The sequence below is a fragment of the Flavobacterium pasteuri genome, assembly GCF_048286615.1.
Taxonomy (GTDB): Bacteria; Bacteroidota; Bacteroidia; order Flavobacteriales; family Flavobacteriaceae; genus Flavobacterium.
The window spans coordinates 230,687-288,357 of sequence record NZ_JBLVPN010000001.1 but is presented as its reverse complement, the minus strand read 5'-3'; the positions used below and the strand labels follow the sequence as shown (position 1 = coordinate 288,357).

Sequence of the window (57,671 nt, the reverse complement as noted above, 5' to 3'; positions counted from 1 at the left end):
TAATGCTTTTGGTCATGGACCAGCCTAATATTCTACTGTTTTTAGTAAATCCCGTATCGTATTTTTCGGCAATGATTTTGTCTTTATAAATTACTAATAAAGAACGCGTTCTCTTTTTCAATTCTCCTTTCACGTCAAAAGCATTGGCTACAGCCGCATTCAATTTAGTATAATCAACGTTGCTAAAAACTGTGTCTTTAGGTTCGTTATTTCCATACGGAAAAGGTAAATTGTTCTTCAATTTTGTTCTTTTAGGAACCAAATACGGTTTTGACACATCAAAATCATCATTGATTAAAGTCACTCCCAAACCTTCACGGTAAATTGCTTTTCTTTCTTTTAAACCATAAACCGAAGCCACAGCAAACTTTCCGGCATCTTCAATATTATTTTTGGCCAAATCAATCATGTCGATATTATTGTCGCCTTTCTCAATCATTTCCTGCGAACGATTATCAATAAAATGCCCCGAAGCGATACTTTTGGCTGAAAAGCCAGAAATTAAATCCAGTTTTGGATAAGTAGTGAACCCAACATAAAAGATTCCGATAAAAGAAATAAAACCAACGAACTTGAAGAATTTTTTCATAGAGAATTAATTTGAAGCAATTTAATAAAAAAGAACTACATTTTTGAAACACTTAGTAATTCTAAAAAATGATTTTTTATGCGAATAACTATTTTTTCAAAACGATTAAAAAATTAAGTTTCGTTAAGAACTAATACTTAATTTTTCTTAATTTCCTAATGGTTAAATTTATAAAGAGAAATTGTTTCATGAAATCTACCGATTTAACAAAAAGTAAGATTTGATGTCGTATTATATTTTTCTAAATCATGAATAGTAATAACTTTTATTAACAAGTGTTTTGTCAAAAATTAATTCCAATTTCACTACTTTTGTATTTAGAAAAATTCTAAATAATGAAAGGCTAATTTCAACTTAGTCTGTCAAAAAAAATGTAGAATACTGGCAATCTATTTGACCAATAAAACATTAAAAACAAGCCGAAAAAATGTTAGACATTAATAAAATTAGAGCCGACTTCCCTATTCTTTCACAAAAAGTAAACGGAAAACCATTGGTTTATTTCGACAATGGAGCCACTTCGCAAAAACCACAAGTGGTGATTGATGCGATTTCAAAATACTATCAGGAAATCAACGCTAATATTCACCGCGGCGTTCACACGTTAAGTCAATTAGCAACTGATGCATACGAGATTTCACGCGGTAAACTTCAAAATCACATCAATGCAAAATTTGCCCATGAAGTTCTTTTCACTTCGGGTACAACGCATGGAATCAATTTAGTTACTAATGGATTTGCTTCGATTTTGAAACCAGGCGATGAGGTTTTAGTTTCGGCATTAGAACACCACAGCAATATTGTGCCTTGGCAAATGTTGTGCGAAAAATCGGGAGCAACTTTGCGCGTGATTCCAATGAATGAAAATGGCGAATTAATCATGTCTGAATATGACAAATTACTTTCGGATAAAACGAAGATTGTAACCGTAAATCACATTTCGAATGCTCTTGGAACGGTCAATCCAATTAAATATATGATTGACAAAGCACATGAAGTTGGCGCGGCGATTTTGATTGACGGAGCGCAAGCTGTTCCACATTTGAAACCAGATGTTCAGGAATTAGATTGTGATTTTTATGTTTTTTCAGGACATAAAATATGTGGGCCAACGGGAACCGGAATTTTATACGGAAAAGAAGCTTGGTTAAATAAATTACCACCGTATCAAGGTGGAGGCGAAATGATTAAGGAAGTGACTTTCGAGAAAACTACTTATGCGGAGTTGCCTCATAAATTTGAGGCCGGAACACCAAATATTGCTGGAGGAATCGTTCTGGGAACTGCTGTTGATTATATGAATGAAGTTGGTTTTGAAAACATTCAACAGCAAGAAAAAGAATTACTGGAATACGGAACGAAACGATTATTGGAAATTGAAGGTTTAAAGATTTTTGGCACCGCCAAAGAAAAAACTTCCGTAATTTCGTTTAACATTGAAGGAATTCATCCGTACGATATTGGCACCATAATTGACAAATTAGGAATAGCAGTACGAACAGGCCATCACTGCGCCCAGCCCATTATGAATTTCTTTAATATTCCGGGAACTATACGAGCATCATTTGCTTTTTATAATACCAAAGAAGAAATTGATGTTATGGTTGAAGCTATTAAAAAAGCCCAACGCATGTTGTCCTAAAAATTTAAAAATATCAATACATGAAAATTCTATCCTTATTATTTCTGACTATTTTTCTGGGCAACGGTTGCGATAGCGCCAAGAGTCAAGATATTGAAACCGCTGTTATTGAATACACGGCCAACACAAGAGGTTTTTATCAAAAAATAACAGTGAAAAATCAGATGCTGACGGTTTCAAAAGACAGAGACGGAAATGATAAACCGGTACCAACAAAAATATCAGATGCGGACTGGAAAGAGTTAGTGGATTGTTTTAAAAAGGTGGAATTGGATAGTTTATCCAAATTAAAAGCGCAAACCGAAAAACGTTTTCATGACGGTGCAGCGATCGCGAATTTGAAAATCAACTTCAAGGATAAAGCTTATGAAACGGATAGTTTTGATCATGGTTTTCCGCCAAATGAAATTAAGAAATTAGTGAATACAATAACTTTATTAGTTAAAGAATAAAACTGAAAATAAATTCAGCATAGTATGAAAATTAAAGAAATACAAGAAGAAATTGTTGACGAATTCTCCATGTTTGACGACTGGATGGAGCGTTATGAATACATCATCGAATTAGGGAAAAAACTTCCTTTAATCAAAGAAGAATTCAAAACTGAAAACAATCTGATTAAAGGCTGCCAGTCGAAAGTGTGGTTGCAAGGGGAACAAACGGATGACAAAATTATTTTCACTGCCGATAGCGATGCCATTTTGACCAAAGGAATTATTGCGATATTAATTCGTACTTTTTCGAATCAAAAGGCCTCTGATATTCTGGACGCCAACATGAATTTTATTGATGAAATAGGTTTAAAAGAGCATTTATCGCCAACTCGCGCCAATGGATTAGTATCCATGATAAAAAACATAAAAATGTATGCTTTAGCATTCAATGCACAGAATTGACTTCAAACTAATTCGTTTAATCATATAAGACATTTAAGGTCATATAAGTCAGAATAAAAAACTGAAAATTTATGACCAAAACATCTTTAAAAGATTTAATTTATCAGGTTAATGGTTGTGCTATAGAAGTACATAAACATCTTGGTCCCGGTCTTTTAGAAAGTGTTTATCATACCTGTTTAAAAAAAGAATTGACAATTAGAGGTTTTGAATTTCAAACTGAACTTACAATTCCTGTTTATTATAAAGGTTTAGAACTTGAAACAGGATTAAGATGTGACTTATTGGTTGAAAAAAGTTTAGTAGTTGAACTTATAGCAGTCGAAAAAGTTTTACCAATACATGAAGCCCAAATTTTAACCTATATGAACCTTTTAGAAATTCCTATAGGATTAATGATAAATTTCAATGTAACGCATATTTTTAAAGAAGGACAAAAAACATATGTCAACGAAAGATATAGATATCTAGATGAATAAAAAACAAAAATAGCAGACTTTAAATATGATTTAATCAAGCTAAATAATAAAAAAAAGTACAAATATAATATTCAAAACAAAAACCTTAAATGACCTTCAATGTCTTATATGGTTAAAATACTCAAACAATGGAACAAGAAATAGACACAAATGAATTAGGAGAATCAATCGTAAAAATATTAAAAACTATTTACGATCCAGAGATTCCTGTAGATATTTACGAATTAGGATTGATTTATGACGTAATGGTCAATACTGATTACGAAGTAAAAATCCTGATGACACTTACCTCTCCAAACTGCCCGGTTGCAGAAAGCTTACCAAGAGAAGTGGAAGAAAAAGTAAAATCGATTGCAAATGTAAAAGATGCCGAAGTAGAAATTACTTTTGATCCGCCTTGGAGCAAAGATTTAATGAGCGAAGAAGCAAAATTAGAATTGGGAATGCTTTAAATTAGTCCTAATGTCAAAAGTCATAAAGTCTCAAAGTAGTTGACCTTATGACTTTCGACGTTCGACTTTAAGACTTCAAAATGGAAGAAATAATAAATAAAGTTGCTAATAGTGTTTTGGAAGTTTTCGATCTCGAAGATTATTATCCAAAGGGGATTCGTACGCAAATCGATATTTCGCAATGGCTGTTGGAAGGTTTTTTATTGAAAGAAAAAGACTTTAGAGAGGAATTGAAAAATCATGATTGGTCACAATACCAAGATCAATATGTAGCAATTCATTGCAGTACCGATGCTATCGTTCCGGCTTGGGCTTCTATTTTGGTGGCCATTCAATTAGCGCCATTTGCGAAGAAAATCATCAATGGAACTTTAGAAGATTTAGACGCTTCACTATACGAAGAATTATTGCCTAAAATTGACTATTCGGTTTATGAAAATAAGCCTGTTATCATAAAAGGATGCTCCAAAAAACCGGTTCCGATGCGGGCTTATGTATTAGCAGCGCACTACTTGCAGCCTTTTGCTCGAAGTATTATGTATGGTGAAGCTTGTTCTGCCGTTCCGTTATACAAAGTGACTAAATAAGGTTTTTATCGATGAAATTTGCTTTTTGACAATTTTTTTTTTCAATTTAGATACGAAATTTACCTTTGCATCTAAATCTAAAAATAATGAGAAAAATACTATTTAGTTTATTATTCGTTTCCACACTTAGTGTTGCACAAGTAAATGAAAAAGAAAATTTAAAGAAAACAGAAGCTGCTGCTTCAAAACTAGGTGAAGAAAAACCCGACGGTTGGGCAAAAGTTGGAACATTCTCTTTAATAGGAAATCAATCTACTTTTAATAACTGGCTAGCAGGTGGTCAAAGTAATATTGCAGCTAATTTGTTAGTGAACTATGATTTCAATTATAAAAAAGGAACTATTAACTGGGATAATAAAGTTATTGTAGGCTATGGTTTAGCAAAAATTAAAAATGCTGATACTCAAAAAACAGATGATAGATTACTATATAATTCATTACTAGGAAAGAAAGCATCCCGTTATTGGTATTATTCTGCTTTTTTTAATTTTAACACTCAAATGGATACTGGTTTAGATCCAGCGACACAAACCTATAAAATTTCTCACTTCTTTTCTCCAGCTTACTTTCAACTAGGACCTGGTATGATGTGGAAAAAAAGGGATACATTTAAATTTAATATTGCTCCCGCAACATCAAGACTTATTGTTGTTCATAGTCATTTTACAACAGCGGCAGCATTAGCTTTATCAGGTAAAACAACATCATTTGGGGTAGAGCAAGGCGAGAATTCAAGATACGAATTTGGAGCTGCTTTAAGCGGATATTATAAATTCAATGTTATGAAGAATGTTTCTGTAGAAAATAGTGCTAATTTATACTCTAATTACTTAGATACACCTAGAAATGTTGATATTGATTATCAAGTTAATGTGGTTATGACAATCAATAAATACTTATCGACTAATTTTACTTTTCAAACCATTTATGATGACAATGCGTTCCAAGGTTTTCAAACCCGTCAAAACATAGGTTTAGGCGTAAACTACGGTTTCTAAAAAAATACATTTTTATAAAAAAAGACCTTTAGAAAATTTCTAAAGGTCTTTTTTTTGTTCTGTAGTGGATTGAAATAATTCTATTTCAGCGATTGGCGGTGTAAACGCTATAAATTGTTTCTTAATTTAGGTAGTTACACGTCGCGGACGAACACCAAATAACGTGGACAAATGAGCGCTAGTTGGGGGTGTTGACGGCAGGTACTCCGGTTCCGTTCAACACGGGGTTCATTGTTCGGCTTGCAGCCGCAACGAACCCCTAGCTGTTATGTGTAGTTATTATTTAAACTGAAAGTCGTCAAAATGGATAATTGGCATAACATCTTCCATTGTAGAAATACAAATTCCGTCAATTTCTTGGTCTTTCATTTCAGCTTCATTTTCGTATTTGAAATAAATAAAGTATGTGAAATGTAAATACTTTATTGGTCGGAAATCTGCATAACGAGCAGTAATTGCAGTATACATCCAACTTGCATAACTCTCGCTTTTAAAATTTTCTGAATTTTTAATTATATTTTCTGTTATTGTTGCTTCTCCAAAAAATTTGTCTTCTTCTTCAAACGAATATCGACATTTAATTGGATGTTTTTTATCTGGTTTACAAATTAAAGAAATAGATATTACATTTTCATCTTCTAATTCTGTTGTAAATAGAACAACCGCATTTGAAAATTTGTATTTATATACCCAAAATTCAAATTTATTATTATCATTCCACTCTTGTTCAATATCATCTTTAATTTTCACTAATGGTTGACCTAAATCTTCAATTATTTTACTAATTGTTACTTCTCCAGGAACATAGTTATGTAAAAAGTCTTTATGAAGATTTTTTCTTTCTCCTATTCCAATAACGTTTGCTGAAATCTTCTCTTCTATACCTGAAAAATATGTGACTAAAGAAGTTATTATAGCGACTATACAAATAATTATTGTTATTAATGGTTCAATTTCTTTTGTATTTACATACCATAATGATGCTAAAATTAATACAATAAATTCCGACGCTATTGTCAAGTAATTTTTTAAAAAATTTATCATTTTTAATTTAGGTTATTTATTTCGTAGGATTTTTTTATAATTACACATAACTAGTTTATACCCGCTACAAAATAGCGCATATACATCTCATTTTGGATGGATAGGCGTTACTACATAGCGTATTACCTTCAAATATACAATTTAATAATTATCTTACAAATCATCAATTGGACTTTTTATTTTTTAATTATCGTTATCGTTACTCCGCATGAAGGATGGCAGCGGAAATCCTTTTATGTAGTCCCGAATCTTCGGGACTACATAAAAGATTATAGCGAACAGCCTGACGCAGCTGTAACGCAGAGGAAGCTGGGACATGCCCAAAAAAATCCCTCTTGAAAATATCAAAAGGGATTGGTGTATTTTATGTTTTAGAGAAAATTATTCGGTGTCTTCTTCGTCTTTGTCTTCTTTTTCCACCGCGTCTTTATAATCAGGATATAAGAACTTATTGTACGGAAAACGGGTGATGTGAATTTGTCTTACGGCTTCGTAAACGCGTTCTCTGAATTCCTCAAAATTTTCTTTCTCGGTAGCCGAAATAAACAACGCATTTTGCTCTCCTACTCGACTCATCCATGTCGCTTTCCATTCTTCCAGCGTGTAATGTCTTGGCGTTTTTTCGGTCATTAAATCATCCTCATCAATAGTCAAATGCTTGTAGGCATCGATTTTGTTGAAAACCATAATTACCGGTTTGTCATTTGCCTTGATGTCCAATAACGTTTGGTTTACGGATGCAATGTGATCTTCAAATTCCGGATGCGAAATATCAACAACGTGCAATAACAGATCCGCTTCGCGAACCTCATCCAGCGTACTTTTGAAAGAATCAACCAGTTGTGTTGGCAATTTTCTGATAAACCCTACGGTATCCGAAAGCAGGAAAGGCAGGTTTTTGATGACTACTTTTCTAACGGTCGTATCCAAAGTTGCAAAAAGTTTGTTCTCTACAAAAACGTCACTTTTCCCAACGGCATTCATCAAGGTCGATTTCCCAACATTAGTATACCCAACCAAAGCCACGCGTACCATGGAACCGCGATTGCCTCTTTGCGTTCCCATTTGTTTGTCGATTGCTTTGATTTTATCTTTCAATAAAGCGATTCGGTCACGAACAATACGTCTGTCTGTCTCAATCTCTGTTTCTCCAGGTCCACGCATTCCAATTCCCCCTTTTTGACGTTCAAGGTGTGTCCACAGTCCTGATAATCGAGGCAACATATAGATACATTGTGCTAATTCTACCTGCGTTCTTGCATACGAAGTTTCGGCACGTTGCGCAAAAATATCCAGGATAAGGTGCGTTCTATCCAGAATTTTACATTCTGTTATGATTTTAGATATATTTTTTTGCTGTGAAGGCGATAATTCATCATCAAATACCAAAGTAGATATATCATTTTCTTTTACAAAAAGATGAATCTCTTCAATTTTTCCAGTTCCTACAAAAGTCTTGGGATTAGGGCGTTCCATTTTTTGCGAAAAACGTTTTACAACTTGGCCTCCTGCAGTAAAAGTCAAAAACTCCAATTCGTCAAGATATTCGTTTAGTTTCTCTTCACTTTGGTTTTGAGTCACAATACCAACGATAGCCGTTTTTTCGAAATTTATTACTTCTTTTTCTAACATATTTTTGAATAAGTTACAAATTTAATGATTTGTAAGGGACTTATTGAGTTCTGGGTTTATAAAAAAATCATAACGTGTGAATAATGATAGTATTTTGGTCAAGACGGAAATAAGATGAAAAAAAAATTGCCTCGGGTTAATCTTTACTTTTTTAAAAAATCAGTCAAAATTTGGGTAATTGATGGCTAAAAAATTTATCACCCGAAATCAGCGAATTTGCCGTTATTTTGAAAACTGTTGCTTTTGCACGAACGACTTTAGGAGTTCAACTGGATTTTTAATTATTTTTACACCAATATAATCCCATTTGAATGAATCGCTTTTTGACATTCCTCATTGCATTCTTGTTCCCCGTTTTTCTTTTTGCCCAAAATAATTCTGAGGAATTATTAGAGGAATTGGATCAAACGGTAGCTGATTATGCTCTTTATTCCAATAAAAAAGAGATTCAAATCAACAAACTCAATGAACTGCTGCTTTCTACTACTACCGATATTCAAAAATATGCTGTTTACGGAAAGTTGTATGCGGAATATAAATCGTATCAATCGGATTCCGCTTTAATTTATGCTCGAAAGAGTTTTCAAATAGCCGAAAAACTAGATGACATTGAAAAGCTAAATCATGCCCTATTAAATCTAGCTTCCATCATGGGAACATTAGGAATGTACAAGGAAGCAACCGACATTCTTAATCGAATCAACATCACTACCTCACCCGAATTAAAAGGTTATTATTTTACCGTAAATAGCGTCGTTTATGGCTATATGTCTGATTATGCGGCTTCGCTTCAGGAAAAAAAGAACTATATTGTTTTAACAAAAAAGTACCGTGATTCCTCCTTAAATTGCTACAAACCACAATCAAGTGCTTATATTATGGCAAAGTCCAGTACGCTTCTTGATGCCGGAAAACACAAAGAAACACTGGATTTATTACTGAACTATTTCCCGAAAATTGCTCACAACAGTGATGATCGAGCAGTTATTGCCTACATTATTTCGCAGGCTTATCGCCAAAAAAAGGATGCTGAGCAAGAGAAAAAATGGTTGACTATTTCGGCTATTTCCGATTTGCAGTTGGCCAAGAAAGAATATATTTCGTTGCGTTCGTTGGCTTTTCTAATGTATGAAAACGGGGATATTGATCGCGCTTACAAATACATAAAACGCTCGCTGGAAGACGCTCTTTTTTGTAATGCACGCCTACGAACCTACGAAATATCGAAGATGCTCCCCATTATCAACGAGGCGTATCAAAAACAAAATGAAACCAATCGATTTCAGTTGGTATTGTTTTTAATAAGTGCCAGTATATTATCCGTGTTCTTGTTGGCGGTGCTTTTTTTACTTTTTAAGCAAATGAAAAAATTGTCGAAAGCGAAACAAGATTTAAGTTTAGCCAACAGCAAGCTTTCGGAACTGAATACAGAATTAAATACTTTCAATGAAAAATTGAATGAGACGAATTATACGCTGACCGAAGCCAATCTTTTGAAAGAAATATACATTGGCCGTTACATGGATCAGTGTTCAGACTACATCGGTAAATTAGACGAATACCGCCGAAAATTGAATGTCATGGCAACGACAGGAAAAATGAACGACCTTATCAGTGCCGTAAAATCGAAACAATTTGTCGAAAATGAGCTTAAGGAATTCTATACTAATTTCGACAAAACATTCTTGCAACTCTTTCCTAATTTCATAGCAGAATTCAGCGCTTTGTTAATTGATGACGAAGCAACACAATTGAAGGAAGGCGAACTCTTGAATACGGAACTAAGAATCTTTGCACTAATCCGTTTGGGCATCAAGGACAGCGCAAAAATTTCGACTTTTCTTCGGTATTCGGTATCCACAATTTACAATTACCGTTCCCAACTCAAAAACAAAGCAGCAGGTCCACGAGAAGATTTTGAAGCTAGCGTAATGCGGATTGGAACCAATTTAAAATAGAAAAATGCTGTTTTTCTAGAAGGTGTTCGGGAATAATACAATCTCAAAGACCACTTTTTTAGTATAAATCCACCACTTTTTTTAAATACTAAATTCACATAATAAACAGTTATTCAGTATCTTGCATTTAAAAATAAGAAACGCAATCTACTTTTTTATGATGACAAAAATATGTAGTGTGTAAAGCGTTTACTTTTACCTTTTCGAAAAATGGAAAACTTTGAATTTTTCAATAAATCTATTTCGTGAAAATCACAATCTATTACTAAACCTGAAAAATTAATTTATCAAATTCTATTTAAAAAATGAAGCAATTTCTTTTCACAGCCCTAATGTGGCTCGCGTTTTTTAACCCTGCGCAATCGCAGCAGTTAAAATCACCAAATGGAAAATTTGTAATGGAGTTCTCCTTACAAAATGACGGAACTCCGAGTTACAGTTTGAATTATAAAAATAAAGCAGTTGTAAAACCAAGTAAATTGGGTCTAGAGTTAAAAAATGATAAAAAATCGTTGCTAAATGACTTTACTGTTATTGATACAAAGACAGCCACTTTTGATGAAAACTGGAAACCCGTTTGGGGAGAAGTAGCCTCCATTCGCAACCATTATAACGAATTGGCAGTAACCTTAAACCAAAAAGAAACCGACAGACAAATTGTGATTCGTTTCCGTTTGTTTGACGATGGTCTTGGATTTCGTTATGAATTTCCTTCGCAAAAAAACCTTACTTATTTTGTAATCAAGGAAGAAAGAACACAGTTTGCCATGACAGGCGATCATACCGCGTTTTGGATTCCTGGCGATTATGACACCCAAGAATACGATTATACGACCTCAAAATTATCAGAAATCAGAGGATTGGCTGAAAAAGCAAAAACGGCAAATGTATCACAAACTTCTTTTTCTTTGACAGGAGTTCAAACTTCGCTAATGCTAAAAACAGCGGATGGATTGTATATCAATTTACACGAAGCGGCATTAATTGACTATTCATGCATGCATTTGAATCTGGATGATAAAACCATGGTTTTCGAATCTTGGTTAACACCTGATGCAAAAGGAGACAAAGGATACATGCAGGCTCCAAATCATTCGCCTTGGCGTACCATAATTGCTAGTGATGATGCTAGAGAAATTCTAGCTTCAAAAATGACGTTGAACTTAAATGACCCTAATAAAATTGAAGATACATCGTGGATAAAACCCGTTAAATACGTAGGTGTTTGGTGGGAAATGATTACTGGAAAAAGTTCTTGGGCGTATACGGATGAATTTCCTACGGTACAACTTGGTGTTACTGATTTTTCAAAAGCGAAGCCTAATGGAAAACACGGTGCAAATAACGCCAATGTGAAAAAATATATTGATTTTGCAGCGAAACATGGTTTTGATGCCGTTTTAGTCGAAGGCTGGAATGAAGGTTGGGAAGACTGGTTTGGTCACTCCAAAGATTATGTTTTTGATTTTCTGACTCCTTACCCTGATTTTGATGTCAAAGGATTACATGAATATGCCAAATCAAAAGGCGTTAAAATGATGATGCACCATGAAACTTCTGGTTCGGTACGTAACTACGAGCGTCACATGGATAAAGCATACCAATTCATGAAAGACAATGGATATGATGCTGTAAAAAGTGGTTATGTAGGTTCTATCATTGAAAACGGTGGAAATCATTATAACCAATTTATGAATAACCACTATCAATATGCAATAGAAAAAGCAGCTGATTATAAAATTATGTTGAATGCCCACGAGGCAGTTCGCCCAACAGGGATTGCAAGAACATACCCTAACTTAATAGGTAACGAAGCGGCAAGAGGAACAGAATATCAATCTTTTGGAGGTTCTAAACCAAATCACGTAACGGTGTTGCCTTTTACACGTTTAGTGGGTGGACCGATGGATTATACGCCTGGAATTTTTGAAATGGATTTGAGTAAAATGAACAAGGACAACAACTCCCATGTAAATAGCACTCTTGCAAATCAATTGGCTTTGTATGTAACCATGTACAGCCCGTTGCAAATGGCAGCTGATACTCCAGAAAATTATGATCGTTTTCCAGATGCGTTCCAGTTTATCAAAGATGTAGCAATAGATTGGTCTGACAGTAAATACCTAGAAGCAGAACCTGGTCAATATGTTACCGTTGCGCGTAAAGCAAAAGTAACGAACAACTGGTTTATCGGTAATGTCAATGGAGAAACTTCTCGTACCTCAACACTCAAATTTGATTTCTTGGAAAAAGGAAAAAAATATGAGGCAACGATTTATGCTGATGCAAAAGATGCACATTATAAAACCAATCCGCAAGCCTATACGATTCGTAAAATGAAAGTAACGAACCAATCGAAACTATCACAACTCAGTGCTCCGGGTGGAGGTTATGCGATAAGCATAGTTGAAATCAAAAAGTAACTAACTATAAAAGGCTATATTAGACTGCCTTTTTATTTTGGTATTATAAAATCCTGCAAGGTTTCAAAAACCTTGTAGGTATCATTTTTATTAGATTTATATACCTACAAGGTCAAAAAAACCTTGCAGGAAAACCAGTTTATCTCAAATTAATGAGATTCAAATAATTCTAAAATAATAATCAAATTCAGATAAAAAATAACTAACTACAAAAGGCTATCCGAAAAGATAGCCTTTTTTGATTTTATAATAGCGTAGAACTAATTTACTTTAATCAGTTTGACATCGAAAATAAGAACAGAGCCTCCTGGAATTGGCCCGCTTCCATCGCTTCCATACCCTAAATGAGAGGGAATTAAAAGAATACCGTTACCGCCTTCTTTAAAATAAGGAATCCCTTCTGTCCAGCCTTTTATTACTTGGTTTAAACCAAAAGTAAGGCCTCCCGGTTTACCTCCGTCAAATACTGATCCATCAGTAAAATACCCTTTATATTCTACTGTTACATTAGATGAAGCTGTTGGTTGAACCCCAGTTCCCGCTTCATTAACTACGTAATACAACCCTGAATCAGTTTTTGTGGCAGTCAATTTATTTTTGGCAATGTAATCCACGATTTCTTTTTCGTTTTGAACAGTATAATCAACAGATTTAGATGATTCGTTATCCGATAAACAAGAAACAAATAGTAAAGAAACTAATGCTAATAAAGTAGATTTCATAATTTAATTTAAAAGTTAAGGCTGCAAATATAGCAATTCAAGTAAAGCCTTTTATAAAAATCATTTGTCACCAAAAACCTGAACATCATCTACTTGAAAAGCACCATCCAAAGCCAAATTTTTGCCAGAACCGGTATATTTAAAAGCAATATTAATTTTACCTTTGTATGAGGATAAATCTACGGCACCACTTCCTACAAATTGATACCAAGGCGTGGCTTGTTTGGGTAAATTAACCACTAACGGAGTCCAAGTTGCGGTAGTAACATTCAACCCGTCAAAATTACTGGAGACATACACTTCGAGAGAATTTAACTGGGAATCAACATCTAAGTGATGCTGAGCCGTTCTAAAAGTCAAGACTTCTTTTGTGTGAACCTCCATATCTATTTTTGGCGAAATCAACCAAGCCACATTCGAAACGACTTTGGTTCCTGTGATATTAAATTCGGCATAACCGTTTCCGGAATAAACAGTGCCTTTCCAGAAAAGCGTTCCTTTTTGGGCCATATTCGCCCAGCCGGAAAGATTTAATTTAACATTGTTTTCTACGGTTTCAAAATCTTGAGAGAAAAAAGGAGTTGCTCTTGGTCCGGTCATTACTACATCTTTTTCGGAACGCGCCAATAATTGGTAATCACTTCCGTATTTCGTCAAAATCCCTCTTACTTTTCCACTTCCATTAGGGACTAATTTAGTTGCAAAATCAGAAAAACTGCTTGTTCTAAAATACACTTGATTCCCTAGTTTATCCACCAAACTCCAATTTGTCGCACCGCCAACATTATTCGTTTCTTCAAAATAATGACGGCCTATTGAAGCAGCTGAAAACTGAACATCAGACAACTCAACCAACGTATTCAAATTAGAGTCGTTCAGTAATTCTGACATAGTCAGAGACCGAACCAAAAGCTCTTCCTTTACATTCGTACAAGACGCATTCAGCACTTTTTTATACTCATTTTGAGAAAGTCGCCCTACTCCGCCTTCATTATAGGAATTCACAAAAATGGTTCCGATACGCATTCCACCAAACGAAATATCCGTGTATTGGTCTTTCAATTTTATGTATACTTTATTGCCCAATCTATAGTCAATATACAAGTTTGTAGCATCCACAGGAACGCTAAATCCTATGGCTGGTGTTGTGGCTGTTGCCAAAGTCTGAAAGGAAATTGACTTGAAAAAATTCCCCGATTCATCACTGGAAACCACATACGCCTCGATAATGTCATCGTATTTATACTGGGTTACAATCGCATTTGCAACCGCATGAACTTCGCTTACCATTGTATTAGGAATTAAATCCGGCTGCGTACAAATGAGTTTTGGAGCGGCAACCTCATCTGTCACGCAACTGCTGAAAGTGATTGTCAACAGTAAAAATAGAACCGATTTGTAAAATGTTGATTTCATATGCTTTAATTTAAAGATTGATATAAAGATTCACGAAATACGTTCTTCCGTATCCGTAGAAATATTTTGGTCCAAAAGAAGGCGTACCACTGGAAACATCCTGATTGATTTGTCTGAAATTAGCATTTCGGGCTTGTTCATAACCGCCTGTTTTATAAGTTACATCAAGCACGTTATTGATGCTGGCAAAAATTCCAACATTCTTTCCATAAATGCGCCATGATTTTCCACCAACGAGATTGAACAACATCGTTGGGTCAAATTCTTCTTGTTTTAATAGTGTTGCTGCGCGTTCCTCGGTTGCCTCCGGAAAATTAAAACCGCTTGCGGGATTTTTATAAAATATTTCGGTTCTGGAAATAGGTGAGATATCAATGTAACTATTGGTGAGGTAATTTACATTGGCACTAATCCACCAATATTTTGGATCTCGATATTCAATTCCCAATGAATACGCTCGCTGTGGCATTCCCGCCTGTTTGTAATTTTTGAGTGAGGCTGTTCCAAAATCAAAAACCGGACTGGTGTTTTCCAATGAAGCTTCGGCATCGTTTGTCAACGTCACATGTGGATTACTGTCATACGTATATTCCCCAAAAGCTGCTGAAAAAGTAGTTTTAAACGTTTGGCTTAATTGGTATTCCAAACTGAATTCTGCACCCATATTCTTCTTGTTCAATTGCGTTAACGTCTGACTCACAAAAGCATCGGTATTTAAATAACCAGCGCCATCATCAAAAATCCCTTCGGCATAAAAGAAGGAAATTTGAGTCGCATTTTTAATTAGGGAATAATAGGCTGTCAGTCGGGCTTTTAGTTTTGGAGAACGATAGACATAACTGGCATCCAAACTGCTGATGTTCTCACTTTCGAGTCCGTCAACAATTGAATTATTCAATCGGGAATTTGCAAAAGTATTTCTCAGAGAAGGTGCTTTGGTCAAATGCGCCGCATTGAAAGTCACCAACTGTTTGCCAGAAATTTTCAAATTGAATCCGGCTTTGAAGCCAAAGTTTTCAAACGCTACCTTCTCACTTTTCCCAAAGGAATTGGTTTCATAGATTCCATTTTTATACAAACCTTCTCTTTGATAATTGGCAGTTGAAAAATTCTGAGCCAGATAAAAATCCACTTTGTTATAGGTGAATTTAAATTGGGTAAATGCTTCTAATGTATTGGCAAAATAATTATAATTATATCCGTATGTATCGCCAACGACTACTTGACGGTCTGGATTATTCAAATCAGACTGGGATTGATTTCCACTGTAAAAAGCGTCGATATCTTCAAAATAGGAACCACCAAGTAAATCCAAAAGCTTTTGAGAATTATGTGATTTTAGTTTTTTGAAAGATGCTCCAGCATTCATGAAAATATTTTCTGAGAGTTGCGCACTCAAATTTGTTGTAGCAACCGCCATTTGGTCTTCCACTAGATCTTCATATAAAACATACTTACTTTTTGTGGGTTCGTAACCGGTAATTGTTCCATTAGCATCCAAAACTGGATTTTGATTGGCTTGATATAATGCTGTCCAATCAATTTGAGGATTCGCTAAAAATTCTGCTTTGCTTTTGGCTGCATTTTCATAATCCGGTGTAAATGCTCCCGAAAATTCCCCGTTATCCGGCGCATAAAGCGAACTGTAATAGCTGGGCATCTTTCTGTAATACGTTGGGTCCGGACTATTCGCATTTTGATAATCGATGTTGCTGTTGGCAATTTTCCCAAATTGATACATCACACTCGAATTCAGGTTGGTTTTATCATTGATTTTAAAATAGTGATTCAGCATTATCGTGGGTTCTTCAATGGTTTTGATGCGGGCATTTCTTTTTTCACCGTCTTGAAAACCCCAATACGAATTGTATTTTACGTTTGTCAATTGCGTAACTTCGGCAGTATTTGGAGAGTTTTTGGCTCTGGAATTCGGCGTGTAAAGCGCGGTTAGATTCAACGAATGCTTCTCATTTAATTTTTCTTCGAGGCTTATAAAAAAGGAATTCGCATCATAATTTGTCCCTTCAAAATACCCTTCCTGCGCCCAGCGCTTTCCTGCCGAAACTACAAAAGCCCAACCGCGGGAATTCATGCCAGAAGCATGCGTTGCCATGGTACGCCAACTGTAATTAGTATTGGTTGATGAAAAGGAGATTCGGGAACCGGGTCTGTAAATAGAAGCCCGCGTGTTGATTTCCTGCGTTCCTAAAATCCCGCCAAAAGTATAATCCGAAGGGGCAGTTCCCAGGGTGAATTCCTGATTGCGGAGCGCGTCATTCAATCCGCCCCATTCTCCCCATTGCGGTCTTCCATCATAAATTTTGTTCATGGAAACGCCATTAATCATCATCGTGGAATGTTCGCTGTCTAATCCCCGAACTCTAAAACGAGCTTGTCCCCAGTTGAAAGCAGCGGATTGCAGAAAAGCATCGCGGGAGGATTGCAGGAGTCCAGAAGTACTTTCGGAACTGCTGTTGTCCTCGCCAAAATCGCTTTCGATAAGTGTGATGATGCTGTTTTGCTGTTCCGTGGATTGGTCTTCTTCTAAAGTTATGGTTCCTAAATCCAGCATTTTTTCTTCGGTAATTTCGACAGGATACAAGCCATCTTTGAAGCCCTGACTGTGAATAAGTAGCAAAATATTTCCTGTGGGAACCGTATCAAAACTAAAATTACCATCGGCTTTAGTGAGTTGCATTAAAGTCGTATTTTGAATACTAACGACAACAAAACCTAATGGGTTTTGGGTTTTAGAATCCACGACTTTTCCTAAAAATCCTGTTTTGTTTTGTGCTGTAATACAACCTAGTTGAATGATAAAAAAGAAAACAAAGTAAAATTTATTCATAGATACAACGGATGATGGTTTATATTTTTTGAAAACTGGACATCCAATAAGAAGTTCAACCGTTACAATAGAATATAACGGTTGAACTAAATAAAAGGCAAACGTTATCCTAAATGGAATAACATTAAATAATTAAAAGTGAATTTTGGAAAAGTGGTATATAACCTAATTAAAATACTGCTGAAAAAGTGGTATTTGAGGTTCAGCATTAAATGGAATTTCTGCTTGAAAGAATTATAATGTTAAATATATTAAAAAAAATAGTAGCAGATAAATTTTTGATGAAAATATTTTTAATGAATCCGTTTTGGGGAAAGTTCTTAGAAAATCAGAACGATTTCAGTAGCCCCGATGGCAGCAAGTATCCCACGCTTTTGGGCGTGGATACTGCGAACAGCGGGAGAAAATGTTTTTATGGAAACGAAATGAAGTGCTCCTAAAAATTTATAGTTACTTGATTGCTTTGATTCTGGATACCATAAGGGCGATAAGAAGCCCAAAAACGCCAATGAAAGCGAATGAAAATCTAAGGCTTGACAGCTCCGCTATGTAACCTATGATGGGCGGACCCATAAGAAAACCCAGAAAACTGACGCTGGAAACCGTGGTTAAGGCCACGCTTGGCGATACATTTGGGGTTTTTCCGGCCACACTGTACACTGTAGGAACTATGGTAGAAACTCCCAATCCAACAAACATAAACGCGATGGTTGCGGGAATGACAAATGGGAAGAATACTGCTGTAAAAAGTCCGGCTGATATCATGATTCCGCTGATTTGCAAGACGGTTTTTCGACCAAATTTACGAATCAGACCGTCACCCAAGAAACGTCCGCCGGCCATCATAATCATAAAGGAAGTGTACCCCAGAATCACTAATGGTCCGGGCGCTTTGATGACATCTTTGAAATAAACACCGCTCCAGTCGAACATGACGCCTTCGCTGGCCATGCAACAAAACCCGATTATCCCCAACCAAATCAGCGCACTATCCGGTTTTGAGAACAATTTTTTCTTCTTGGGTTGGATAGTTTCTTTGGCTTTTATTAAAAACTTATAATTGAAAGCCATCATCAAAAATACGATTCCGGCCACAATGAGAAAGTGAATGTACGGTGTTAACTCAAAAGCCAGCATTGCAAGTCCTACTAATGCTCCCATGAATCCGGCAAAACTCCACATCCCGTGAAAGGAGGACATAATGGTTTTTTTGAAAAGCACTTCGGTGTAAACGCCTTGTGTGTTTACAGCGATATTAGATAGATTTCCAAAAATTCCAAACACAAATAATCCCAACGACAATTGCCAAGCCGCTACAGCCAAACCTAAATTTGTCATGCTAAAAACATATAATGAAAGGGCAAATATCAAGATTTTGTGACTGCCAAAACGGGTGACTAATTTTCCAGAAAAAGGCATTACTACTAGTTGTCCTAATGGCAAAGCGAATAAAATACTTCCTAAATCGCCTTCGCTCAAATCCAATGCGGTTTTAATATCCGGGATTCGGCTAGCCCAGGTCGCAAAACATAATCCCATCCCAAAGTAGAACATGGAAACCGCCCAACGGATTCTGTTCAGATAAGAAACCTTAGCTTCTGTGTATGTTTTTTTCAGTTTGGCTTTCGTTTTTGACCTTCCTAAAAAGTTTAAATCTATCAAAGTGATTTATTTTAGCATTAAGAGATCAAAATTACAAAAAGCAATCATTGGTTGTGTCAAAACAACACATTTGAGGAAAAATACAACGTTATTGTTTATAAAAATGATTACCGAGAATTCGCTAATTTTTAAAAAGCATAGTAATTAGCGAATTCGCAGTAGATTTTATAGGTCAATTGCTTTTTTATGAGCACTGCTTTTGATTGCGGCTTCAATAATTTGCATCACATGAACACCATCTTGTGCCGTCACCGGTTCTATTGCATCCTGTGTAATTGAATTATACACACCATCAAAAAAGTCATAATAATTCCCCTGAAGTGTTGGGATATATTCTTTTATAATTTCACCATTAATTTCCGTGTGTAAAAGCCCCTTTTTATCTGAAGATTCAGTTCCCCAAGCATCCAAGTTGGGTTTTTTTCCTAGTTTTAATTCGTCTTCCTGCACATCGCCACGCGCTTTCAGGAACGAGCCTTTCTTACCTTGAACAACAAAGGCTGGATTCGCTTCCCGAACAAAAAATCCTGCTTTGAGTCGGACACGGAAATGAGAATAATACAGTAAAATATCAATATAATCATCTACCAAAGAATGCTCTCGTGTGATGCGAATATCCGCAAAAACAGATTGAGGCAAACCAAATAAACATAATGCCTGATCGATCAAATGCGGCCCTAAATCCTTTAGAATTCCAGCACCGGAATTAACGGTTTCTTTGTGTTGTTTCGGACTTAAAATAGGATTGTAGCGGTCGAAATGGAATTCGGCTTCCACAATTTCACCAAGGCTATTATCTGAAATGATTTTTTGTACGGTTTTGAAATCACTGTCCCATCTTCTATTTTGGAAAACAGACAGTTTCAATCCTTTTTCTTTGGCGATAGCCGCTAATTCCTGTGCTTGGACAACAGTTGTGGTAAAAGCTTTCTCGACCAAAGCATGTTTTCCAGCCAACAGCACTTTTTTGGCGAATTCATAATGTGTATCTACGGGCGTATTGACTACCACTAAATCAACATCATCTTCCAACAAATCTTCTAGCGTGGCGTAACTTTTTACCGCAGGAAAATCTTGATGAATTAATTTTTTACTTCGTTCCCAAGAACCTAGTAGTTCAAATCCAGGATGAAAATTTAAAAAAGGAGCATGAAATACTTTTCCGGACATTCCGTAGGAAAGCAAAGCAGTTTTTATTTTTTGCATAGTATTGTTTTATAAAATACGAATTTATACTTTTTAATCTTAGGACTTATATTCAAATTATAATCACTTAACGAATATAAGTTCATCGAAAAGATGGGTTTTGTTATTTAATTTTAGCCCTTTCGTATTGTTTAGGCCATTGAATATCTGCCTGAAGTTCCTCGGCAAATTTTAATCCTAAATTTGGGTTTCTAAGGGATTCTCTGGCAAATAAAACCAAATCTGCTTTTCCAGAAGCAACAATTTCCTCGGCTTGAGTGGCTTCGGTGATTAAACCAACTGCGCCTGTAGGGATTCCAGTTTCATTTTTTATGCTTTCTGCAAAAGGAACTTGGTAGTTTGGTCCCAACGGAATTTGCTGGTGTGAGACTAATCCTCCCGAAGAAACATCAATTAAATCCACACCTTTTTCTTTTAATATTTTCGAAAGTTGCACTGATTCTTCAACATTCCATCCGCCTTCTGCCCAGTCTGTTGCCGAAATTCTAACAAATAAGGGTAAGTTCTCCGGCCATTCTGATTGAACAGATTCGACTACTTCAAGTGTCAAACGGATTCGGTTTTCGAAACTTCCACCGTATGCATCAGTTCTAAAATTGGATAATGGTGAAAGAAATTGATGCAACAAATACCCATGTGCGGCATGAATTTCCATTACCTGAAAACCTGCTTGAACGGCTCTTTTTGTGGCTGATTTGAAGTCGGAAACTACTTTTACAATTCCTGCTTCATCTAATGCAACGGGTGAGTTTTCAGTATGATGATACGCAACTGCACTTGGCGCCACGGTATCCCAGCCGCCTTGTGTTGCGTCTAGTTTTCGGCCTCCATTCCAAGGTGATGCGGAACTTGCTTTTCTTCCGGCATGCGCCAATTGGATTCCGGGAACCGATTTCTGACTGATGATAAATTGATTAATCTGCTGCATTTTTTCGATTTGCTCGTCGTTCCAAAGTCCTAAATCTTCTGGTGAAATTCGGCCTTCGGGAGAAACTGAAGTCGCTTCCTGAATGATTAATCCTGCTCCGCCACTGGCGCGACTTCCAAGATGTACAAGATGCCAATCATTGGCAAAGCCATCCTGGGCAGAATATTGGCACATTGGTGAAATGGCAATTCTATTTTTGAGCGTGATGCTTTTTATTGTGAGAGGAGAAAATAATTTTGAAGACATATCTTTATTTTAAAAGTGAAAGAAACAAGAAATACTCATTTCAAAAAAGTAAAGTTAAGATTCACAACTCAAACTTAGAATTCAATTTACATTAATTAACAAATTTTTAAAATGGTATGGAACAATTATTGTAAAATAAACAAATAGAAAACCTTACTTTTGTGAGTTAAAAATTTAAATTAATAAGAGGATTAGATTGCTTCGTTCCTCGCAATGACAAATAAATGGACATAGTTATCAAGCTTTCTCAATTTTTATTGAGCTTATCATTACTTATTATACTTCACGAATTAGGACATTTTATTCCTGCTAAACTGTTTAAAACCAGAGTCGAAAAATTCTACTTATTTTTTGATGTTAAATATTCCCTTATCAAAAAGAAAATTGGCGAAACTGAATACGGTATTGGTTGGTTGCCTTTGGGCGGATATGTAAAAATTTCCGGAATGATTGACGAAAGCATGGACAAAGAACAAATGGCTTTACCTCCGCAACCATGGGAATTTCGTTCTAAACCGGCATGGCAACGTTTGATTATTATGTTGGGCGGTGTTACCGTGAATTTCATTTTGGCTTTTATCATTTACATAGGAATGGCATTTGCGTATGGCGATACTTATATTGCTAATGAAGATTTGAAAGATGGTCTTTTGATTGAGAATCCAGCTATGAATGAAGTAGGTTTTCAAACCGGAGACAAAATCATTGCTATTGATGGTGAAAAAATCATCAAGTTTGACAATGAGATAAATATCAAAATCATCATGGCCAAAGACGTCTTGATTGAAAGAAATGGAATAGAGCAAACTATAAAAATACCGGTTGATTTTGTGGATCAATTGTCTAAGTTAGAAAAAGGCACTTTAGTCTCGATTAGAAAACCATTTGCCATAACTTCAATTTCTGAAGGATCTTTGAATACTAATTTACAGCCAAAAGATATTATTTTATCTTTAAATGGAGTACCAACCAAGTATTATGATGAAGTGACTTCAGTTTTAGAAAAAAATAAAAACAAAACTATTTCGGCTGTTGTTTTAAGAGATGAAAAACAAGTTCCGTTACAAGTTATTGTTTCTAAAGATGCAAAATTAGGAATTGGTATCGGAAACTTAGGAATGGAATCATTAAAGAAACTAGGTTATTATAAAATCAGCAAACAGGAATTTAGTTTCATAGAATCTATTCCGGTTGGGATTACTAAAGGAAAAGATCAATTACTAGGATATGGAAAACAATTGAAAATGATTTTTAGTCCAAGCACTGGTGCTTACAAACAAGTAGGTGGTTTTAAAGCGATATTTGATATTTTTCCTAATACTTGGAGCTGGGAAGTTTTCTGGAACATCACCGCTTTGTTATCGATTATGCTTGGTGTAATGAACTTATTGCCTATTCCAGCACTTGATGGTGGACACGTGATGTTTTTATTATATGAAATCATCAGCGGTAAAAAACCTAGTGATAAATTCTTAGAGAATGCGCAAATGGTTGGTTTCGTATTACTTATAACACTGTTACTATTTGCTAACGGAAACGACATTTACAAGTCAATTGTAGGGAAGTAAAAAAAAATAAAAAAAGTTCGTTTTTTATTTGCAAAAACCAAATGATAGCCTATCTTTGCACCGCTTTACAAGTGAAACAGACTTCACCAATAAGCAACCAAAAACGTTCATTCAGTATCAGAATAAAAATATACAGTTTCCTTCTTAGCTCAGTTGGTTAGAGCATCTGACTGTTAATCAGAGGGTCCTTGGTTCGAGCCCAAGAGAGGGAGCTTTTTAAAAAGACTTTACAGCAATGTAAGGTCTTTTTTGTTTTAAAGCGGGAGTGAAATCAGTACCTCACGGTGATTCAGTAGAGAAAAGAGAATTTTTGATTTCTGCCAACTTGCCAACTTATTTTGCAAAAAAAGGCAACATATTAGGCATCATCTCTTTTTCTAAAAGGCATCACTTTTTTTATCGTAACCAATTGCATGTCTGACTAAAACAAAAAGTTATGACAACAGACAATTTCAAAATTCTATTTATTGAAGGAAAGAATAGAAAAAACAAGAAGAATCAATCTCCATTATTTTGCAGAATAACCCTAAATGGAAACAGAAAACAGCTTAGTACAGGCATTAATATTGAGTCCGAGCATTGGGATACCAAGAACCAAGTAATTCTAAAATCCCATAAATCTGCAATTTTATACAATTCTCAATTGGACAAAATAAAATCTAAGATCAATAGCATCTACATGATTTTAAGATTACAGGAAAGCCCTTTTTCTATTAGGACATACATGACAAATATTTAGGGAAAGAAATAAAGAAAAGTGAATTTATTCTATCCTATTACAAACAGTATCTCTCCAAAATCGAAAAACTAGTAGGACTAGAAATCAAAGACAATACCTATAACAAGTTCGTTTATGTAGGCAACCATTTAGAAGCTTTCCTAAATGGAAATACAAGAAAACAGATTACCCACTAAAAGAACTAAGTCTACAGTTTCTAAGTGATTTTGACTACTATTTAAAAACAGAAAAGAAGCAAGAACAAATTACTATCAACAAAACCATTCAAAGACTAAGAACGCCAATAAAACAGGCTATTTCAGAAGGCTATTTGGATAGAGATCCGTTTATACTTCACAAGTCCAAAACAGTCCGTAAAACGGTTATATTCCTTACTACAGAAGAACTCAAAACCCTTGAAGAAGCAGTACTACAACAAAAGAGATTAAGCACCATTCAAGACTTATTTGTTTTTTGTTGCTACACAGGACTAGCCTATAATGAAATGGCAAATCTTGAAAAGCAGAACATCCAAATAGGTTTTGATGACATTAACTGGATTCAGATGAAACGTGAAAAAACACAACGTCAAATCTCCATTCCAATTCTGCCAAAAGCACAAGAAATCATTGAGAAATACTCAACCGATAGTAACCGCATATTCCCTCCAATAAGTAATCAAAAATTCAATTCTTATCTCAAGGAAATTTCAGGTATAACAGGTATTAAAAAAAGATTGACGCACCACATTGCCAGGAAAACATTTGCTTCTACTGTCTTACTTTACAATGATATTCCGATGGAGATTGTATCAGAACTACTAGGTCATTCAAACATGATTATTACACAGGGAAGTTACGGGAAGGTAGTGCAGAAGAAAGTGAGTGAGGAAATGAAAAAATTAATAGTGCGAATTCACTGTAAATAGCCATAAATGAATATGTTAGGAAATAATATAGTAGCTATGACTAAAATATTGAAAAAATTACTGCTCTCAATGTGGAAACCCGTAAACTTACGGAGTTTTAATGGTATAACATTGCTCAATTATTAAAATTAAAAAAATATTTATGAAAAAAATTATTTTAAAATCGGCAATGGCTATTATACTTGCATTATCAGTTGTTAGTTGTAGTGCCGTACATTCAGGAGCAATGGAGAATTCTGCATCATTAAGTTCTGCGAATTTTTCTTATGCTAAACAAAACATTCAAGGGAAATCTCAGGCAACTTATATTCTAGGGATTGGTGGCCTAGCAAAAGAGACTTTGGTTAATGAAGCAAAACAAAAAATGCTAGCTGAAAACCCATTAAAAGATAATCAAACTCTAGCAAACTTAACTGTAAATTTTAAAAAATCCCTTTACTTAGGTTTAATATACAGCACAGTTAAATGTACTGTTACTGCTGATATTGTTGAATTTAAATAAAAAAGCTTAATCATTGATTAAAAACATAAGCCTGACAGCAATGTCAGGCTTTTTTTATATTCAAAAATTATCGGGGGCTTCCCGATTTTTCCACAATTGAAATCTTAAAAAATTTGTTTAACGCAATTATGGATAGGATTTTCTATTTTACCATTTCCGTAACAATCTTTTTTGCTTCATTTGAATTACCCCAGCTTGCAATTTCATGCAAAACAGGCATCAAACTTTTCCCTGAATTAGATAAGGTATATTCGACTCTTTGAGGACTTTCTTTAAACTCTTTTCTTTCGATTAAACCCAATGTTTCTAATTCTTTTAATTCATTAGAAAGTACCTTATTTGAAATAGCAGGCATTAATTGGTTTAGTTTCCCGAACCGCAAAGAACTTTCGCCAATACAATTCAATATTATAGGCTTCCATTTACCGCCAAAAATGGACATGGCTCTTGTTACAGGACAATCATAAGGGTTTTCTATATATCTCATATAATTTCTAGTAACCTATGGGTTACTGGTATTTAATTCATTGGTTACAAATATACACTAATGGTTGTAAATTTGTAAAAAACTATAAAAACAAGAAACATGAAAAAGATTGTATTATTTCTGACCGTATTTTTATCTATAAGTAATTTAAATGCACAAACATCAACAACAGATATTGTTAAAGATTGGGAAAGAGCCAAAGCCTATACTAAAGAATATCTAGATGCAATGCCTGAAAGTGGCTATTCCTTTAAGCCAACAAAAGAAATGCGTTCTTTCTCAGGTCAAGTTTTACACTTGAGCGATGCCATATATGGTTTTGTGGGTTCAGCAACCGATGAGAAACCTCCAGTAGGTTTTGGGGATTTAGAAAAATCTGGTGATGAAATCAAAGCAAGTGTTACCGCCAAAGTAATGGCTACCTATGATTTTGCTATTAATGCCATTAAAAAATATCCTAATGCAAAACTTTCAGAGCCTATTAAATTGTTTGGTCAATTTGATATGAACAGAACCCAGGTTTTAAACAAGTGTTTTGAACATCAAACTCATCATAGGGCACAAACTACTGTTTATTTAAGATTAGTAGGCGCTACACCTCCAGCTGAAAAATTGTTTTAATTTATTTATAAAACAAAAAAAGAATTAGCGTTTTAGCATCTGTAATTTTCTGATAAAGAGTATTTGGTCAAAAACTGTTGTGTCATTTTATGAAAAGATAAAACGAACAAATAAATACCATTTGCTATGGAAATAATCCACTGGCTGGCATTCTGTACAACAAAAAGATGCCAAATTAATTATTAATTTTAACGCCACTTGGGCTAGTATAATTCCGTTTATAAACGAAAACTAAATCCGTTCAAAATGAAAAAAGCACTTATATTGAGTCTCCTTATTTTACAAATCACGGGACTATTTGCTCAAAAATTTACTTGGAAGCATAAAGAATTTGAAACGGTGAATACCAAAGTAGCAATAGTGAATATGGAAGGTGTCCAAGTCTTGAAAGTGGAGCGTGACTTAGTTGCCTCCCCTTTTAACGAAAAAAATATTGACGCCTCAACTGACGGTCCTACTTACGTTAAATTAACGAATGTTGACATCGAGAACGGAACGATTGAAGTTAAAATGTTAAGCCGAATCATGGAAAATTCTCCTTTTACTGCTGCACGGGGGTTTATAGGAGTAGCGTATCGGATAGATAACGAAAATAAAAATTTTGATGCTATCTACCTTCGTCCAAGTAATGGCAGATCCGATGATCAATTGAGGCGCAACCACACCATTCAGTATTTTTCTTATCCGGGAAATACCTTTGGCCACTTGAGAAAAGAAGCGAACGGTTTATATGAAACCTATGCCGATATTGGTTTAAACGAATGGATTGATGTGCGTATTGAATTTCAGGATGAAAAGGCGGTTTTATATATTAATAACCAAAAATCACCTAGCTTTATCGTTAAAAAAATGCTGGGAACTTCTAAAAAAGGTAGTATTGCGCTTTGGGTTGAAATAGGAACAATAGGTTATTTTAAAGATTTAAAAGTGACGAAGAAATGATTGATTCATGAGTAAGATAATTTTTGGATAAAAACCTGACCGCAATTTCGGGCTTTCTATGCCAATCTATCCCAACAAATAAAAGGTGTTATTTTTCTTTTTCTATTTATTAAATTTCGATATTTACCTATTAAAATAAATAAATGATGATCCGTAGAAGATTTATTGGTTCCGCAGCTTTATTTGGAGTTGCAAGTATTATGGGCTTTGCAGTTCGTCCAAAGAAAAAATTCTTGTTGCACCATGTATTTTTTTGGCTAAAGAACCCTCAATCAGAGGCGGATAAACAGCAATTGATTTCTGGTTTGAAAACTTTGGCGGCAATTCCAACGATTCGAAAAATTCATGTGGGCGTTTTAGCATCGACCGAGAAACGGGAAGTTGTAGACACCTCTTGGGATGTTTCAGAGCTGATGTTTTTTGATGATGAGGCAGGACAAAAAATATATCAGGACCACCCTATTCATCAGGATTTTATAAAGAACTGTTCTCATTTATGGGAAAAAGTAGTGGTTTATGATGCTATAGATGTATAAATATTGAAGGTGTTGGCTATTGCCAACACAAGAAAAACAGAACTAAAAAGGGTTTCAAGAAATAAATCTTGAAACCCTTTTTTATGCGCACTACTTTAGGTAACTACGGAATTAATCGATCCCTACGAAGCTGTTCAAACAAATCGTAAAAGGAATCCTCCGTTGTTTGAAAAACAGGAAATCCGAGTTTACGACTTTTAGACATATCAGTCATCACTTCTATGGGACGTCCTAAGTCAAGATCCGTATGCCAAGGAGAAGCCAGCTTGTTTAAATCAGACTCTTCAAGCGCATATTGAACAGCAATGTTTTTCCAAACCGGAGCTTCTTGTATCATTTGTTCCTCAAGTGGATGAATCGTGCCATCATACCCTATTGCTTCAATCCCGAATGATGCCGCTATTTTTTTCCAAAGCCATTTCCAACGAAAAAAATCTCCATTTACTACATTGAATGCTTCGTTACGAGCCGCTTCTGTAGTGGAAGCCCATATTAAATGTTCTGCCAATACTCTGGCATCCGTAACATCCGAAAGTCCATTCCATTGTGCTGCTGAACCAGGCCACTGAAATGGTTTGCCTGTTTCTTTACAAATGCTGGCATACACGGCGAGCGTGGTACCTAGATTCATTAAGTTGCCTACTGCTTTTCCTATAACCGTATGCGGGCGGTGGATGCTCCAAGTAAATCCATCTCGCGCTGCAGCGGCATACACTTCATCTTCTTGGGCATAATAAAAATTCTCTAAATCAAGACGAGGCTGCTCTTCCCTAAGTGGTGTTTCAGGCAAAAATCCTTCTTTGGCGTAAGCCTCAAAAGACCCAAGATAATGTTTCAGTCCTGTAACAAGTGCGACGTGTTGCACTGATTTTTTAGCAGATAATGCTTCGAGAAGATTTCTGACCATCAAGCTGTTTACTCGTATGTTTTCGGCTTCAGAATCCTGACGCATCCAAGTTGTAATGTAAATGTGAGTGGGAGAAATGTCTTTTAAAGCTGTTTTTAAATTCTCCAAATCCAAAAGATCTGCAGCAACTGGATGAAGATTTTCTATATCTTTTCGTGGGTTTCTGGCTAAACCAAAAGTCGTCCAGCCTTTAGCAATAAGTTTTTCTGCGAGATTACTTCCTGTGATTCCAGTTGCTCCAACAACTAGTGCTATATTTTCCATATTTCTGTTTTAAAAATTTATCAAGTACAAAATTCTAAAACATTCCATGGATTATAAAGGACATACGTCACAGATAATTTGTGACCTATATCACATCAATGCGATAAACGACTCAAAGTTTCTCTTGAAATACCCAGATAGGATGCTATTAAAGTTTTGGGAATGCGGTGAATCAAATCCGGATATAATTGGATAAATTGCATGTACCGTTCTTCTGAATTTTTGCTCATCAACGATAGTATTCGGTTTTGAAGCGCAATATTACCGGCGGTCATTTTTTGCAAAAAGAAGAATTCCATTTTTTGTAATTTGGCACACAATTTTTCTCTATTGTCAAGAGTGATGTAATAGGTTTGCGCGTCTTCTAAACAGTCAATATTGAGTGTGGCATTCTGGTTATTATAAAAACCTTGGTTATCCGTTATCCACCAGTCTTCCATGGCAAATTGCAGAATATGACTCTTACCCGATTTGTCGATATAAAAAGATTTCAACAGTCCTTTTACAACAAAATGAACATACGGAACAGGATTTCCCTGCTGTACAATAAATTGATGTTTTTTATATTTACCTACGGAAAAGTGAGACAGCACCAATTGAAATTCATCATCGTTTAATGGTACTATTTTCTCAATTTGTCTTCTTAAAATTTCTTCCATACCTTCTTTTGTTATTACCTGGATAAAATTACAATTAAAAAGAGACGATTAGGATCTATTACCAATCTTGAATACATAAATATAAACCCTTAAGGCTAATACAAAGAAAAATAACCCTGAATTTTAGTGTCAATATGGCATCTCAATTCTATTTTTGAAATATGAACAAACGCTCTATCTCCAAATTATTTCGATTATTTTAGATTAGTACAGCTGCGAATCACGTGCTTTGAGTAGCATCCATTTTTTATCGCTATTTAATTTAAAAGTGCCAATGTGTTCCTTGTTCCATTCATTAGGTCCTATCAACGAAAGAAAATTTACGCCTTCAGTATCTCTGTACAAATGATAGATTTCCCCAATAACGGGTTCAAATGAAAATTTAGCGCTGTATACTAATTCGTTCCATTCGTATTCCTGCATCAGTTTTTCATATTGCAGTTTCAGTTCATTAAATTTATTGCCTAGCTCTTTATTCACATTATCAATTCCTCTGCTTTTCCAGGAAACCACGTCATCAACTCTAATCACCGGTGCTCCAACTCCAGTTGCGTAGGGCAGAACATTTGCATTATATCCTGCTTCGACTGTGTAAACAACATTATCTGGTTTTTTATTTTCCATTTACTTTTTCTTTTATTTTAAGATAATTAATTAACCTGAGTAATTAATACCAACTGGTTTCATGTATAATTTTTTAAAGATGAATTCGAAATATTTATTCGTTCAAAAGTATTCTTTGATTCCCAAATTTTGCTCAAAACAAAAGCCGACTCACAAATTTTAAAAAACGATTATTTTGTTTAAATATAATGTCGCAAAGTTAAACAAAAAAACATAAATACTCAACACAATTTGAACCTTAAAAGACAATAATTAATTTCGTTTTTGCATCATATTGATGGGTCCAAAAAATATTTTTTCAATGTTTTTAAATAACACAATTGTTTTCTACATTTGGAAACTACAAAACGCTATTAGACTGATAAATAAACCATCATAAAATCAAAAAACCTTCTTCTTTCGTCTTTATTGTTACTGCCTGTATCATTGAATGCGCAATCCAAATAGAATCCGTTTTGTTTAAAAATATATGTTTCAAAGTATTTTTTGTGCTTTTTATGATTTCATTGCGTATAATTGACACGTTGTTCATATGTTTGCAATCTATTTTAAAGAAAAACCACAACAATTCCATTTTATGAATAAAACTTTACTTGTAATTATTACCACTCTTTTTTGCACCTTTGCTCATGCTCAATCTGCCAGTTTTGAGGCAAGTACTGGGGGATTCTCTTTTATCCCTGCTTTTACTTCTGAAGATCCGCATTTAATAATTAATGCTGGAACAAATGAAAACAAAAAGCTTTCGTTTCACCTATTATCCACGATACGATTAAGCAATCTAATTCCTAGAAGCGTCGTTTTTATCTCCCGATACAAAGTAATTGACAAAAAATTAAAAGTAAACATAGGAGTTCATTTACCTGCATTGCAAATTAGTGAAGATTATCTTGTGGATACATTCTTTGCCCAAGAATTAATCACGAGTTATGAATTGTCCAAAAAAGTTTCGATAGGTACTTTCTATTTGCATGGCAATGGGAGGAACAATGATTTTGAAGCTAATTTTTTAGCTTTTAACACTACTGTAAACAAAGGCAATTTTAGTTTTGTATCTCAATTATACGGTTTGGATTTAGATAATACGTATGGTGTTTCTGAAACGATTACGTATAAAATAAATAAAAATATTGCTGCCAGAGGATTTGTGAATAAGACAATATCTGATGGAAAATTCAATTGGACTTTAGGACTTAGGTATAACTTGTAAATCAAAAGTATTTTCAAAAACGGACCACATCAGAGTTTTTGTTCTCCTAAATCAAATCCGTAATAAGCAATGCCTAAATTATTGTTTTACTAAACCATTGTGTTTCAGCGAGACATTATTTGTTATATTTGAAATAGCTATTGCATTTTTTTTTCATCAAAATTTACTATTTCTATGAAACTAAACCACTTTTCCAATTGGTGCATTATTTTAGTGTCCTCAATAAGTTTACTGTCTTATGCTCAAAAAAAAAAGAGTCACAATACATTAACTGACGAACAGAAGCAAGAAGGTTGGTCGTTGCTTTTTGACGGAACTACTACAGCGGGTTGGCACATTTATAATCAGGGAAATATTAAGTCCGCTTGGGCGGTTATTGATGGGGAGTTAATTTGTGATCCCAATACCCAAAACGTCCAACGCGGCGACCTCGTTTCGGATAAGATGTATGATAATTATGATTTTACTTTTGAATGGAAAATCACCAAAGGAGGAAATAGCGGTGTATTCATCAATGTTCAAGAAGCCGAAGATTTCCCAACAGCCTGGACAACTGGTCCTGAATACCAACTATTGGATAATGCAAATGCCTCAAGCCATAATTTGAAAGATGGAAAGCGCTTATCCGGTTGTATTTATAGTTTGTCTCCATTAAAAAATAAAGTACAGTCAAAAAAATTTGGCGAATGGAATACTTCTCGAATCCTTCAACAAAATGGCCAAATTACATTTTGGTTAAATGGTGTTTTAACCGGCGAAGAAGTCATAAATAGTGACCATTGGAAAGAATTGGTTGCGGCAAGTAATTTAGGGAAATTCCCCTCTTTTGGAAAAGCAATTAGTGGTAGAATCTCATTTCAGGATTGGGCAAAGGGAGTTTCTTTGAGAAATATTAAGATAAAAGAGTTGAATTAAGCATTCATAATTATAGAAAATAATACGTAAAAGACTATCGGTACTGATGGTCTTTTTTGTTTTTGTCTCATAATCAAAATACCTTTTACTTATTATAACCATCGTAAAACCTATATTTTGAGTTAGTTATAGCTGTATTTTAACAATCTTTTTTTATATCATTGTGTTGATGTGACACATTATTTATTATATTTGAAATCGTTTTCGTAAATTTAACGGAAACATAAAAGGGTGTCGATTACAATTTTGCCTTTTAAAAACAAGATTACAAAATATAAACCACTATAATTTAGCTATTTAATTACCAAAAACAAGAACCAAGATATGAAAAAAAGAATTGTATTACCTGCGTTACTTTTACTTGTTGGAACGCAAACGTATGCCCAAAAAAAATGGACAGAAACGCCTAAAGACTCCCATAACATTGTTCAAAACCAAGGTGGTCAAACATTAGGATATTCTCCAAAATCAGGAATTAAAATCATACAAGTTAACGGTTTGGCTTTTAAAGACCTCAACAAAAATGGGATGTTAGATATTTATGAAGACTGGAGAAAACCGGTGGCGGAACGCACCAAAGATCTTGCCTCTAAAATGTCGGTAGAACAAATGGCCGGATTAATGTTATATAGTAGGCATCAGGCTATTCCTGCAGCCGAAGCAGGAATGTTCACCGGTACCTATAATGAAAAACCATTTTCTAAAAGTGGTGTAAAATCATCTGATTTATCTGACCAACAAATTGCATTTTTAACTAAAGACAATTTACGTCATGTACTGATGACATCTGTTGAAAGTCCAGTAGTTGCTGCAATATGGAATAATAATATACAAGCTTTAGTCGAAGGTATTGGAATGGGAATTCCGTCTAACAACAGTTCTGACCCAAGAAACGGAGCCAATAAAGATGCTGAATACAATGCGGGTTCCGGCGGCGCTATCTCACAATGGCCGGAAGAATTAGGTCTAGCAGCTACTTTTGATGCTGCTATCACGGAACAATTTGGCGCAATTGCTGCCAAAGAATACAGAGCTATGGGAATCACCACAGCATTATCTCCGCAAATTGATTTGGCAACAGAACCAAGGTGGAATCGTTTTGTAGGTACTTTTGGCGAAGACCCAAAGCTGGCGACTGCTATGGCAAGAGCGTATGTAGATGGATTTCAAACGTCACTAAAATCGATTAAAGCTTATGAAGGATGGGGAAATCAAAGTGTCAATGCGATGATTAAGCACTGGCCAAGTGGTGGTCCGGAAGAAGGAGGTCGTGATGGACATTTTGCTTATGGAAAATTTGCCGTGTATCCGGGAAATAATTTCGAAACCCATTTAAAACCGTTTACCGAAGGTGCTTTTCAATTAAAAGGAGCTACTAAAAAAGCCTCAGCAGTGATGCCATATTACACGATTTCGTATGGTCAGGATAAAAAATACGGCGAGAATGTGGGTAACGGATTCAGTAAATACATTATTACAGATTTGTTAAGAGACAAATACGGGTATGATGGAGTGGTTTGTACCGATTGGTTGATTACTGCAGATGAAGGCGCTAAGCCAGATATCTTTTCAGGAAAATCTTGGGGTGTCGAAAAATTAAGTGTAGCCGAAAGACATTATAAAGTTCTGATGGCCGGAGTGGATCAATTTGGTGGTAATAACGACATTAATCCAGTGCTGGAAGCATACCAAATGGGTATAAAAGAACACGGAGAATCATTTATGCGCAAGCGTTTTGAGCAATCAGCAGTTCGTTTGCTTTTGAATATTTTCAGAGTGGGATTGTTTGAAAACTCCTATTTAGATCCTAATGAAACCAAAGCTATTGTGGGAAAACCAGAGTTTATGAAAGCTGGATATGATGCGCAATTGAAGTCGGTTGTAATGATTAAAAACCAAAATAAAACGTTGCCAATTGCAAAAGGCAAGACGGTTTATATTCCAAAGAGAGTTACTCCGGCAGGAATCAACTTTTTTGGACAACCATCACCAGAAAAAATTGAATATCCGGTTAATTTAGAATTGATTAAAAAATATTACACGGTAACGGATGAGCCTGCTAAGGCGGATTTTGCAATTGTATTTATCAAAAGTCCGATAAGTGGCGGATACAGCAGAGCCGATAGAGAAGCTGGTGGAAATGGATATGTGCCCATTAGTTTGCAATTAAAAGACTATACCGCAGTTGATGCCAGAGCACAAAGTATTGCTGCCGGAGATCCTGTGATTGACCCAACGATTACCAACCGTTCGTATTTGAATAAAACGTCAAAATCAAATTCGTACCCAGATTTAAACACAATTCTGGAAACGAAGAAAGCGATGAATGGAAAACCGGTATTGGTGTCTGTGAATATTTCTAATCCAATGGTTTTTGGAGAATTTGAAAAAGAGGTTGATGCCATCGTGGGAGAATTTGGCGTACAAGTAGAAGCATTGTTGGATATTGTTTCGGGTAAAACAGAACCTTCCGGATTACTTCCTTTGCAAATGCCATTGAATATGACTGTCGTTGAAAAGCAAATGGAAGACGTTCCTCACGACATGATTCCCTACAGGGATGCTGATGGAAATGTGTATGATTTTGGTTTTGGATTGAACTGGAAAGGGATCATCAAAGACGCCAGAACTGCCAAATACAGCGTTAAGAAATAAGTAAATTACATTTAAACCACCTAGATTTTTAGGTGGTTTTTTTATACCCAATTCAAAATTTTGATTTGAAATCTGATAATCAAAACAGAACTCCAATCGCATTGTTTTGTTAATTATACGCAAAATTAGAGACTTATTTGTCTTTTTAAATCCTCTTTTAGTACCTTTAAAAAAAGATTTTTTTTTAAAAGTTAAACATTAAAATCATGAAAAAAACAGTAACAGTCGCTTTATTGATTCTTTCAGTTCTCTCTTTCAGTTGCGAAGCACAAGTAAAGCCAAATGATATTTCTATTAAAGACGAAGTGAAAAGTTATACTATTGAAACAGTAGCTTCAGATATTGCAATTCCGTGGGGAATGACTTGGTTGCCAGACGGAACACTATTAGTTACTGAAAAAAGCGGTATTTTATATCACGTCAAAAATGGAACAAAAACCGAAATCAAAAATGTTCCCAAAGTATACTCTCGTGGACAAGGCGGATTGTTAGATATCGTTTTACATCCCGATTATGCTAAAAATGGGTGGATTTATATGACTTTTGCTTCCGATGAAGGTGAAGGAACTGGCGGCCACACAAAACTCATTCGAGCAAAATTATTGGACGAAAGTCTGACACAAATCGAATCGCTTTACAAAGCCACTCCAAATACTACAAAGGGACAGCATTTTGGATCCCGAATAGTATTTGACAACGATGGCTATTTGTATTTCTCCGTTGGTGAACGTGGGGAACATTTTGTAAATCCGCAAGATATTAAACGCGATGGCGGGAAAATATACCGATTAAATGATGATGGAAGTATTCCTAAAGACAATCCGTTTGTAGGTCAGGACGGAGCAAAAGAAGCGATTTATACCTTAGGGAATCGCAATCCGCAAGGAATGGCAAAAAATCCCGTAACAGGAGCAATTTGGGCACATGAACACGGTCCTCAAGGTGGCGATGAAATCAACATCATAAAAAAAGGAGTCAATTACGGATGGCCAGTTGTTACTTATGGTATCGATTATGACGGAACAACCATTAGTAAAGAAAACGAAAAACCAGGCATTGAAAAACCCATTTATTATTGGTTGCCTTCTATCGCTCCAAGCGGAATGACTTTTGTGACCGGTGATAAATATCCAGACTGGAAAGGACATTTGTTGGTTGGTTCTTTAAAATTCCAATATCTTGAATTGCTAAAATTGAAAGACAATGAAGTTATAGGCAGACAAAAAATTGCTACTGATATTGGTCGCGTACGTAATGTGGTGCAAGGTCCGGATGGCTATATTTATATGGGCGTTGAAGGAAAAGGAATACTCAAAATTATACCGAACTAAATGATGTTGATAACGAAATTATTTTTAGGTTTTGGAGTATTTGTATTGGGAAGCTTCTCTTTCGTAAACCCATTTTCCCAAGACAACTATATTGACTTGAAAAAAGAAACCGCTGTTGTTTCAAAACTTCAGTCACCCGGAAAGGAAATCTATGCTGATTTTTGCATGCAATGTCATGGTGCAAATGGCAAAGGAGACACTAAGAACTTCCCTCCTCTTGACGGTTCTGACTGGTTAAAAATCAAGAGAAATCAAAGCATCGCTGCGGTAAAATTTGGACAAAGTGGCGAAATTGTTGTCAATAAAATAAAGTACAATAGCAGCATGCCGGCAATGGGACTTACGGATCAGGAAGTTGCTGATGTGATGAATTACATCATGACTTCTTGGAGTAATAAACAAACGAAAGTTGTAACCGAGAAAGAAGTCGCAGCCATCAAAAAATAAAATAAAGGCTTAGGATTTCCATCTAAAAAACATACGCTACTGAAAAACCACCATAAAAATTGACGGGATTTCCCGGATAAAAATAGCGTGGAGCAGCAGTGCCAAAACCAACTGCATTAGGCAAAATATTAGCAGCATATTTGGTATCTAAAACGTTATTAATTCCAGCATTTAGCTCTGTTTTCAAGATTTTAAGAATCGTAAAAACATAGGACGTTTTAATATCTAACAACGAATACCGTGTACTGTATTTTGTATTGGAATCATTTAACGGAATTTTACCCATGGTTCGGAAAGAAGTGTTGACACTAAACCCATTTTTTGTGCTTAAATCCACCCCAAAATTAAATTGCTTTTCGGGAACGCCCGTAAGTTGGTTTCCCGAATAATCAGCATCACCATCCAAGAATTCTTTGAATTTGAAGTTATTAACCGCTCCTGAAAAATAGGGTGAAATTTGAAATTGGGTTAGTTCCAAAAGTTTGTAATTAACCAAGAATTCCAATCCCGTATGGGAACTGCTGCCTGCATTAATCCCTACAAATTGGTCATTGTCGGTGCGTCGTGCCACTAATAAATTTTCAATTTGTGTGGTATAAAACGTTACTTCCGTGTATACTTTATTTTTAAGCCAGTTTCCTTTGAAACCCAATTCATAATTCCAACCTATTTCTGGTTTCAAATTGGTATTTATTTGACCTTCAGGAGTCAATGTTTCTGCAACTGAAGGAACCGAAAATCCTTTGCTGATAGACGTAAATATATTTTTTCCATTGCTTACTTTATAGGACAAACCAACTCTTGGCGACCAAACATTTCCAAAAGTAAATGGCATCCTTTGACCACCAGAATTATTTTCGAAAACATCTTCTAGCCAATATTTAGTTGTGTTTAATGCCAGACCGCTTTCCAGATGCAACTTTTCTGAAATCCAAAGTTCCATTTGTAAAAAGTAGTTGGTGTACTTTCTATTTTGTTTGATGGCGCTGAATTCCTCCCCTTGAATACTTCCCTGACCCGGCTGCGATTGGTACAAGTTTCGATACAAGGTATAGTCGTATTTTTCCGTTAATAATTCGGTGCCAAAACTCATTTCAAAGGGCAACGAAAATAATTGGTTTTTAAAATTCACATTGGAGCGAAAACCTGCGGCACTTGTATTTTCATCCAAAATATCAAACGGTCTGGGCTCGTAAGCGTCTTTAAAATTAGAAAAAACACTGGTTTGTATGGACCATTTTTTAGAAAATTGATGATTATATCCTAATCCGAACATGAATTTATCATACGACTCAAAACCTTGTGCGGCTGCCCAAGTAGCGGCTGCCTTCTCCGGATTATTTTTTAAAACCGTCTCATTTATAGAACTTGGAATATAGGCTTTCAATCGGGTGAACGTTCCTAAAAATGATAAATCACCTTTGGAATCAATTTTTTGTTTGCCGTGCAGGTTAAATGATTTTCTGTTATAGGAACTATTGGCTCTAAACCCATCGCTTTCTAAATCTGTATAACTTGTGAATACATTCGTTTTGGAATCGCTGTATCCTGCCGAAAGTCGTTGTAGCAACAACCCAAAACTCCCAAAAGTGACTGTTGATTTTCCTAACGATTCTAGCAATGAAGTTTCTCTCGAAAACAGCTGCATCACGCCACCCAAACCGGATCCAAAACTGGTGGAATTTGGTCCTTTTATGATTTCTATTTTTTCGATTGCTGCTAAATCAATGTCATCAATCGTAGTTTCACCTTCACCCGAAGTTAATGGTATCCCGTCAAAATACGCTTTTATTTTATTGGTTCCGTATTGAGATCGCGCACCAATGCCACGAATTGTAATCCTATTAGTATTCAAAGCGCCTTGTTGCATGGTCACACCGGGAATTTTGTTTAGAACCGAAGTCAATATAATTCCGTCACTTTTATTAATGTCGGCGGTAGTAATCACTGAAACGGATGCCGCAACATTTTGAAGCACATTTTTGATTGGTGATCCTTTCAGCGTGATTTCTGAAAGAGCTATAGTGTCTTTTTTTATTTGTCCAAAAATAGCAGTCGCACAACATATAAAAAAAAGAAAAGTAAGGGAAATTTTGAACAATTATTTGGTATTTAGATGAATAAAAACTTTTATAAAGTTAGCTTTTTCTTTGTATTTCCCAAAAGCTATTCTAAAATTATGATAAAGTAAACTTCCATTTCATTAAAATCAAAAGCGAAGTAATTAACTGCTGTACATTCCGTTTGAATATTAAATTGAAAGAAGTTTAAAGTTCGAATTATGCATAATTTAAAAAAAAATAAAATCCGTGAATTATATAAAAAATAGCCCCTTGAAACACAATTCTAAATGATTTCTCGCTTCTAAAATACTTTATCTTTACATTAAAAAATTAGAATTAATTTATGAAAAAATCAGCTATTACATTACTTGCACTTCCATTACTGCTAATGAATATTTCTTGTGAGAAAGGAAAAGCGGCAGATGGTACATCCGGTACAGAAAAATCAGATACTGTAAAAACGGTTACTGAACAAAAAACGCCAACACTGACGATAGATACTGTTGATTTTAACAAAAGAATGATTGCTTTAAGCAATGACACAACCGGAAGATGGCCCGTAAAAGCGCCTTATCCTTTGCCGGGAGCGTTATTACCATACAATCGAATTATTGCGTATTACGGAAATTTATACTCTACACGAATGGGAATATTAGGTGAAATCCCTAGAAAAGAAATGTTAGCAAAATTGCAAGGCGAAGTAGCCAAATGGCAGGCAGCTGATTCTACTGTAAAAGCAATTCCTGCTTTGCATTACATTGCTGTCACGGCTCAAGGTGCTCCGGGAAAAAATAATATGCACCGCTTGCGAATGCCTTTTAAACAAATTGACACGGTTATCAGTTGGGCAAAACCCATTAATGCATTAGTGTTTTTAGATATTCAAGTAGGTCACAGTTCGGTGAAAGCTGAAGTGGCGGAATTAGAAAAATATCTTTCTATGCCAAATGTACACCTTGGAATTGACCCTGAATTTTCGATGAAAAACGGAGAACGACCAGGTTCTAAAATCGGGCATTTTACGGCAGCAGATATTAATGATGCCATTACTATTTTGGCAGATATTGTCCGCAAAAACAAACTGACTCCAAAAGTGTTAGTAATCCACCGTTTTACACAAGGAATGGTAAAAAATTATAAAGAAATCAAAACTGTTCCTGAGGTACAAATAGTAATGGATATGGATGGTTTTGGGAGTAAAGTATTAAAAAAAGACTCTTACGTAAGTTATATTTATAGAGAACCAGTGCAATTTGCCGGTTTTAAATTGTTTTATAAAAATGACAATAAAAACGACTGGAAAATGTACAGTCCTGAAGAATTAGTAAAATTTACTCCAAAACCGATTTATATTCAGTACCAATAATTTACCCTTGAATTCATGAAAAATATTTTTTATTCCGTTTTCGTTGGACTATTTTTAATGGTAAGCTGTAAGTCTGAACCAGGTAAAATAGTTCCGGAAGTTCCGCTTGTTGCTGCTCCAGCAAAAGTTGTTGCGCCAAAAAAAGTAGCTGCTGATGCCGCTGCCATTCTTTCGAAAAAAGAAGTTCCCATTTTATGTTATCATAATATTAAAGAATTGAAAGCGGGCGATGGTGAAATGACAAAAACATATACGGTTTCACCTGCAAATTTTGCTCAGCAAATGAAAGCCTTATCTGATGCCGGTTATCATAGTATTTTACCCAATCAATTACACGACTATCTCGTATATGATGTACCGTTACCATCAAATCCAGTAATGATTACCTTTGACGATACGCGGGAAGAACAATTCAGTATTGGCGCAGCCGAGATGAAAAAATACGGTTTCAAAGGCGTGTTTTTTATTATGACTGTTTCTATTAATCGTCCCGGATATATGAGCAAAGAACAAATTAAAAACTTATCTGACGATGGGCATGTGGTAGGCGCGCATACTTGGGATCATCACATGGTTACAAAATATGCTGGGGACGACTGGAATACGCAATTAGTAAAACCAAAAACAAAACTGGAGGAAATCATAGGAAAACCGGTAACGGATTTTGCGTATCCGTTTGGTTTATGGAATACGGCTGCAATTCCTGAAATTAAGAAAAGTGGTTATGAAATGGCGTATATCTTGTCAACCAAAAGAGATTCTGTAGATCCATTATATACCATTAGGCGTATTATTGTTTCTGGAAATTGGTCTACTGAAGGGATGATGAAATCTATTAATTCCTCATTCAATAAGTCAGAGTAATACTGTGTCAAGTTCTCGTGTAATAACGATCGACTAAAAATTTGCGATGCTAAATTGAAAAAAAAGCAACAGATTAAATTGAGTTTCAAAGATTAAATTCTAAGAATCGGTTTAATCTATAGCAAAAAATTTTAGAAGCTAAAGAGAGATGTCGTTAAGGATTTTTTAAAACTGATTATTGAATTACTAATGGCCTACTTCTTTTTTTGAAATTTTTCGAAAATAAATATTGGTTGATCATAGTTAATTGGTACATCAGTAGTAAAAAAAACTAGTCCCAATACACTACTCTGTACTCCTGTACCTAATAGTAATTTGTCCTCTTTCATTAACAGAGCGATTGGCTTACTTAAACCTAAACCTCCGTACGATTTGTAATAATAAGCACCTAACAAAGTATCACCAACTATTTTACCTCTTACATATCCTGAGTCTTTCATTGTTTTATGTCCATAAAATATTTCATATTTTCCAATAAAATAATTATCCCCTGTTGTAAGTGATAAGTAGGCTGTATCTCGTCCATTAATTGCTCTAAAAGAATGTTGTTTTTCTTCCACTTTTCTATTGTTACAAGCAATCATAAATGTAATTAGCAGTAACATAATTAACAGATTCATTAGCTTCACAATCTTTTTTTTGGAATTTTTTATATTGAGTATATCCTTTGCATTTTTCATGTTAAGATTTCTTATTTGATCTAGTCTATTTACAAATTACACTTAGTTTTTTTTAAAAACTGGCTGTTGAAGTGTTCGTCAAACGATTGTTCTAAAAAGTACAAACTATTCTAAAAATGTCTGAGCTCCTAAAAATAAATATTAATTTTATATAAATCAGGTTTACAGTTATAAACAACTTAAAAAAAGCACTATTACATTCCAAAGAATACGATAGTGCTTTTTCATTTATAATGTAACTTTTGTTATCTCGGAGACAACCAACCCTCAGGGTTATTATACGTTGTATTCTGGAGAATTAGGAATTTAATGATTGTTTTTCCTGTTTCCCCATTAGTTCTTACTTTCCCTAAAGTTTGCTTTATACTTACTTTATCACCTTTGCTTACATTTACTGAACTTAAATTCTGGTACACTGTGAAGTAATCTCCGTGTTGTATCATTACCGCTTTGTTTACGGGTGACAATACAATAACACTGGTTACTTCCCCACCAAAAACAGCTCTGGCACTTGCGCCTTTATCTGTGGTAATTTCCACACCGCTATTGTGTACGGTTATCGTATTAAATAAAGGATGCGTTTGGTTTCCATATCCTAGTGATACATATCCTTTTTCAACTGGATAAGGCAATCTTCCTCTGTTGGCTCTAAAATTATCTGCAATAATTTTTGATTCAGGCGTCAACTCAATTTTGGACGATGATACGGCAGCTTTTGAAACAGGCGCACTTGGATTGGCTTTCGCTTTTTCTAAGGCCGCTTTTCTATTGGCTGCAGCAATTGCTTCCCGAATTAATTTATTGATTTGTCTGTCAATCGTTCTGTATTCCTGCTGTTTTTTCTTGATTTCTTGGGCTATCTTCTTTTTGTCTTTTTGGATAACGTTTACTAACTTCAATTGCTCTTTTTTCTCTTTTTCTAGTGATAAGCGCTCTTTTTCATTTTCAGCAATCAGTTTTTGTTTTGCAGTTTTTTGTACATTCAGTTTTTGATTGAAATCAGTAAGCTTATTAGATTTCGTTTTTATTTCTTCACCCTGCATTTTGCGGTAACCAGTATATTGTTTCATATACTGCGCTCTTTTGTACGCCTGTAAAAAGTTTTCAGATGACAATAAAAACATCGCTCTACTTTCCGATGAACGACTTTTATACGATTTGACAATCATTTCGGCATAATCCTCCTTAAGTTCTGCCAATTCTTTCTTCAATTTATTAATCTGAACTTGATTAATATACATGTCATTACTCAGCAATTTGGTTTGCTTTTCAGTCGTGTTTATTAATTTTTCTTTAAGCTTTATTTTAGTGCTTTGAATAACCACCACGTTAACAGCAGATTTTTCTTTTTTCTTTACAGATTGTAATAACTTCTCATTTTCTCTAATTTCTTTTTGAATTTGAGCTTTACGTTCTTCTAATTTTTCTTGTTGTGATTCCTGACTCCACAGTAATGAAGTCACACAGATAAAAATTAGGCTTAGGAGAAATTTTGGCATATCGAAAAAATATTTTTGCTAATTTACTTAATTATAATTCTTTTGTACCCATTTGGAACACTATAAGGAAAAGAAAGTTCTTCATTGAAAGTTACCGAGTTGTATTCCAGATTAATTTCGGTGTTTCCTTTCTTCTGAAACGTATTGATTAAAACGCTTGTAGGCAATATCGACTCGTTATATACTTTATTGTCAGCGTATGCTACTTTGATCATTCGTTCTTCCGCTGTTTGGGTAATTTCTTGTTTTTGAACTAAAAATTTATCGGTATCAAAAAAGAATGATTTTTTCGTGTTTTTATTCGATGTATCATCTAATCGATACGTTTGTTCAAATAACGTTTCTAAATATTTTCCTTTGGTCAAATCATCAATGGCTTGACCTAATAACATGTTCTGAATTTTATTGTAATCTAAATCCGTTCCGAGCCATTGGCTTAAGCTACTGAAATCACCTTCAAAATATTTTCCATTTATCTTTTCATAATAGCTCACTGTTTTAGGAGTGATCAATGCTTTTGCCATTGTAATCCCCAGGAAACGAATACTTACCAAGATCTGTTCATCTTTTTTGATTTTGATTTCAGCGGTAACATTTTGCGTTTGTTTGTCATCGGCATAGCGGGCGCTTGACTTAATATATAATGTAGAAAATTCATTTTTATTGTTGTAATGATTTTCTATGATTTTTTTGGCCGACATTTTTTCTGCTGCTGCAATTGGCTCATTACTCGCTTCAATTGCAATAGCTTTCGATTTACAAGACACCATGAAAAGAGCTATTAATACTACTATTGCTATTTTTTTCATTATTTTTTTTCTTTTAATAATTGATTGGCTTTAGAAAAATACATTTCTTTTTTCTTGAAATCTCCTAAACCGTTGTACGCTTCTCCCAACTGAATGTTGAAATTTATTTCTAATGCTTTGTCCTCTACTAAATAATCCAAGCCCATTTCCAGCATATCCTTAGCTTTTTTAAATTGTTGCAATTGATTATTTGCCATACCTGAATAGTAATAAAACTGGGGCTGTGTAGGGAAAGTATCCACCATTGCCGACGCTTTTTTGGCCACTAATTCAAATTGCTTTGTTTCTGTATACGTTTGAAGCAAAAGCAAATTGGTTTCGATATCATCTCCTGAACCGTTTTTTAATGCTTGTTCATAATACTTAATCGCTTTTGCCCATTGCTTTTTCGCATGGAAAAACTTTCCTATTTCCTTAGCTACATTAACTTCTTTGTCATTATCGAAATATGAAATCGCTTTTTCTAAATCAGTTGTGTATTGAGGATTTTTATCTGCAAAAATCAAAAACTCATTCAGTATTCTGTGCTTTATTTTAGCATCAATTTTAGTACTGGCCAAAACCACATTCATCGCGTTTATTGCTTTTGGTGCGTCATTACTATCCAAATAATTTTTGAATAGCGTTACTTGGGCCCATTCAGAATTTGGCAAGGCTTTTTCCAGTTTTTTGACAATTTCAAAAGCTTTTTCTTCCTCATTATTTTTAGAATATAAAACTATCAAGCTTATATAATTAGACTCTTCTTTTGGGTTCTTTTCAATTTGCTCTAACAAATTTGAAGCTTCCATATTTTGAAATTTCCCTTCCGATAAAATCTGGCTTTTGTACATATCCCGTCTGTCCGTTTTTCCAAATGTTTCGTTTAACTCGTTAATTAAATCCAACGCTTTGTCAAACTGTTTTGTCCTCATATAAAGCGATGTCAGGTCTTCTTTATATTTTTCGTCAAATTCTATCAATTCATTGATCACCACTATTGCCTGGTTATAATCGCTCGTTTCATAACTCACATCATACATTCCTACCCAGAACCATTTGTTTTTGGGATCAATTTGTGTGGCTTTTTCAAATGAAGAATAGGCATTTTTATATTCCTTTAATGCTAAATAGTTTTTTCCTAATTCATAATAAACAGCTGCATCATTTGGTTTAATCTTAACACATTTATCTAAAGCTACAACCGCCTTGTCATAATTTTCGATTCCTTTTTGAAGCAATGATTCATAAAAAAATTCCTGAAACTGATCTGTATCGAGTTTAATTTCTTCGGGTTCTGTTTGTGCCAATAGCAAAGCTGAATTGCATTGCAAAACCAGAAATAAAAGTATTAAAGCGCTTTTTTTCATTCTATTTTTTAATCCTAAATCCTAATTATACGTACAAGAATCGAACCATTTTATTCTAAAACCGAATAGTCTCCAATACTGATGCTTGTAAAGTTACCATCAAAACTGGCATGATTCCCAATCATTGCATTATCTAAATTCGCGTTTTTTATATGTGAGTGCGTTTGTACCAAGCTGTTTTTAATACTGCTGTTTATTACATGACATCCTTTTCCTAAAGAAACATTAGGTCCAACTGTTGCATTTATCAACACTACATCTTCCCCGATATAACATGGCGGAATAATTGTGGAGTTTTCTAACTTGACGTCAAAATCTACCAAATGTGTCCCGTCACTATGCAAGAAACCTAACATTCTGGAATTTGTTTCTACAGTAACTTCTTTGTTGCCACAATCCATCCATTCATCCACTTTACCAGGAACAAATTTCAAGCCTTTGGCCATCATTTGCTTGATTCCATCGTTAATTTGATATTCTCCGCCGTGAATAATATTATTGTCTAATACTAATTGCAATTCATTTTTTAAAACCGCTACATCTTTAAAATAGTAAATTCCAATAACAGCTAGATCCGAAACAAATTCCTTAGGTTTCTCCACCAGTTCGACTATTTCATTCGCTTCGTTTAAGTTGATTACACCAAAAGCTTCTGGTTGATCAACTTGTTTTACCCAAATAACACTATCGGCATTTTGATCTAAATCGAAATCGGCACGAATTAAAGTATCGGCATAAGCAATAACTGCTGGTCCGCTCAAAGAATCTTTGGCACACATAATGGCGTGACCGGTTCCCAGCGCTTCATTTTGATAATAAATAGTTCCTTTAGCGCCTAATTTTTTTGCAATAGCAAGTAGTTCCTCTTCAACTTTTTTGCCAAAACTCTCGTGAATAATAAATGCTACTTCTTCAATGTCTTGATTCAATACGCCAGCAATGTCTTCGACCAAACGGTGAACGATTGGTTTTCCAGCGATAGGAATTAATGGTTTAGGAATAGTTAATGTATGTGGGCGAAGACGTGAACCACGACCGGCCATTGGGACAATTATTTTCATATCAGCCCCCTAACCCCCTAAAGGGGAACTACTACTAGGGGTGAGTAGGATTTTAATTTATATTAGATTCTATTTGAATATTTTTTCCTTAACCCTTCGGGGGTTAGGGGGCTTTACTTCACTCCTGTACTTCCAAAACCACCTTCGCCTCTGGATGTTTCTGTTAGTTCCTGAACTTCAATCCACTCGGCACGTTCATGTTTTGCAATGATAAGTTGTGCAATACGCTCTCCGTTTTCGATAACGAAATCTTCATTGGATAAATTTACTAAAATCACACCTATTTCGCCACGATAATCTGCATCTACTGTTCCTGGAGAATTGAGCACAGTAATTCCTTTTTTGGCCGCCAGACCACTTCTTGGACGCACTTGTGCTTCGTAACCTATTGGTAATTCTATGAAAAGACCTGTTTTTACAATGGTTCTTTCCAGTGGTTTTAGGGTTATTGATTCTGTTAAGTTCGCTCTTAAGTCCATTCCTGCCGAGGCTATAGTTTCATAGTTTGGCAAGGCGTGTTGTGATTTGTTGATTATGTTTATTGTCATATTTTTTTGTTTTGAAGGCATTGTAGGGACAAGTCGCGACTTATCCCTACTATATTCTAATTCTTTTTTCGATTCAAAATTTTGGTTAATAATTCTTTCTCGTTGTGGTATATAAAATACATAAACAACAATAATAACGTGATTCCTACGTAATAATTCTCTCTAAAACCATAAAATGAAACTGCCGAAAATCCTATAGATATCAACAGATACATGGCTATTTTATTGGTATCATATGGAATAGGATAATATTTATTTCCGAAATAGTAGGAAATAAACATCATACTCCCATAGGCCGCAATCGTAGCAATTGCTGAGCCGTAATAGCTCATTGTTGGGATTAGCAAGTAATTTAACGCTAGTGTAATTATAGCGCCAATAATGGAAATATAAGCGCCAATATGGGTTTTGTCTATCAGTTTGTACCAAACGGAAAGATTGGTATAAATCCCCAAGAAAAAGTTAGCCAAAATGATTAACGGCACCACTTTCATAGCTTCCCAATACGACTCATCCTGAATCATGATGTATTTTAAAACATCGGCAAAAACGATTACGGACAGTAAAATAAAAGAGCCAAAAATGACAAAATACTTAGTAATCGTGGCGTAGGTTTGAGGAGCATCCTCCTTATCAGCATGGCTAAAAAAGAAAGGTTCGATACCTAATGTGTAGGCCGTACGGTACAAAACCATAAACAAACCAAGTTTATAACACGCAGAATATACCCCCACTTCAGCTTCTGCAATATTAGCAGGCAGTAATTTCCCCAATAAAATTTTATCAAACTGTTCGTTGATGGCAAATGCGATTCCGGCTACCATAATAGGCAAACCATATTTCATCATTCGTTTCCAAAGCTTGAAATCAAAATGCCATTTCAGCAAAAGGTAACTAGGGGAAAGTATCAGGAATGTAACTAAACTCGCAACGATATTAGACACAAAAATATAGCCTATTTGAAAATCTTCTAAGTAAAAAGAACTTAAAAAACTATCCGGATTTGATTCTGCAATTGCCGGTAAATAACTCAAAAAGAAAAGGTTTAACACCAGATTTACTACAACATTTCCAATTTTGATTATAGCATATTTTATGGGTTGCTGATTGACCCTTAATTTAGAAAAAGGAACAATCACTAAGGCATCCAGAACTAAAATCCAGATGGTATACGTAATATACTGAGCGTCAATTCCAGACCAAATGGCTAATTTATTCCTGAATAATAAGGCTATAAATAAAAACGAAATAGAAGTCCAAAAAAGAGAAACAGATGTTGTTTCCACAACCGATTTCTTATCGGTTTCTTTATTATAAAACCTGAAGAAAGCCGTCTCAAATCCATACGCGAGAATTACATTAAAAAAGATCATCCAGGCAAAAATGATGGAAACCTTCCCATATTCGGCTTTTGGGAGCAGATCCGTGTATAATGGAACCAGTATAAAACTGAACATTCTTGGTATAACCGTAGCCAATCCATAAATGGCAGTTTGTTTAAAAAGATTTTTATATAATCCCAAAATGATATGTCTATTACTATTTATAAAAACAAAAATAACGAATTCTTTGGTTTAATCATCTGAAGTGAATATTTGTTTTGGAACAGAAATACCTACGACTAGAAGTGATTCATTTTTACCAAAATTATCTTAATGGCTTTTCTATGAGATTTGTTATTTTAAAAAACTGGGTTTCATCGTCCTTCTTGTATTCCAAAACTGCTTCGTTAGGTTTTAAATCAAATTTAGTTTTTTGAATTACCGGCGCTTTATTGCCATATTCTTTAGCAGGATTTTTATCCATAATCAAATCTTCTTTTTTATTGCTTTGCAAAAAAGTAGATTCAAAGTCTTTTGGAGTGATTTCTTGAACCGCAGATTCTTGATTTTGAAAATAGATTTTCTCCAGTTTGATGTTTGCTGCAAGCGGTTTTTTGAATTCAATATAAAAATGTGTTCCACCGCTATCGATACCATCTTTCATTTTCTGATAAAACGCAGATTGTATTTCTTGAGGAAATTCTGTTTGAAATTCTTTTTTCATAGCACAAAAAGTCAGGCTGATTGCAATGATAAATAAGAGAACAATTGTTTTATATCCTTTCATACTTTTCTATTTAACTTAATCCATCCTCGTTTAAAATTTTAAGGAAATGAAATCCTTTAGGCACGTATCCTTGGTTGTAATAAAAACGGTGTGCAGTATAATTTCCCGTAAAAGCGTCTAAAACAATCATAGTACATCCGAGTTCTTTGGCTTTGGCATCGACATAATCCGTTAGCATTTTGCCAATTCCTTTTTTACGATGTTCTGGATGTACAATAAAATTATCAATTTCTAAATACTTGCCTGACCAGAGTTTAGTTCCAGACCACAATCCGGAGAGACCAACACACACATCACCCTCAAAAACAGCGATTTGCTTGTAGTTGTGTGGGATCATATCATCAAGATAGGTATTGTATTTCTCTAAACTGAAATTAGTATATAAATATTGCATTACTGGGTATTGCGCCAGCATTTCTTGTTTAGTGGTAAGTTCTTTGAGTTGTAATTTCATTCTTTCCTGTTGTTGTTTCAGACCATAAAATTAATAAAAAAACCGACTAATGTCGGTTATTGATTCATCATTACTTTTTAATTAACGTTTATTAAAGCGGTAAATGTCTAAACTCCATCATCTTATAATAACGATGTAAATGATCATAAATCACCAACTCATACATTCGTTGCTTTGATGAGTATTGTCGGTTTATCATAATATGAATGTGGCTCGTTAAAAAATCGGATAAAGGGATTTGTAATTTTCCTTTTACGGAATCAATCAGATCTTTGCATTTGTGGTGCTTTGCTTTTATAATATTGAAAATTTCAGGATAATCATCTATTGCTATTCCTAGTATAAACTGCTGCATTTCTAGGAACAATTCTCTATACTGTTTATCTAATTCTTTTTTAAGGCTTTTATCCGCATCAAACTCTTTTTTAAAAGCCAGTTGTAATTCATCCATTAAAAATAATTTATCCAAATTACTTAATCCAAAAGAATTCAAAAACATGTCAATGGCAGTAAAGCTAAATAAAAGTTGTATTTCATGTCTTTCAAATGAGGACTTTACCGCTAAATAACGTACTATCATTTCGCTATCATGCCAAAACAGTGTTTCTGAATCAATCATCGTTTTTTCACCATATCGTTCCATTTCTCTTTGATAAGTATCCGTTTGTACTTTCCAAATACTACTTTCTTTAAGCAACTTATTTAAAACGGGATATATTCTTGCTATTACGGTTGATGCATTCTCAGGTGTCTTACAGTGAAAACGAATTCTTAGGTGTTCGTCAGGATCTTTATACCTAATAAAAAACCATTTGTCAATTATTCTTTTCTCTATTAAATCTAAAATAACCGGATATAATTTTTCAAGCAACACAAGATCTGCTGTTTTTACTCCAGTGTATATTTTATAATACAACCATTCACTTCCTATGCAAAAATCCCTTTTCATACTTTACAATTTGTCTTTAAAAAAGGATAGTATGAACTGATTAGTAAAATTTCTACCATTGGTGTTTTTTACCACAGATTCCTCTGTAAATAGAAATTCTTCTAAAGTGATTTTAGCATGATTTACAACTGATCTTAAAAATAATTGAATCCCGATTTCTTTTTCAAAATCAAGTAATAATGTATTGTCAAAATAGGCCCAATTTACAAAACGAGAAATGTTTCGTTGTTTTCTCCAAATCGAAAAAGCTTCAAATAATTGATTGTCATCTATTTTATAAAAAGACATAATTTCAGTTTTACTTACGATCCATTTTGATTTCGAAAGTAGTACTCCGTTATAATCAACCCTTGGAAAAAAATCATAATGCGTTTCTAAAATACCCCAACTGAAACTATAAATAGGCTTTATATCTTGCGATTGTAAATCACATAAAAAATGATAAATAGGCAGCGATTTATTAGAATAATTATGGGCATTTGACAAACAAGGAATGACTTCTTTATTGTGCTTCTTAGATCTCAAAATAATTTTGTTGTTGCGTATCGAAATCATTAAATCATTTAAATCAATCATGTAGTCTTGAGTTACTGCCGAAGTAGCCAAATAGGCAATTTCAAATGCTCTTAAAACTGGTCTTCTCAATATATTACCGGTTCTTGATTCCGGAATATGAACTATTTCAGCCAAAATTTTATCAGAATGATAGGCTACCTCTTTTGCTACAATTTCATCGGTTAAATTGTAAACTGCATCGTTTCCATTGCAAAAACGCCCTAATAATTTTGCTGCGCTAACATCTCCTGAAGATTCTATTGAAAGCATTTCTTTTTCTTGATGTAATGCAATTTCAATCATTACCGAAAAGGTAGCCGGTGCATTATTCCAAGTAGAATCAAAATCCGGAAAATCATTCTCAGAAAGCGAAACTACTTTTTCATTTTTAAAAATACATTCCCGTAGTTTTTTTTCCATTATAAAATCACAAGAGGTCCATGATTGACTGACTGATTCTTGAGCTTTACTTTTAAAAGAAAACTGCTCCAAAATCTCATGCGTATCATTCATTTCAGAATTTTGAAGATACCCAATTCCCGTTTCAGTATCCAAAACAGTTGCCAAAGTCATTTCTCTTGATTCATACCTTTTAGTGAATGCTTTTATAAAACTCGTATGGTTTTCAGACTTTTTTTGCTTTTGAATTCCGTTTAAAAAACGAACCGCTTGCAAAACTTTTTTTTGAGAACTAGAACTCAAAGTATTTAAGGAAGCGGTCGTATTTAAATCAGTTTGAAAAAGATATTTTTCATCATACTCGACACCTATTTTCTGAATTAAATCCTTTATAGCTTCATAGTTTTTTTCAGAAAGAACAAGCGTTTGGTCTAATACTAAAAGTTGCTTTTTTATACTTTGCAAAAGTGTAGTCTCTTCTTTTAAATTCGGAATTTTATTAATTATTGAAAAAACACGCCTCCATTCATTACTACCTGTAACTGTTGCATCGAATTCACTCACCAGAAACTGAAAATCGATAAGCTGATTAATATATTCTAAAGCTTCTGCTGTTTCAGATGCATCATCTGCAAGAAGAAAAACCATTTCATCAACAGTCATCCCAGATTTTGCTTGTAACAATAAATCTTTCAATAGTGTCGATTTTCGGAGTGCGGAAATACTATGCGCTCTTTTTGTTTTTACATAGTTGTATTCAACATATCGGTAAAAATCCCCAAGAGCGTATATGGAATTATTTGGATAATATTTAAGATAGGATCTAACTTCTTTTCGTTTAGCAAATTGGTGTAATAGTGCCACCCAAAATTGCATGTCAAATTGTGTGAAACGGCTGAAATTTTCAGGGGAATTAAGTATAATGTTGGTTTCAGAAGCTATTTTGCCCACTGTACAACCAGCAAATAACCCGAAAGGCGTGCAACGAGCTGATATTCGCGCAATATATTTCAATAAACTAAGATGTAAACTATCCTTTTTTTTATGGGATAAACTGAAAGGATTAGCTTTCCACTTGTCTAATGCAATTAATAGTTCCGGTGAAGCCATACGAATGGCTTCTCTAACATAAGGGTTTTCAAACTGCAACAATAAGGTTTCTTCAGAATACTTTTCCAATACATCCCAATAGAAAGACAATGGAAATAAAGGGGTCCTTAAAACATAGTGTGAGAAAGGACGAACTTGATAGTGGTTCATTATCGTTTCTTTTTGCTCACTTTTTTAGCGAGTTCCATCGCATCATAGACATTCAAAACTTTCCCTGATTTGGATAGTTCCGAAAATTTCACTTTTTTACCTTCGCCACCAGGAACCAAAACCTCAATATCATAATCAGTACCCGATTCTAAAATAATTTGTTTTACCTCTGTCACCGTAAGATTAGGATAATACGACCAAATCAAAGCGGCTGTTCCTGATACCATTGGCGCAGCTAATGAGGTTCCTGAGTCTGATTTGTATGAATTACTTGCCGATGTGGTATAAATTTTATCCCCTGGAGCAAACAAATCAACATTATTTTTGCCATAATTGGAATAATCAGATACAAAGGTGCTATCTAATTTATGAGTTGAAGATCCTATTGTTATAAAATTACCGCATATCTCTTTTAATCCGCCAAGTGATATATCTCTGGGGAAAGATTCATTTTTATCTACATTTAGACTTTCATTTCCTGCACTTCGAACAAGTAATACATTGTGTTCTTCAGCATATTTAAATGCTTCAAACACCCAATCTTCATGCATAGAGAACTCCTTTCCAAAAGACATATTAATTACTTTTGCACCATTATCGACAGCATACCGGATTGCCATTGTTATGTCTTTATCATGTTCATCACCAGATGGAGAAATATTCAAAGGCATAATTTTTACATTTTGTAATATTCCTTTTATTCCTTTTTCGTTCATTCTATTAGCTGCAATAATTCCAGATACCATCGTGTTATGATCTTGAATTATTCTGACCCCTTTTATTGTGTTACTGACATTGTTATTACCGTATCCTATTTCTAGAATAGTTGGATTATCACCTATAAGTAGCCTTTCATTATAACTCAAGTTCAAACTTTTGTTAACAACGGAATCTAGTTGTACCTCCAAATCTTTTATGTCCTCAAGCGTTTTATGATTTACTTCTAAATTAGCCATCATACAATCGATTAAAGCTCCTAGATCTTGGTCATTATCATCCCGTCTTTGTTTATACGTTTTGCTATTTATTTTATACTTATTATACATACTATCCAATTGATGATAGGTATAATCCTCTTTAGGGAAAAAATATTTTAAAGTGTCTTTTACTTTTGGATAAACCGCGATGTTATATTTTAAAGATTTTAACCAGTTTTTATAATATTTATTCCTTTCTTCTAGCGTTTTTACTGCTCTTTGGTATTGTCTGTATTTGTACAGATATTGAGTATCGATTTGAGATTCTGTTTTATCTTTGAACAATGATCCCCAGTTATTTACAATGCGAACATATTCAAAGCTATTCCATACTACATATCCACCACTATTAGTACCTGTAAAACTCCAACCATTAATATCGTCTATATAACCATTATGATCATCATCAATCCCATTATTTGCAATTTCTTCTAGGTTTGTCCAGATTTGTCCTAGTAAATCTTCGTGTTTCAAATCGATTTGAGTATCAATTACCGCAATTATGATTTCCCTGTCTTTAGGTTTCTTGTTATTCTGTTTATACCATTTGTCCAACGATATTCCTGGTATACTATCTTGTTGATAATCTTTTTGATGCCATGTTTTCATATCTAAAGAACTCAATTCCTTAATTGGAACTGATTTTAGGGGAGAAGTAGTAACTTCGTTCGTAGATTTGCAACTTGATAAAATAAAAAACAATAAAACTAAATAATAATTCAACTTTATTGTTTTGAAATCATATTCGACTATCAACATGTATAGATTTTTTAGATTAAGTAAATTAAAGGTATTAACAATTTCTTGTGGAAAGTTTACCTCCTAATTGTCCAGTATTGATTGGATCATCTTTAACTAATTCATATCCTCCATTAATTAAATTTAAATTATCCAACTTTGCTACTTTCATTTTTTCTAAATTAAACTTAGATACTTTTACTTTTTGTTTGTCTGTTTTCATTTTATAGATTTTAAATGTTATTTGAACAAATTTATAACGTCTTAATTATTTTTTGGAAAAAAATAAAAGTTAGTTATCGAAATTCCGTGAATTTCGATATTGTATAAAAACACATATTACTGTAATACAGTAACTTCACCTTATTTTGAATTTTCCAGCTCTTTTATGAAATATGTAGGCTTAATCTTGTGTTTTTTATAAAAAGCTGATGAGAATGACTCCGCACTATTGAATCCAAACTCATTGGCCAAAGCTTGCACCGTAAAATTACGTAGTTTTTGTTGTACTTGTAATTGAGTGACGGCATACTCGACTCTAAGATCATTAATGTAGTTAACAAATGTTTTTCCTTTGTTTTCATTAATTACTTTAGACAAATATTTAGTATTCGTATTCAATTTCACGGCTGCTTTTTGAATTGTGATTGTTTTTTCTAAAAAAGCTTTATCTTTTTCAAATAAAGCTAACTTTTCAAGCAATTGCTTTACAATTTCTGAGGGAATCCGTGATTGTTCTTCAGCAACAATCTCTTCTACAACTATTTTTGTATCCTCATTTTTTGGATTGTTAGTACGCTCAATCGGTGTTGGAAACACAATAGCATCAAATCGTTTTCGGTATTGTTTTTTTAAATAATACTGATAGCCTCCAAAACCACCAATGGCAATTACTAATAGAACCAAAACCAATATACCAACATAAGAAGTAGTTTGTTTTTTTTTCAAAGACTGAATCAGATTTTCTTTTTCAGTAAACAAATGAGGAGTATCATATTCTTTTAATAAAACCTTATTTAAATGTTTGTAGTTTCTTTGCAACACACTATCAATACCCATAAACGTTGTAATGTATTGTAGCTGTTTTTCTTTATCATCTATCTGTTTGTAATAATCAATCAAATAAGAATACCCACTGATAAACTCAGGTGTAATTCTTTTTTTAATTTTATACATCGAATCCACTTTTATAAAATTTCGAACTGCTTTTGATTTATTCCCTAAACCAGCATAAGCTTTGCCTAGATAATAATAAGAAGCTAAAACATTTATTTCATTTTTTATTTTAATTAATTCTGGGAGTACTTTATAAATACTATCCAGAGCTACAGAATAATTCTTTTTATCAATTTGATTGGCGCCCTCATTTAAAGAAAATAATAGTTGGTAGACCTTTTTTTTTGTAATTGAAGCTTCTTTATACCCTAAAGTATTATAAAAAGTAGTAGAATCTGATTTTTTTAAAGCCTTATAACAATCCGCCAATCCAAAGATTATGTTTTGATAATCCCATGAATAATATTCCCCTCGATAATCTTTAGTACGATAATAGTTAAAACATTCTTGGTACAATTTTAAAGCTTCGCCGACCTCTCCCAATTCCTCAGATTTTGTAATGGCTATATAATTTCTTACTACATAGTAATAATCAATATTTGTTTTAAAAGCAGCTTGTTCAGCCAAATTAAAATTACGTAAAGCTTCATCGAACTTTCTCTGTTTTAATAATAAATCTGCTTTTTCGCAATAAGCAGCTGCTGGAAAAAATTTATTACTATTGTTTTTAGAATATTTTATGACACTATCTAAATACTGTATTGCTTTCTGAGGCTTGTTAGTATAATACAAAATAGCTACTAAATAATAACCTCTGGCTTTTCGGATCGATTTATTATCCTTTTGAGCTTTCTCGAGATACACATTTGCCCAAGATAATTGTTTTTGATAATTACCTTCGTCTTTAAAATAATTATTATCTATGCTATCATAAGATAAAGAAGAATGTTTAGTAATAGTAGATTGCGACCATAAAAAAAGAGAAAATAATACTAAAAAAAACGTTTTAATCGGTTGTAGGTAAGTCATTGTAGTAAGGTTTTTACAAAAATACAGTAACTCATCCAAAAGGATACGAAAAAATAGCTATTTTGATAAATATATAAATTGTTGTTTATCAATTATTTAAAAAAATATTTTATCTAAATTCCTGAATTTCGACAAGGAATTCACGGAATTCCGATAACAACAGTTTGCATAGAACCTCTTTCTTACTCTAGTTTTGGCCTCAGAAAAGGGACAAGGTTTCTTAGTAAGACGTTACTGTAAAAATCAAATCATTTTCTAAATTATAATCAGGCCGATTGTAAGGGAATAATACAGCTGTTGTGTAACCCTATAAAAAAAAGCATGGGATTTGATAAAGCTAATTTGTAATCCTTAAAAAACAAAGCATAAGGGAATAATTCAGCTGTTATGTAACCCTTTTAAAAATTCAGAGCACGAGGTTTTAGGTAAAGCTATTTGTTCCTCAAAAAACAAAGCATAAGGGAATAATTCAGCTGTATTGCAACCCTTTTAAAAAAACAGAGTAAAGAGTTTTAAAGCTGTAGTCTCTAAAAAAACTAGCACAAAAGTTCTCGAGAAACTTTTTATTAAAATGAAATGTTTAATTTTAAAAACTTAAAAAATGAATTTAGATAATTTAAATTTAGTGGAGCTAAATGCTCAAGAAGGGCAGGAAGTAGATGGTGGATTCATCCCATTATTATATGTTGGATACATGATGGGGGCAATGTTAGCTAGCTCAGCGGTTGCAGTTGGAATTGCAATAAAACATGATTTACAACCGATGTGGAAATAATTTCAAAAAAATAATAAACCTAAATTTCAAAAAAATGACAAATTGTGTAGAATTAACAGATTTGAGTAACGACGAATTAATGGTTGTAG

General features: G+C 34.3%; 53 protein-coding genes, 1 tRNA gene and 1 pseudogene (2 of these 55 running past the window's edge). 27 read left to right on the top strand and 28 right to left on the bottom strand.

The annotated features are described in order from the left end of the window. On the bottom strand, positions 1-589 hold the beginning of the coding sequence (locus tag ACNQF6_RS01350) for a serine hydrolase domain-containing protein (RefSeq protein ID WP_417962543.1). It extends 758 nt beyond the left edge of the window; the window shows 589 of its 1,347 coding nt (coding positions 1-589); it begins with the start codon at positions 587-589; its stop codon lies off the left edge, out of view. A gap of 427 nt (positions 590-1,016) precedes the next feature. Between ACNQF6_RS01350 and ACNQF6_RS01345 the strand changes: the two genes are divergently transcribed. From ACNQF6_RS01345 to ACNQF6_RS01315, 7 genes are all read left to right on the top strand, one after another. Continuing rightward, positions 1,017-2,231, top strand: coding sequence for an aminotransferase class V-fold PLP-dependent enzyme (locus tag ACNQF6_RS01345; RefSeq protein ID WP_417962541.1), 1,215 nt, complete (start codon positions 1,017-1,019; stop codon positions 2,229-2,231). A gap of 20 nt (positions 2,232-2,251) precedes the next feature. After that, the gene (locus tag ACNQF6_RS01340) at positions 2,252-2,683 is read left to right on the top strand and encodes a hypothetical protein (RefSeq protein WP_417962539.1); all 432 of its coding nucleotides are present in this window, start codon (positions 2,252-2,254) and stop codon (positions 2,681-2,683) included. A gap of 24 nt (positions 2,684-2,707) precedes the next feature. After that, positions 2,708-3,127, top strand: coding sequence for a SufE family protein (locus ACNQF6_RS01335; protein ID WP_417962537.1), 420 nt, complete (start codon positions 2,708-2,710; stop codon positions 3,125-3,127). A 71-nt stretch (positions 3,128-3,198) separates the two neighbouring features. Then, positions 3,199-3,606, top strand: coding sequence for a GxxExxY protein (locus ACNQF6_RS01330; RefSeq protein WP_417962535.1), 408 nt, complete (start codon positions 3,199-3,201; stop codon positions 3,604-3,606). A gap of 128 nt (positions 3,607-3,734) precedes the next feature. Beyond that, entirely contained in the window at positions 3,735-4,058 is a 324-nt protein-coding gene (locus ACNQF6_RS01325; RefSeq protein ID WP_417962533.1) for an SUF system Fe-S cluster assembly protein, read from the top strand. 80 nt (positions 4,059-4,138) lie between these two features. After that, positions 4,139-4,645, top strand: coding sequence for a DUF2480 family protein (locus ACNQF6_RS01320; RefSeq protein WP_417962532.1), 507 nt, complete (start codon positions 4,139-4,141; stop codon positions 4,643-4,645). A gap of 86 nt (positions 4,646-4,731) precedes the next feature. Beyond that, positions 4,732-5,643 (top strand): DUF3078 domain-containing protein, encoded by a 912-nt coding sequence (locus ACNQF6_RS01315; protein WP_417962530.1) that lies wholly within the window; start codon positions 4,732-4,734, stop codon positions 5,641-5,643. A 279-nt stretch (positions 5,644-5,922) separates the two neighbouring features. Here ACNQF6_RS01315 and ACNQF6_RS01310 read toward each other — a convergent pair whose 3' ends face one another. Continuing rightward, complete coding sequence (locus ACNQF6_RS01310) at positions 5,923-6,687, bottom strand: hypothetical protein (protein WP_417962528.1); 765 nt, start codon at positions 6,685-6,687, stop codon at positions 5,923-5,925. Positions 6,688-7,068: 381 nt separating this feature from the next. Beyond that, on the bottom strand, positions 7,069-8,319 hold the full coding sequence (gene hflX, locus ACNQF6_RS01305; protein WP_417962526.1) for a GTPase HflX: 1,251 nt from the start codon (positions 8,317-8,319) through the stop codon (positions 7,069-7,071). 323 nt (positions 8,320-8,642) lie between these two features. Here hflX and ACNQF6_RS01300 point away from each other — a divergent pair, with 323 nt between their 5' ends. After that, complete coding sequence (locus ACNQF6_RS01300) at positions 8,643-10,277, top strand: DUF6377 domain-containing protein (RefSeq protein WP_417962524.1); 1,635 nt, start codon at positions 8,643-8,645, stop codon at positions 10,275-10,277. Positions 10,278-10,582: 305 nt separating this feature from the next. Beyond that, a complete protein-coding gene (locus ACNQF6_RS01295) occupies positions 10,583-12,700 on the top strand; it encodes a glycoside hydrolase family 97 protein (protein ID WP_417962522.1) in 2,118 nt (705 codons plus the stop codon). Positions 12,701-12,960: 260 nt separating this feature from the next. On the opposite strand, the gene ACNQF6_RS01290 is transcribed toward ACNQF6_RS01295, so the two are convergent. From ACNQF6_RS01290 to ACNQF6_RS01265, 6 genes are all read right to left on the bottom strand, one after another. Further along, entirely contained in the window at positions 12,961-13,422 is a 462-nt protein-coding gene (locus tag ACNQF6_RS01290) for an FKBP-type peptidyl-prolyl cis-trans isomerase (RefSeq protein WP_417962520.1), read from the bottom strand. Between the two features lie 60 nt (positions 13,423-13,482). After that, a complete protein-coding gene (locus ACNQF6_RS01285) occupies positions 13,483-14,838 on the bottom strand; it encodes a DUF5689 domain-containing protein (RefSeq protein ID WP_417962518.1) in 1,356 nt (451 codons plus the stop codon). Positions 14,839-14,848: 10 nt separating this feature from the next. After that, entirely contained in the window at positions 14,849-17,686 is a 2,838-nt protein-coding gene (locus ACNQF6_RS01280) for a carboxypeptidase-like regulatory domain-containing protein (RefSeq protein WP_417962516.1), read from the bottom strand. A gap of 450 nt (positions 17,687-18,136) precedes the next feature. Next, a complete protein-coding gene (locus ACNQF6_RS01275; protein WP_417962514.1) occupies positions 18,137-19,348 on the bottom strand; it encodes an MFS transporter in 1,212 nt (403 codons plus the stop codon). A 165-nt stretch (positions 19,349-19,513) separates the two neighbouring features. Then, positions 19,514-20,554: a Gfo/Idh/MocA family oxidoreductase gene (locus ACNQF6_RS01270; protein WP_417962511.1), complete on the bottom strand. Its 1,041-nt coding sequence runs from the start codon at positions 20,552-20,554 to the stop codon at positions 19,514-19,516. A 103-nt stretch (positions 20,555-20,657) separates the two neighbouring features. Then, positions 20,658-21,728, bottom strand: coding sequence for an NADH:flavin oxidoreductase/NADH oxidase (locus ACNQF6_RS01265; RefSeq protein WP_417962509.1), 1,071 nt, complete (start codon positions 21,726-21,728; stop codon positions 20,658-20,660). 224 nt (positions 21,729-21,952) lie between these two features. Here ACNQF6_RS01265 and rseP point away from each other — a divergent pair, with 224 nt between their 5' ends. The 6 genes and pseudogenes from rseP to ACNQF6_RS01235 all read left to right on the top strand — a co-directional run bounded on the left by rseP (position 21,953) and on the right by ACNQF6_RS01235 (position 25,444). Continuing rightward, positions 21,953-23,296, top strand: a complete 1,344-nt coding sequence (gene rseP, locus ACNQF6_RS01260) for an RIP metalloprotease RseP (RefSeq protein ID WP_417962507.1) — start codon at positions 21,953-21,955, stop codon at positions 23,294-23,296. 138 nt (positions 23,297-23,434) lie between these two features. Next, positions 23,435-23,508, top strand: a tRNA-Asn gene (locus ACNQF6_RS01255). Between the two features lie 224 nt (positions 23,509-23,732). Continuing rightward, positions 23,733-24,035, top strand: coding sequence for an Arm DNA-binding domain-containing protein (locus tag ACNQF6_RS01250; protein WP_417962505.1), 303 nt, complete (start codon positions 23,733-23,735; stop codon positions 24,033-24,035). A 202-nt stretch (positions 24,036-24,237) separates the two neighbouring features. Then, positions 24,238-24,306: pseudogene (locus ACNQF6_RS01245) on the top strand (hypothetical protein); the annotation flags it as partial. A 39-nt stretch (positions 24,307-24,345) separates the two neighbouring features. Beyond that, on the top strand, positions 24,346-24,942 hold the full coding sequence (locus tag ACNQF6_RS01240; protein ID WP_417962503.1) for a site-specific integrase: 597 nt from the start codon (positions 24,346-24,348) through the stop codon (positions 24,940-24,942). Positions 24,943-25,084: 142 nt separating this feature from the next. After that, the gene (locus ACNQF6_RS01235; protein WP_417962501.1) at positions 25,085-25,444 is read left to right on the top strand and encodes a DUF6567 family protein; all 360 of its coding nucleotides are present in this window, start codon (positions 25,085-25,087) and stop codon (positions 25,442-25,444) included. 142 nt (positions 25,445-25,586) lie between these two features. On the opposite strand, the gene ACNQF6_RS01230 is transcribed toward ACNQF6_RS01235, so the two are convergent. Continuing rightward, the gene (locus ACNQF6_RS01230; protein ID WP_165152212.1) at positions 25,587-25,931 is read right to left on the bottom strand and encodes a winged helix-turn-helix transcriptional regulator; all 345 of its coding nucleotides are present in this window, start codon (positions 25,929-25,931) and stop codon (positions 25,587-25,589) included. 99 nt (positions 25,932-26,030) lie between these two features. Between ACNQF6_RS01230 and ACNQF6_RS01225 the strand changes: the two genes are divergently transcribed. The 3 genes from ACNQF6_RS01225 (at position 26,031) to ACNQF6_RS01215 (ending at position 28,030) form a co-directional block, all read left to right on the top strand. Next, positions 26,031-26,552, top strand: a complete 522-nt coding sequence (locus ACNQF6_RS01225) for a DinB family protein (protein ID WP_417962499.1) — start codon at positions 26,031-26,033, stop codon at positions 26,550-26,552. 246 nt (positions 26,553-26,798) lie between these two features. Then, a complete protein-coding gene (locus ACNQF6_RS01220; RefSeq protein WP_417962497.1) occupies positions 26,799-27,494 on the top strand; it encodes a flagellar basal body rod protein FlgC in 696 nt (231 codons plus the stop codon). 143 nt (positions 27,495-27,637) lie between these two features. Continuing rightward, positions 27,638-28,030 carry a Dabb family protein gene (locus tag ACNQF6_RS01215; RefSeq protein WP_417962495.1) on the top strand — a complete coding sequence of 131 codons (393 nt, stop codon included), beginning with the start codon at positions 27,638-27,640 and terminating at the stop codon, positions 28,028-28,030. Between the two features lie 103 nt (positions 28,031-28,133). Here ACNQF6_RS01215 and ACNQF6_RS01210 read toward each other — a convergent pair whose 3' ends face one another. The 3 genes from ACNQF6_RS01210 to ACNQF6_RS01200 all read right to left on the bottom strand — a co-directional run bounded on the left by ACNQF6_RS01210 (position 28,134) and on the right by ACNQF6_RS01200 (position 30,484). Next, positions 28,134-29,201 carry an SDR family oxidoreductase gene (locus ACNQF6_RS01210; RefSeq protein WP_417962493.1) on the bottom strand — a complete coding sequence of 356 codons (1,068 nt, stop codon included), beginning with the start codon at positions 29,199-29,201 and terminating at the stop codon, positions 28,134-28,136. A 95-nt stretch (positions 29,202-29,296) separates the two neighbouring features. Then, positions 29,297-29,860: a Crp/Fnr family transcriptional regulator gene (locus tag ACNQF6_RS01205; RefSeq protein ID WP_417962491.1), complete on the bottom strand. Its 564-nt coding sequence runs from the start codon at positions 29,858-29,860 to the stop codon at positions 29,297-29,299. 204 nt (positions 29,861-30,064) lie between these two features. Next, on the bottom strand, positions 30,065-30,484 hold the full coding sequence (locus tag ACNQF6_RS01200) for a DUF2452 domain-containing protein (protein ID WP_417962489.1): 420 nt from the start codon (positions 30,482-30,484) through the stop codon (positions 30,065-30,067). 577 nt (positions 30,485-31,061) lie between these two features. Between ACNQF6_RS01200 and ACNQF6_RS01195 the strand changes: the two genes are divergently transcribed. The 5 genes from ACNQF6_RS01195 to ACNQF6_RS01175 all read left to right on the top strand — a co-directional run bounded on the left by ACNQF6_RS01195 (position 31,062) and on the right by ACNQF6_RS01175 (position 37,042). Continuing rightward, positions 31,062-31,694 carry a hypothetical protein gene (locus ACNQF6_RS01195; RefSeq protein ID WP_417962487.1) on the top strand — a complete coding sequence of 211 codons (633 nt, stop codon included), beginning with the start codon at positions 31,062-31,064 and terminating at the stop codon, positions 31,692-31,694. 174 nt (positions 31,695-31,868) lie between these two features. After that, positions 31,869-32,609: a 3-keto-disaccharide hydrolase gene (locus ACNQF6_RS01190; protein WP_417962485.1), complete on the top strand. Its 741-nt coding sequence runs from the start codon at positions 31,869-31,871 to the stop codon at positions 32,607-32,609. 324 nt (positions 32,610-32,933) lie between these two features. After that, positions 32,934-35,264 carry a glycoside hydrolase family 3 protein gene (locus tag ACNQF6_RS01185; protein ID WP_417962483.1) on the top strand — a complete coding sequence of 777 codons (2,331 nt, stop codon included), beginning with the start codon at positions 32,934-32,936 and terminating at the stop codon, positions 35,262-35,264. A 206-nt stretch (positions 35,265-35,470) separates the two neighbouring features. After that, positions 35,471-36,595, top strand: a complete 1,125-nt coding sequence (locus ACNQF6_RS01180) for a PQQ-dependent sugar dehydrogenase (protein WP_417962481.1) — start codon at positions 35,471-35,473, stop codon at positions 36,593-36,595. Further along, positions 36,596-37,042 (top strand): c-type cytochrome, encoded by a 447-nt coding sequence (locus ACNQF6_RS01175; protein ID WP_417962479.1) that lies wholly within the window; start codon positions 36,596-36,598, stop codon positions 37,040-37,042. It begins immediately after the preceding gene. 22 nt (positions 37,043-37,064) lie between these two features. On the opposite strand, the gene ACNQF6_RS01170 is transcribed toward ACNQF6_RS01175, so the two are convergent. Next, positions 37,065-39,143 (bottom strand): TonB-dependent receptor family protein, encoded by a 2,079-nt coding sequence (locus ACNQF6_RS01170; RefSeq protein WP_417962477.1) that lies wholly within the window; start codon positions 39,141-39,143, stop codon positions 37,065-37,067. Between the two features lie 305 nt (positions 39,144-39,448). Here ACNQF6_RS01170 and ACNQF6_RS01165 point away from each other — a divergent pair, with 305 nt between their 5' ends. Further along, the gene (locus tag ACNQF6_RS01165; RefSeq protein ID WP_417962475.1) at positions 39,449-40,471 is read left to right on the top strand and encodes a hypothetical protein; all 1,023 of its coding nucleotides are present in this window, start codon (positions 39,449-39,451) and stop codon (positions 40,469-40,471) included. 15 nt (positions 40,472-40,486) lie between these two features. Beyond that, positions 40,487-41,335, top strand: coding sequence for a polysaccharide deacetylase family protein (locus ACNQF6_RS01160; protein ID WP_417962473.1), 849 nt, complete (start codon positions 40,487-40,489; stop codon positions 41,333-41,335). 194 nt (positions 41,336-41,529) lie between these two features. On the opposite strand, the gene ACNQF6_RS01155 is transcribed toward ACNQF6_RS01160, so the two are convergent. The 14 genes from ACNQF6_RS01155 to ACNQF6_RS01090 form a co-directional block, all read right to left on the bottom strand. Beyond that, a complete protein-coding gene (locus tag ACNQF6_RS01155) occupies positions 41,530-42,015 on the bottom strand; it encodes a hypothetical protein (RefSeq protein WP_417962471.1) in 486 nt (161 codons plus the stop codon). 245 nt (positions 42,016-42,260) lie between these two features. Beyond that, positions 42,261-43,514, bottom strand: a complete 1,254-nt coding sequence (locus ACNQF6_RS01150; RefSeq protein WP_417962469.1) for a murein hydrolase activator EnvC family protein — start codon at positions 43,512-43,514, stop codon at positions 42,261-42,263. Between the two features lie 23 nt (positions 43,515-43,537). Then, complete coding sequence (lolB1, locus tag ACNQF6_RS01145) at positions 43,538-44,323, bottom strand: lipoprotein insertase outer membrane protein LolB1 (RefSeq protein ID WP_417962467.1); 786 nt, start codon at positions 44,321-44,323, stop codon at positions 43,538-43,540. Beyond that, on the bottom strand, positions 44,323-45,672 hold the full coding sequence (locus ACNQF6_RS01140) for a tetratricopeptide repeat protein (RefSeq protein ID WP_417962465.1): 1,350 nt from the start codon (positions 45,670-45,672) through the stop codon (positions 44,323-44,325). Before ACNQF6_RS01140 ends, lolB1 begins: the two co-directional genes overlap by 1 nt. A 50-nt stretch (positions 45,673-45,722) precedes the next feature. Further along, entirely contained in the window at positions 45,723-46,733 is a 1,011-nt protein-coding gene (locus tag ACNQF6_RS01135; protein ID WP_417962463.1) for a sugar phosphate nucleotidyltransferase, read from the bottom strand. Positions 46,734-46,846: 113 nt separating this feature from the next. Next, positions 46,847-47,281 (bottom strand): dUTP diphosphatase, encoded by a 435-nt coding sequence (gene dut, locus ACNQF6_RS01130; protein ID WP_099713997.1) that lies wholly within the window; start codon positions 47,279-47,281, stop codon positions 46,847-46,849. A 56-nt stretch (positions 47,282-47,337) separates the two neighbouring features. After that, entirely contained in the window at positions 47,338-48,804 is a 1,467-nt protein-coding gene (locus ACNQF6_RS01125; RefSeq protein ID WP_417962461.1) for a lipopolysaccharide biosynthesis protein, read from the bottom strand. A 124-nt stretch (positions 48,805-48,928) separates the two neighbouring features. Further along, on the bottom strand, positions 48,929-49,390 hold the full coding sequence (locus ACNQF6_RS01120) for a hypothetical protein (protein ID WP_417962459.1): 462 nt from the start codon (positions 49,388-49,390) through the stop codon (positions 48,929-48,931). Positions 49,391-49,400: 10 nt separating this feature from the next. Then, complete coding sequence (locus tag ACNQF6_RS01115; protein ID WP_315205829.1) at positions 49,401-49,844, bottom strand: GNAT family N-acetyltransferase; 444 nt, start codon at positions 49,842-49,844, stop codon at positions 49,401-49,403. A 91-nt stretch (positions 49,845-49,935) separates the two neighbouring features. Beyond that, on the bottom strand, positions 49,936-50,793 hold the full coding sequence (locus tag ACNQF6_RS01110; RefSeq protein ID WP_417962457.1) for a thiopeptide-type bacteriocin biosynthesis protein: 858 nt from the start codon (positions 50,791-50,793) through the stop codon (positions 49,936-49,938). A 3-nt stretch (positions 50,794-50,796) separates the two neighbouring features. After that, positions 50,797-53,007, bottom strand: coding sequence for a lantibiotic dehydratase family protein (locus ACNQF6_RS01105; RefSeq protein ID WP_417962455.1), 2,211 nt, complete (start codon positions 53,005-53,007; stop codon positions 50,797-50,799). Next, positions 53,007-54,743 (bottom strand): S8 family serine peptidase, encoded by a 1,737-nt coding sequence (locus tag ACNQF6_RS01100; protein ID WP_417962453.1) that lies wholly within the window; start codon positions 54,741-54,743, stop codon positions 53,007-53,009. Before ACNQF6_RS01100 ends, ACNQF6_RS01105 begins: the two co-directional genes overlap by 1 nt. 34 nt (positions 54,744-54,777) lie before the next feature. Continuing rightward, on the bottom strand, positions 54,778-54,945 hold the full coding sequence (locus tag ACNQF6_RS01095) for a hypothetical protein (protein ID WP_417962451.1): 168 nt from the start codon (positions 54,943-54,945) through the stop codon (positions 54,778-54,780). A gap of 140 nt (positions 54,946-55,085) precedes the next feature. Beyond that, on the bottom strand, positions 55,086-56,807 hold the full coding sequence (locus tag ACNQF6_RS01090; RefSeq protein ID WP_417962449.1) for a helix-turn-helix domain-containing protein: 1,722 nt from the start codon (positions 56,805-56,807) through the stop codon (positions 55,086-55,088). 601 nt (positions 56,808-57,408) lie between these two features. On the opposite strand from ACNQF6_RS01090, the gene ACNQF6_RS01085 reads away from it, so the two are divergent. Both ACNQF6_RS01085 and ACNQF6_RS01080 read left to right on the top strand, forming a co-directional pair. Continuing rightward, positions 57,409-57,582 (top strand): bacteriocin, encoded by a 174-nt coding sequence (locus ACNQF6_RS01085; protein ID WP_417962447.1) that lies wholly within the window; start codon positions 57,409-57,411, stop codon positions 57,580-57,582. Positions 57,583-57,616: 34 nt separating this feature from the next. Continuing rightward, positions 57,617-57,671, top strand: partial view of a hypothetical protein gene (locus ACNQF6_RS01080; protein ID WP_417962445.1) — the 5' portion only. It continues 116 nt past the right edge of the window; only the first 55 of its 171 coding nucleotides appear in the window; it begins with the start codon at positions 57,617-57,619; the stop codon falls past the right edge of the window.

What these genes read in the sequence shown, in the direction of transcription:
- ACNQF6_RS01345 (WP_417962541.1), top strand. Translation starts at nt 1,017, where the DNA reads ATGTTAGACATTAATAAAATTAGAGCCGACTTCCCTATTCTTTCACAA.
- ACNQF6_RS01340 (WP_417962539.1), top strand. Translation starts at nt 2,252, where the DNA reads ATGAAAATTCTATCCTTATTATTTCTGACTATTTTTCTGGGCAACGGT.
- ACNQF6_RS01335 (WP_417962537.1), top strand. Translation starts at nt 2,708, where the DNA reads ATGAAAATTAAAGAAATACAAGAAGAAATTGTTGACGAATTCTCCATG.
- ACNQF6_RS01330 (WP_417962535.1), top strand. Translation starts at nt 3,199, where the DNA reads ATGACCAAAACATCTTTAAAAGATTTAATTTATCAGGTTAATGGTTGT.
- ACNQF6_RS01325 (WP_417962533.1), top strand. Translation starts at nt 3,735, where the DNA reads ATGGAACAAGAAATAGACACAAATGAATTAGGAGAATCAATCGTAAAA.
- ACNQF6_RS01320 (WP_417962532.1), top strand. Translation starts at nt 4,139, where the DNA reads ATGGAAGAAATAATAAATAAAGTTGCTAATAGTGTTTTGGAAGTTTTC.
- ACNQF6_RS01315 (WP_417962530.1), top strand. Translation starts at nt 4,732, where the DNA reads ATGAGAAAAATACTATTTAGTTTATTATTCGTTTCCACACTTAGTGTT.
- ACNQF6_RS01310 (WP_417962528.1), bottom strand. Translation starts at nt 6,687, where the DNA reads ATGATAAATTTTTTAAAAAATTACTTGACAATAGCGTCGGAATTTATT.
- hflX (WP_417962526.1), bottom strand. Translation starts at nt 8,319, where the DNA reads ATGTTAGAAAAAGAAGTAATAAATTTCGAAAAAACGGCTATCGTTGGT.
- ACNQF6_RS01295 (WP_417962522.1), top strand. Translation starts at nt 10,583, where the DNA reads ATGAAGCAATTTCTTTTCACAGCCCTAATGTGGCTCGCGTTTTTTAAC.
- ACNQF6_RS01290 (WP_417962520.1), bottom strand. Translation starts at nt 13,422, where the DNA reads ATGAAATCTACTTTATTAGCATTAGTTTCTTTACTATTTGTTTCTTGT.
- ACNQF6_RS01285 (WP_417962518.1), bottom strand. Translation starts at nt 14,838, where the DNA reads ATGAAATCAACATTTTACAAATCGGTTCTATTTTTACTGTTGACAATC.
- ACNQF6_RS01280 (WP_417962516.1), bottom strand. Translation starts at nt 17,686, where the DNA reads ATGAATAAATTTTACTTTGTTTTCTTTTTTATCATTCAACTAGGTTGT.
- ACNQF6_RS01270 (WP_417962511.1), bottom strand. Translation starts at nt 20,554, where the DNA reads ATGCAAAAAATAAAAACTGCTTTGCTTTCCTACGGAATGTCCGGAAAA.
- ACNQF6_RS01265 (WP_417962509.1), bottom strand. Translation starts at nt 21,728, where the DNA reads ATGTCTTCAAAATTATTTTCTCCTCTCACAATAAAAAGCATCACGCTC.
- rseP (WP_417962507.1), top strand. Translation starts at nt 21,953, where the DNA reads ATGGACATAGTTATCAAGCTTTCTCAATTTTTATTGAGCTTATCATTA.
- ACNQF6_RS01250 (WP_417962505.1), top strand. Translation starts at nt 23,733, where the DNA reads ATGACAACAGACAATTTCAAAATTCTATTTATTGAAGGAAAGAATAGA.
- ACNQF6_RS01235 (WP_417962501.1), top strand. Translation starts at nt 25,085, where the DNA reads ATGAAAAAAATTATTTTAAAATCGGCAATGGCTATTATACTTGCATTA.
- ACNQF6_RS01230 (WP_165152212.1), bottom strand. Translation starts at nt 25,931, where the DNA reads ATGAGATATATAGAAAACCCTTATGATTGTCCTGTAACAAGAGCCATG.
- ACNQF6_RS01225 (WP_417962499.1), top strand. Translation starts at nt 26,031, where the DNA reads ATGAAAAAGATTGTATTATTTCTGACCGTATTTTTATCTATAAGTAAT.
- ACNQF6_RS01220 (WP_417962497.1), top strand. Translation starts at nt 26,799, where the DNA reads ATGAAAAAAGCACTTATATTGAGTCTCCTTATTTTACAAATCACGGGA.
- ACNQF6_RS01215 (WP_417962495.1), top strand. Translation starts at nt 27,638, where the DNA reads ATGATGATCCGTAGAAGATTTATTGGTTCCGCAGCTTTATTTGGAGTT.
- ACNQF6_RS01210 (WP_417962493.1), bottom strand. Translation starts at nt 29,201, where the DNA reads ATGGAAAATATAGCACTAGTTGTTGGAGCAACTGGAATCACAGGAAGT.
- ACNQF6_RS01205 (WP_417962491.1), bottom strand. Translation starts at nt 29,860, where the DNA reads ATGGAAGAAATTTTAAGAAGACAAATTGAGAAAATAGTACCATTAAAC.
- ACNQF6_RS01200 (WP_417962489.1), bottom strand. Translation starts at nt 30,484, where the DNA reads ATGGAAAATAAAAAACCAGATAATGTTGTTTACACAGTCGAAGCAGGA.
- ACNQF6_RS01195 (WP_417962487.1), top strand. Translation starts at nt 31,062, where the DNA reads ATGAATAAAACTTTACTTGTAATTATTACCACTCTTTTTTGCACCTTT.
- ACNQF6_RS01190 (WP_417962485.1), top strand. Translation starts at nt 31,869, where the DNA reads ATGAAACTAAACCACTTTTCCAATTGGTGCATTATTTTAGTGTCCTCA.
- ACNQF6_RS01185 (WP_417962483.1), top strand. Translation starts at nt 32,934, where the DNA reads ATGAAAAAAAGAATTGTATTACCTGCGTTACTTTTACTTGTTGGAACG.
- ACNQF6_RS01180 (WP_417962481.1), top strand. Translation starts at nt 35,471, where the DNA reads ATGAAAAAAACAGTAACAGTCGCTTTATTGATTCTTTCAGTTCTCTCT.
- ACNQF6_RS01175 (WP_417962479.1), top strand. Translation starts at nt 36,596, where the DNA reads ATGATGTTGATAACGAAATTATTTTTAGGTTTTGGAGTATTTGTATTG.
- ACNQF6_RS01165 (WP_417962475.1), top strand. Translation starts at nt 39,449, where the DNA reads ATGAAAAAATCAGCTATTACATTACTTGCACTTCCATTACTGCTAATG.
- ACNQF6_RS01160 (WP_417962473.1), top strand. Translation starts at nt 40,487, where the DNA reads ATGAAAAATATTTTTTATTCCGTTTTCGTTGGACTATTTTTAATGGTA.
- ACNQF6_RS01155 (WP_417962471.1), bottom strand. Translation starts at nt 42,015, where the DNA reads ATGAAAAATGCAAAGGATATACTCAATATAAAAAATTCCAAAAAAAAG.
- ACNQF6_RS01150 (WP_417962469.1), bottom strand. Translation starts at nt 43,514, where the DNA reads ATGCCAAAATTTCTCCTAAGCCTAATTTTTATCTGTGTGACTTCATTA.
- lolB1 (WP_417962467.1), bottom strand. Translation starts at nt 44,323, where the DNA reads ATGAAAAAAATAGCAATAGTAGTATTAATAGCTCTTTTCATGGTGTCT.
- ACNQF6_RS01140 (WP_417962465.1), bottom strand. Translation starts at nt 45,672, where the DNA reads ATGAAAAAAAGCGCTTTAATACTTTTATTTCTGGTTTTGCAATGCAAT.
- ACNQF6_RS01135 (WP_417962463.1), bottom strand. Translation starts at nt 46,733, where the DNA reads ATGAAAATAATTGTCCCAATGGCCGGTCGTGGTTCACGTCTTCGCCCA.
- dut (WP_099713997.1), bottom strand. Translation starts at nt 47,281, where the DNA reads ATGACAATAAACATAATCAACAAATCACAACACGCCTTGCCAAACTAT.
- ACNQF6_RS01120 (WP_417962459.1), bottom strand. Translation starts at nt 49,390, where the DNA reads ATGAAAGGATATAAAACAATTGTTCTCTTATTTATCATTGCAATCAGC.
- ACNQF6_RS01115 (WP_315205829.1), bottom strand. Translation starts at nt 49,844, where the DNA reads ATGAAATTACAACTCAAAGAACTTACCACTAAACAAGAAATGCTGGCG.
- ACNQF6_RS01110 (WP_417962457.1), bottom strand. Translation starts at nt 50,793, where the DNA reads ATGAAAAGGGATTTTTGCATAGGAAGTGAATGGTTGTATTATAAAATA.
- ACNQF6_RS01105 (WP_417962455.1), bottom strand. Translation starts at nt 53,007, where the DNA reads ATGAACCACTATCAAGTTCGTCCTTTCTCACACTATGTTTTAAGGACC.
- ACNQF6_RS01100 (WP_417962453.1), bottom strand. Translation starts at nt 54,743, where the DNA reads ATGTTGATAGTCGAATATGATTTCAAAACAATAAAGTTGAATTATTAT.
- ACNQF6_RS01095 (WP_417962451.1), bottom strand. Translation starts at nt 54,945, where the DNA reads ATGAAAACAGACAAACAAAAAGTAAAAGTATCTAAGTTTAATTTAGAA.
- ACNQF6_RS01090 (WP_417962449.1), bottom strand. Translation starts at nt 56,807, where the DNA reads ATGACTTACCTACAACCGATTAAAACGTTTTTTTTAGTATTATTTTCT.
- ACNQF6_RS01085 (WP_417962447.1), top strand. Translation starts at nt 57,409, where the DNA reads ATGAATTTAGATAATTTAAATTTAGTGGAGCTAAATGCTCAAGAAGGG.